We start from the raw sequence: 49,548 nt of genomic DNA on the forward strand, positions 1-49,548 counted from the left end.
AAAACATACACAGAAATACAAAATCAGAAAAGAAGTCAAGGTCAAAAATGACTGTCAACTTATTTTAGGACAAGACAGTTCCAAGTCAAATAAGACTTGAAACAGCGTGAGTTGCGCTCGTGTTGTTGGAGAACAAACTCCAACAATGGGGAAAACGATGATAATATTGGATATGAAAATTCTATGGTCGGTGAAAGTCATCCAAAATACTAAGTGATAAATCAATGTCATTGAAACTGGTTATTAACCTCCATCGAAGAAAAAACTGTCTCTTTGCTTCTGTGGTTTTTTTTATATAATTATCTATTGTAAGTTCCCAATATCTAGAAGTTACTATTCCAAAAACATGTCCTAACAACTCAAATTCAAAAAAGCTTGGCTCTCGTACTAAGTAACTGAATTGTTGGTCTTGGTCTAAAAAAAATTCAGGTCGAACTGCCCAGTTTTCACCCATTGCAATTATTCCATATAGTCTTTCAAAATAGAAAACAGGATAATCCCCCAAATCATAACGAGCAAATTCACGAATAAAATCATAATTTGGGTTGTGTCCATCAGACTTTTGTCTTTCTATCTCCTCTAAAAATATTTTATACAATCCTTTCTTTATTTGTCTACCTATTTTTTCTTGGAAACCCTTCTTTAATCTATAGGCTGGTTTAAGCTCTACTTTATGTTTTTTAAGATCTACTTTAAAATATACAGAAGAAAATCTAGCTATTTCTCTGTTCTTCCCAACACTCTGTTTTGGACCAAGTAATCGAATTCTTGAGATATTAAAAGTCTCTTTAATAATTGTTTCAATTGAAGGGCTTCCTTGAAAATGTGAACCAAAATAAAGGTTACAATTGTCACATACGTTTATACAGATGTCTTGTCCACCTAAAGTCTTTGGAATAGTATGTGCTAATTTATTAAAAGGTGTTTCTTGCTCTGTTTTTCTGCACCAAATGCAATGTTTCATGATGAGAAGGTATATTCTGTTTATACATGACTCTTATATTCAAAAGTTTTGAGTACTTTAAACTTTTTCTAAGAATTAATTTATAAACCTAATGTAACACATTAATTTTTAAGATAAAAACCAAAATTAGCTTATGGGTAATAATTTATTATTAGTCAATTATGTTCTACAAATGCGTGAAAATATTAACCCACAACCGAGAATAGTTTATCCAGATTTACTCCGTAATTTCCGCTCTTTAATTCAGACGCATTCTTAAACAAAACCATGAGGCACAAATTCATTCTTTTTCGTCTATTCCTTATCTTGAATTTCTTATTGTTGGGTCAATCCATTTTTGCTAGTACCCCTTGTAAAGTCACAGCACTGCAATGCGAGTATCTGGTTAATCCTTTGGGGATAGATGCACCTTCGCCACGTTTTACTTGGCAGTTGACTGATGCCCGACAAGGAGCAAAGCAGACGGCTTATCAAATTTTGGTGAATACTGATTCATTGTCTTTAACAAAAGGCATTGGCAAAGATTGGAATACTGGCAAAAAGGGTAATCAACAGACTTTAGTAAGTTATCAGGGCAAACCTTTACAAGCCTTTACAAAATACTATTGGCGAGTAATTGCTTGGGATAAGGACGGTCAGCAAACCAGTTCGGAAATCGCTAGTTTTGAAACTGGCATGATGAATATGAGCAACTGGCAAGGTGCTTGGATTAGCGATTCAAGGGATGTAAATACTAAGCCTGCTCCCTATTTTAGAAAGACCTTTCATGCTAATAAGAAAATCGTTTCGGCACGTGCCTACATTGCCGTAGCTGGTTTGTACGAGTTATATATCAATGGCGAAAAAATTAGTAATCACCGACTAGACCCCATGTACACGCGTTTTGATAGACGTACTTTGTATGTTACGCATGATGTGACAAAACAATTACAGTCGGGTAAAAATGCTATTGGTGTACTCTTGGGCAATGGTTGGTACAATCATCAATCTACAGCTGTGTGGTATTTTCACGAAGCCCCTTGGCGTGGGCGACCAACGTTTTGTATGGATATTCGGGTGAAATATGATGATGGAACCAGCGAAGTAATTGCTTCGGGCAAAGATTGGAAAACATCTTTGAGTCCCATTATTTTCAATAGTATTTACACCGCAGAACATTACGATGCTCGACTAGAACAACCAGATTGGAACAAAGCCAATTTTGATGATAAACAATGGAAAGATGTTATTTTCAGAACAGCTCCTTCTAATAATATCGTCGCTCAGGCTTTGCAGCCGATTAGAAATGTAGAAGAAATTACGACCAAAAGCTTGAATAAAATCAATGATACTACCTATGTTTTTGATTTAGGCAGAAATATCTCGGGAGTAAGTAAAATTAAGGTTTCGGGAAAAATAGGAACAGTTTTACGCTTAAAACATGCTGAAAGACTGTACCCTGAGGGACGTGCCGACTTGTCGAATATTGATGTACATTATCGCCCTACTGATAATAAAGACCCTTTTCAGGTAGATATTATTACGTTATCAGGCAAAGGCGAAGAAAGCTTTATGCCTCATTTTAATTACAAAGGATTTCAATATGTAGAGGTAACAAGCACCGAACCAATAACGCTGAAAAAAGAAAGTTTAGTAGGTTATTTTATGCATAGCGATGTGCCTATTGTTGGAAAAGTTAATTCATCGAACCCGACGATTAACAAAATTTGGTCTGCTACCAATAATGCTTATTTATCAAATCTATTTGGTTATCCAACTGACTGTCCACAAAGAGAAAAAAACGGATGGACGGGCGATGCCCACATTGCAAGCGAAACAGGATTGTATAATTTTGACGGTATCACAATTTATGAAAAATGGCTTGCCGACCACCGCGATGAGCAACAAGCCAATGGTGTTTTACCGTCTATCATTCCTACAGATGGTTGGGGTTATGAATGGGGAAATGGACCAGACTGGACGAGTACCATTGCGATTATTCCTTGGAATATTTATTTGTTTTATGGCGATACGAAGATTTTGGCTGATAATTATGAAAATCTTAAACGCTATGTCAATCACATAGAATCTATCAGTCCGACTGGATTAACCACTTGGGGATTGGGCGATTGGGTGCCTGTTAAATCTAAAACGCCAGTAGAGTTAACGTCGTCTGCTTACTATTTTGTAGATGTTACTATCTTAGCAAAAACTGCAAAATTATTCGGGAAAACCGCTGATTATGAAAGATATTCAGCTTTGGCGGATAAGATTAAAACAGCATTTAACGACAAATATTTAAACAAAGCAACGGGTATTTATGGTAATGGCGTCCAAACAGAATTAAGTGTTCCGCTATATTGGGGATTAGTGCCTGAGGAATTGAAAGCTAAAGTAGCCGCCAATTTAGCCAAGCGAGTAGAAGCCGACAATAATCATTTAGATGTAGGCTTATTGGGTACAAAAGCCATTTTGAATGCTTTAAGTGAAAACGGATATGCTGATGTAGCCTATAAAGTAGCCTCGCAAGAAACTTTCCCTTCATGGGGTTGGTGGATTGCCAATGGAGCGACCACCCTTTATGAAAACTGGCCGATTGATGCTAAAAGTGATATTTCAATGAACCATATTATGTTTGGGGAAATCGGGGCATGGTTGTATAAAGGTATTGGAGGGATTAAACCTGATGCCTCGCAAGCAGGATTTAAGAATATTATCTTAGCCCCCAATTTTGTCGAAAACCTTGAGCAATTTGAAGCTTCACATGATGCACCACAAGGGAAAATCATCTCTTCATGGAAAAGAGTAGGCACAAAAATTTTATATGATATTATAATTCCCGCAAATGCCACAGCAACGGTTTTACTTACTGTAAAAAAAGCTCAGCACATTCAAAAACAATATACGGTTGAAGAAAAAGTAGTGTCGGATACCCATAAGCAATTAAAAATTAATACACTAACAGCAGGAACTTATCAGTTCGAGATTCAGTAAATAATTTCAGTTATGAAAAAAAGTGTTTTATTCTTATTCCTTATTTTATTAGGTTCAACAGCTTTTACACAAGTACAATTGTTCAAACCAGAAGTTAAAAAAGTGTTGTTTTTAGGGAATAGTATTACCTATGCAGGTTCTTATGTAAATGATATTGAAGCCTATTGTATTGCACATTTTCCTAACCAGAAAATAGAGTTTATCAATGTGGGTTTACCCAGTGAAACAGTTTCTGGTCTTTCGGAAGATGGACATGCAGATGGTCGATTTCCTCGTCCTGACTTGCATGAACGTTTGTCGAGGGTATTAGCACAGACCAAGCCAGATTTAGTATTTGCTTCTTATGGCATGAATGATGGTATTTACTTACCGCTGGATTTAGTTCGTTTTCAAAAATTCAAAGAAGGTATTCAATGGTTGCATGATAAAGTGATAGCTTCTGGTGCCAAAATTATTCACCTTACACCACCTATGTATGATGAAACAAGAGGTAAAAAGATTGGTTATGCTGACGTATTGGATGCCTATTCCGACTGGTTGTTAAGTCAAGGAAAAAAAGAAAAATGGGAAGTGATAGACGTACATTACCCTATGCAAAGAGTAGTAGATGCCCATCGTAGATTAGACCAGAGGTTAGGCATTGAAAGCTATTTTACTTTGGCAAATGATGGCATACATCCAGGTGAAGCAGGACATTGGATTATGGCAAAAAGTATTTTAATGCACTTTGGAGCTTTAGACGTAGCCAAAGCTCCAACAGTTCAAGCAACGCTCACTAATATTGCTGATCCAGATGCTTTTTTGAAGTTAGTTACACAACGACAGAATATTATGAAAGATGCATGGCTTACAAGAATTGGACACCGTCGCCCAGAAATGAATAAAGGTTTACCTTTGGAAGAAGCACAAGCCAAAGCACAAGAAATAGAAGTACAAATTCGAGCGATGATAAAGTGAGGAAATTAACGAAGACTTTTATGGGGTGATATGTAATTTTTCATGCCATAAAAACCTTTAAACTTCCCAAATTGTGGAACTATTTAGTTATATTTGTACTTATGAGAATATACTCACATAAAACCTTAAAAGAGTTTTGGGATAAATATCCTGATGCAAGAACCTCATTGGAAATCTGGTATGAGAAAATGGAGGAGAATACCTATGAAAATCCTAATCAAATGATAGAAGATTTTAAAGGAGCTGATATTGTGGGTAATGGGAGAATTGTTTTTAACATTGCTCTTAACAAATACAGATTAATAGTGTATGTCAGGTATAAATTTTTTGCGGTTTATGTAAGATTTTTGGGTACTCATAAGGAATATGACAAGATAAAAGACATTTCAAATATTTAAAATAATGGAAACGAAAATTCAAATCAAGCCAATTACTAATGATAAAGAATTTGCTGAAGCAAATGAGCTTATTGAATTGTTATTAGAATGTCCAGAAGGTTCTGAGGAAGAAAAAATATTAGAGGCTGTTACTATTTTGGCAAGCGAATATGAAAAGAAGAATTATTCATTGCCCAAGCCAAATCCTATTGAAGCGATAAGATATAGAATGGCTGAATTACAGCTTAGTCAAAAAGATGTGGCTAAATATTTTGGAGGGGAAAATAGAGTATCAGAAGTGTTAAATGGAAAAAGACAGCTAAGCCTTAAAATGATTAAAAATTTGCATCAAAATTTAGGCATTTCTGCTAATAGTTTAATTTCGATGTAGGGAATTATTTTAATTATTTCTATGATTAAAATGGTCAAATATGTAGCGGTAAACCCTTGCGGTTACCGTTTGTTGTTTGTGTAAATATTAAAAGATACCTCATGGCATGACTTGAAAGCTATTTTGAGAATATACAAATCTCTGTCAGTCATGCCATGAGTAATACCTACTTTTTATAAAACATTCACTAAATCACTAATTCACAAATCACTCAATCCTCAATAAGAACTTTCATCTAGCTTCACCTTCCCTTTAAAAGTCCAGAATACAAAAAAGGTATAGGTTGCTACAATAGGGACACCAATCGCAGCAAAGAGTAAGATAATCGACAAGGATTTTTCAGAAGAAGCTCCATTATAAATGGTAATAGAATTTTTAGGGTCTAGCGTAGAATGGATAATTTTAGGGAATAGATTGATGGCTACTGTTACTAAAAGCGACGCCATTGTAAAGGCAGACGATAAAAAAGCCAACATATATTTCCCTTTTTCTAACAATCTACGGGTATTAATAATAATTAAAACCGTAAGCATCGGTACTGCAAAAAGCGTAGGATGAGCCTTAAATTTAGCAGCCATACTTGGAAAATACACCAAAGTCACCATCGTTTGCATAATGTAACAAATCACAAAAAAGCGACTGGTATCACGCACCATAATAGATAACTTTGTATAAAGCCTGCTTTCGGTTTTCATCACTAAATAAATAGAACCGTGCATCGTACAAGATGCCAAAGTAGTAAGACCCGTCAGTAAAGCATAAGGATTTAGCAGTTGTAGAAAATCTCCTTGATATTCAAAATTTTCATCAATCGGAATACCTTGAATAAGGTTACCCAATACAACACCTAATAAAAACGCAATCAGCGTACTGGCAAGCGAATAAACAATATCCCACATTTGTCGCCACCAAAGCATCGTTTCTTTACTCCTAAATTCAATGGCAATGGCTCTTAGAATCAAGACCATCAGAAATAACATAAAGGGAATATAAAAGGCAGAAAATAAGGTAGCATATACTTCAGGAAAACCTGCAAACAAGGCACCACCACCAATGACTAGCCAGACTTCGTTGCCATCCCAAACAGGGCCAATGGCATTGAGGGCAATTCTTCTACTTTCTTCTTTTTTAAAGAGTAAATGAATAGCACCAGCCCCTAAATCAAAGCCATCTAAAATAGCATATCCAGTAAAAACTGCCCCAATGACGGCAAACCACCAAGTGGGCAAATCTATTCCTAAAAAAGTAGCCATAAGCTTTTTGAGTTTAAAGTTGTTGAGTTTAAAAGAGTTGTAGAAATCTCTTAATCTAAAATAGGGTTGTTACGCTTAGACGAATGGATTATCTCGTCAGTGTGATGATGTTCAACAGGGCCGTGCTTTATCTTTTTGTTCAAAAGATAGATAAACAAGCAAAATAGTAAAACGTAAATGATAGTAAACATAATCAATGAAAACCATACCTGATTGGCTTTGACAGATTTTGATAAGGCATCAGAGGTTCTTAGTAATCCATATACTACCCATGGTTGCCGACCTACTTCAGCGGAATACCAACCTACTTGATTGGCAATTTGTGGTAACAGTACTGAAAAAGAAAAGACAAGCATCAACCATTTTTGCTTAAATAAAGTACCCTTGTACCAAAAGAAAGAGGCTAATAAAGTAAGAGCAATCAGAGCCATTCCTATTGAAACCATTAAATGATACGTCTGGAACACAAAATTTACTGCTGATGGTCGGTCTTGTTTAGGAAATGCTCGGAGACCAGTTACAGGTGTGGTGAAGTCTTGGTGTAATATAAATGTTAAACCTTTGGGTATTTTCAGTCCAGTTACTTGCTCCGTTTTGGTATTTACATAACCGAATAAATACATATCCGCTACGGCTGAACTATCATAATGACCTTCAAAAGCGGCTAGTTTAGCAGGTTGATTTATAGATACGCCATCTGCTGAGCGATGCCCTGTAAATAATTGGGCTAATGCTGAAATGGTGGCTACTGTAAGGGCAATTTTAAAGGCCTTTTTAGAAAGGGCAACATGGCGTTCTTTATAAATATAATATGCATGAACACTGAGTACTAAAAACGAGCCTGCTAAGAAAGAACCTATCCAAACGTGCGATAGTCTATCTACTGAAGACGGGTTAAAAACCATTGCCCAGAAATCTGTAATTTCTGCTCTTGCTTTTAGCCCTTCACCCACAATGTGATAACCCGCTGGAGTTTGTTGCCAAGAGTTAGCAACTACAATCCAAACGGCTGAAAACATAGAGCCTAGTGTGACCATAATAGTAGCAAAAAAATGTACCCCTCGACTTACTCTATTCCACCCAAAAATTAAAATGCCTAAAAAACCCGATTCTAAGGCAAAAGCAAAAATACCTTCTGCGGCCAAAGCTGAACCAAAAATATCGCCTACATAGCGTGAATAAGAAGCCCAGTTTGTACCAAACTCAAACTCCATTACAATACCTGTGGCTACTCCAATGCCAAAAATTAAGGCAAAAATCTTAATCCAAAAACGTGTTAGTTGTTCATAAACTTTATCACCTGTTTTTAAATACAAGCCTTCCATACAAACCATCACGAGGGCTAGTCCAATACTTAAAGGGGGATATATATAATGAAAGGCGATGGTGAAAGCGAACTGAATCCGAGATAATATTTCTACATTTTCCATAAGCTGTGTGTATTAAAAGATTCCTCAAAAGTAAGACCTAAACAATCATTTCTAGCTTAAAATGAATAAAAATATAAGTATTTTTTTACCTAATTTCTCTCTGATTTTAGCATGGCAAATTAAGTTTGACAGACCCAAGAAAATATAGGAATATTAGTGTTTAGATGGCGACCAGAGGATAGAGAATAATACAAAAGTTTATTCCATGTATATAGATAGAATTACCCTACAGGAACCTATACAACAACTTTAGATGTTTACTGACCAAATGAATTCGTAAATTAGCGATTATAAATAAAATTCATTCCTTAAAAAGGGATTCAACTTAATTCAATCATGAAAAAACTATCATTATTACTATGTTTTTTATTATCAATTAATTTAGCTTTCTCTCAGAAAAAAGAAAAAGGCTGGGTTTCTCTGTTTGATGGTAAAACTTTTGCAGGTTGGCATGTAAATGAAGAACACCCTTCTACGTTTACAATTGAAGATGGAACGATAAAAGTAGCAGGCGAACGTGCTCACTTATTTTATGAAGGGGCTGTTGGAAACCATGATTTCAAGAATTTTGAACTGAAATTAAAAGCAAAAACTTTACCCGGCTCAAACTCTGGTATTTTTATCCATACGGCTTACCAAGCATCAGACTGGCCACAAAAAGGCTATGAAGTGCAAGTAAACCAAACGCATGGCGACTGGCGTAAAACAGGTAGTTTGTACGGTATCAATGATGTGAAAGAAAATCTGGCGAAAGATAATGAATGGTATGAGTATCATATCATTGTGCAGGGTAAGAGGATTATCATCAAAATTGATGATAAAGTAGCTGTTGATTACACTGAGTCAGAAACACTTCCAGCAGACCGTGGCTTGAAAAAACTTAGTTCTGGCACAATCGCTTTACAAGGACATGATCCTAAAAGTGTTGCCTACTTTAAAGATATTAAAATCAAGCTTTTGAAATAGTAATTTTGATTAAAAACAGTAAAAGCCAACTCATTGAGTTGGCTTTTACTGTTTTAATACTTTATCGTTAGAACAATTTCTCTTGTGGTGGTTTTGCACCTGCCAAGCGGATATAAACAGTAGTTTGTCCTCTGTGGTGAGTTTGGTGCTCAAAACACTTAGCTAATGCCATTCCTTTGGTCATGTCAAATCTTCCGAACAATTTTATATTTTCGTTCAATTGAGCAGGAGTCATTTTCTTTACACTGCTTATTACAAAATCATAACCTGCCATTACCAATTTCGTAACGTTTGCTTTTGATTTGTCAGTACTCTTTTCTGATTCTCCCATCCCTACTGGACTTTTTTCGCCCGTTGCCGCTGCGGTAAAACCATAGTTAGCATCAGTTAAATGGAGCATTTGTTCAGCGAATGAACGCATTTCAGGCGTTGGTTTCAAGGCATAGCCAGTTTCGGGCATCGCATCTAGGTATTCTTTTGTATACGTTTTGGCTCTTTCCCACTCTTTTACAATTTCATCAACTGATGTTTGAGCTTGGGCAAAATTCATAGCACCTAAAGTAAATATTAGGGACATTAACAGTTTAACTGATTTCATAGTTTTGTCTTTAAAAATTTGAATTGAAAAATATGCATTAAAAACGTAAAAGTACGTTTTTAAATGGTATCGTTGGTAGTAAAACCCAAGCTATTTGAAGCTACTTTATAGTGGTCTTTAAATATTTAATAAGGTAATTGCTGAAATTTTTATAAATCCTTACTTGACACACTGACTTTAGAATCTTATGTTTGTCCTACAATATCTAAAACATAATTTAATAATTGGCTATGATGAAGTATGTAACACAAAATGGAGAGGTGCTTGAAGGGGAGACTTATCCTGACATAATTGTTGGATTTCGTAATGGATTAGAGTTTCCAGCTAATCAAACAACGCTGGAATTTATGGTTAGCTTTGCTAATAGACATCTTAAATCAAATGGATCGAAAATTAGTACACTTTCGTATGGTGCTTTCTTAGCAGACCTTGTCGCTAATAAGTATTTGACAAAAGCTGAATAAAAATGTAAATCTCTCGTTCTAATAAATGTATATTAGAACGAGAGATTCTAGCTTAAAGGCTTTGTTGTAACGTCACTATTTGCTCAAACTCACTCTTTAGCTTATAACTTAAATTTTCAAAAATCTCGAAGTACTTCATATAGGTTTCATGATTTTTAAGATTTGGCTGATAAGTCTCGCTTGATTTTACTGTAGCTGCCGCTGCTTCCAAATTTCTATAAGCCCCTAGTTGTGTCAGCCCAAGCAAAGCTGTTCCTAACGCTACGCTATCATGATGGTCGTTTACATAGATAGTTTTGCCATACATATCTGTCAAAATCTGAGTCCATAGAGGTAAAGACGCATAAGCACCGTTGATGTAAAGGCTATCAAAATTCCTATGCGTTTCAAGAATTTTACCAATGCTATAAATTTCAAAAAGAATACCTTCCAATGTGGCACGTACAAAATGTTTTCGTTCATGACTGATATTCAACCCAAAATACATCCCACGAGCATTGGCATTCCACAAAGGAGCTCTTTCGCCCAATAAATAAGGTAAAAACAATAAGCCATCAGCACCTGCCTTTACTTGGGCTGCTTCCTTGAATAAATCATTCACGACATCCTCAAAATCTAAGTCACCAGAGAAATCACCGAATTGTCGAGCAAACCATTCAAAAACTACGCCACCATTATTCGTTGGTCCACCCGAAACATAATAGCCATCTGCTAGTAAATAATTAAAAAAGCGGTTCTTATCATCTTTTAGTACCTCTTTACCAGCCACACGTACAGCACCACTCGAACCAATGGTGATGGTAGCTCTGCCCGACCCAACAATTCCTGCTCCCAACGTAGCTAAACAGCCATCGCTTGCCCCAACAATCAGGGTAGTTTTGGCAGGCAAACCCAAGGTAAAACAGTATTCCTTTTTCAGAAATAAATTAGTATTGAATACAGATAGCGGTTCAGAAAGTCGGTCAGCAGTAATGCCTGCAAAATCCAATGAATCTTGATTCCACTTAAGCTGATGGATATCAAACAAACCCGTTGATGACGCAATACTATGGTCGACTACATATTCTCCCGTAAGCTGTTTAATAACATATTCTTTTAACGAAATAAATTTATGTGTTTGTGCAAAGCGCTCTTTGTCATGGTTTTTTATCCAAGTAATCTTTACAATGGGCGACATAGGGTGAATGGGCGTTCCCGTTGTGTTAAAAATACTTTCTCCTTTAGGATATTGCTTTAAGGCTTCGGCTTCTTTTACTCCTCGATTGTCTGCCCAAATAATAGCATTCCCGAGGGGCGTTCCATTTTTATCAACTGCCAATACACTGTGCATCGAAGAGCTAAAACAAATAGCCGTTACTTTATATTTTTTTGGATGAACATATTCGTTCAATAGATTTTTGAGAATATAAAGGGTAGTAATAAAAATTTGCTCGGGGTCTTGTTCGCTATAATCTGGCTGAGGATGAAAGGTTGGGTAAGAACCTTTTTTCCAACAAAGCAGTCGCCCATTCATATCAAAAGCATGAACTTTAACAGCAGAAGTATTAATGTCGATGGTAATAAGACAATCCATAGTATGTTTAAGCTATGAGCCGTAAGCTATCAGCTGTGAGCTTTTTTTAAGTTTATAAAATTGGGTAAAATTTTAGCTTTAAGCTATGAGTCATAAGCCTTGAGCTTTATGTTGGACAATAACAAAAAAGCTCAAGGCTCATCACTCATAGCTCAAAAGCTAATCAGTATTTTTTCTAAACTCCCGAGGCGTATAGCCAGTTAGTTTTTTGAATGTCGATGAAAAATGTTGTGATGAATAAAAACCTGTTTCTAGTGCAATATCAGTCAAACTTAAATCTTTTCGACTTAATAATTTAATGGCTTCAGATATTCGGATATTAATAAGATAATTTAAGGGTGAGAAACCCGAAAATGCCTTTACTTTTTCACTAAAGGCGGTTGTGCCTAGTCCTACCAAACCAGCCATTTCTTCTACCGACCACGAATGTGATAAGTTCTCTCTAAGAGTTTGCTCCAATTTCAAAAAAGTTTGTGGGAAATCTCGCCTGAGGTTATCCTGTTTGCTCAAATGTCGCACCGCAGTAATCAATAGCTCATCAATTAAATGATTAACCCGCGTTCTGTAACCTAGTTCTTTAGAGAATAACTCTGATTCAATGTTTTGAAAGATTTGTTGACAGGCTTTTAAACGTGTAAGAACAGGTTTTTTATTAAGGGTAAGGATTTTCCCAATTACTCTTTGGTCTGTTTCCGAAATACTACTCCATTCGCCCAAAACCAATTCTCCATTGGCTTCAAAATGAGAAGGTTTTATCGTAATCCACATTAATGCACCAATGTCATAAGCTCCTTTACTACTCCCACTTGACTGCCACGGACAAGTCAGCGAGACGTCGTTTGGATACAGTAAAAATGGTTGGCCGTCAATAATCCAATCAAATTTCCCATCTATAATCAAACAAATTCTGATGCCTTCGTTTGTTTTTATTTCTTGGGAATTGAGCTGAATATTTTGGATTTTATAATTGGCAAACTCAATAATGTACGGGAAATACGATAATTCCTTCGCCTTTCCTTGGTACAGTATAAATTGACTCATCAGGTTATGGAATAATTGAAAGTTTTAGTGAGTGAGATTTCAAACAAAATTAGGTCAATTTTTTATAAAAATATTACAAAAATCACCGCTGTAAAAAAATGAAAGTTTTTCTTGAAATAACCATGAAAATTTGTGCTTAATACTTCAATTATATCATTTAGAAATAGCCTAACAAGAGAAGTTAATGTCAATAATTTCACCAAAAAAGATAGTTATCTACAGCCGTTTAAGTTGAAACTAAGTGAATAGTAAATGTCGAAGGACTATACTAAGAAGGAAAAAAAATCAAAAACCCGTTAAATACAATAATTATTTGTAATCAATTAATCGTTTACAACCCCCTAAAATTTCTTAATAATAACTCATAATAATTTATTCAAAAACTTAACTCAACTATGAAAAAACTTAGACTATTCTGTCATTTTGAAACACAGATTCTTCCCAGAGCCATTATATATTTGGCTTTGATGTTTTGCTCATTTACTTCAATGACTCAGGATTTAGTTGTGAAGGGAACTGTTACTGATAAAACTAATAGTGCTGTTCCGGGTGTTGCTGTTCAAATAAAAGGAACTAATCAAGGAACAAATACCGATGCTTCGGGGAATTATAAAATTTCAATCCCTAGTAATGCTACTTTAATTTTCTCTTCTATTGGTTATGTTACCCAAGAAATTGTAGTTGGCGGAAAAAGCATTATTAATGTTTCGCTGGTAGACGAAACTAAAAACCTTGAAGAAGTAATCGTAACAGCTTTGGGGATTAAGAAGGAGGCCAAAAAACTAGGCTATGCTACCGCTAGTGTAAATGCCGAACAAATAACCACCAACCGCCAAGTAAACTTTATGAATGGCTTACAAGGAAAAATGGCTGGGGTAAATATCACTTCATTAGGAACAGGTCCTGCTGGTACGAGTAAAATCAGGATTCGTGGACAGTCGTCATTTAATGGACAAAACAACCCATTAATTGTTGTGAATGGTGTGCCGATGGATAATACCAACTTTGGAGCAAACCCCAATGGAAATAGTGATGGTTCGTTAGCGAATAGAAGTTTTAATACGTCTGATGGTGGTGATGGTTTGACAAGTATTAACCCCGATGACATCGAGACGATGACCGTTTTGAAAGGTGCAACAGCAGCAGCTTTGTACGGTTCTCGTGCAAAGGATGGTGTAGTAATGATTACCACTAAAACCAAAGGAACTGGAAAAGGAATAGGCATTGAGTACAATAGCAATTATACAGTCGATACACCATTGGATTATACTGATTTTCAGTACGAATATGGTCAGGGAGAAAATGGTGTTCGACCAACTACGCCTAATCCTCAAACGGGTGTTTGGAGTTTTGGAGAGAAGTTTCAGCCCGGTATGAAGCAGATTTTATTTGATGGCATAGAAGTACCTTACGAACCAGTTTATAATCGTATTAATAAGTTTTATCGTACTGGAACTTCGTGGACAAATACGGTATCTCTTTCTTCTGGTTCAGAAAAGGGTGGATTCAATTTATCGCTTTCTAATTTGAGTAATACCAGTATCGTTCCAAATTCTGATTACAATAAAAAAACGATAAATTTAGGGTTTAACTATAATCTAACACCTAAGCTTATTTTAATGGGGAACGTAAATTATTCTAATGAATATAATCGTAATCCACCGCAAATCGGTAACCAAGATTTAAGTACACCTACTGTTCTTTACACGCTTTCAAATTCTATGCCTTTTGATTTATTAGAATCTAAACGTTTAGATGCCAATGGTGACGAATATGTGTGGTCTCGTTTCAGAAACCGTACTAATCCTTATTATTCAGTATATGAACGCTTTGAAAATATACGTCGTGACCGTATTTTAGGAAATATTACCCTCCGTTATAATCTTACAGATTGGTTGTATTTGCAAGGTAGAATTGGACAAGATTTTTATTCTCGTGACCAAGATTATAACTACCCAACAGGCGAGGCTTCTTTAGGTGTGGCACCTGCTGGTTTTGTAAATGGTCAGTATACTCAAGAAAATCGTCGTTTCCGAGAAACCAACGCAGACTTTTTGATTGGAGCTAAAAAGACCTTTGGTGATTTCAGTTTCGATTTAACATTAGGTGGAAACCAAATGTATCGTCGTAGCGACTATAATAGTGTATACGTTCAAAACTTTGTAGTACGTGGACTTTATACGGTAATGAATGGACAATTAAAGGACCCATTGTATGCCCTTAGTGAACGTCAGGTAAATTCATTATACGCCGCCGCTGAGATTTCTTATAAAAACTTTTTGTTTGTAAATGTAACTAGCCGTAACGACTGGTTCTCAACACTTGCCCCTGGTTCGCGCGTAGTTCAATATCCTTCGGTAACAGGAAGTTTTGTGTTCACTCAGGCTTTCAATACGATGCCTGACTGGCTATCATTTGGTAAATTAAGAGCAGCTTATGCAGAAGTAGGTAGTGATACCGACGTACAGCCTTATGCTAACAACTTATTTTATACCGTGGGTAGTAATCTTTTACAGAATCAGCCAATTGGTTCTATCAATACGACTACAGTTCCTAATGCATCACTTCGTCCAATGCGTGTGAATGAAACAGAATTTGGTGTAGAATTAAAATTGTTCCAAAATAAAATAGGTTTAGATTTCTCTTACTATAAGAAAATTACCTCAGACCAAATCCTGTCTGCGCAAGTATCCGATGCATCTGGTTACCAAACTACCTTGCTGAACAGCGGTAAAAGCCAGAACGAAGGGATTGAAGCAATGCTTACTTTCTCGCCAGTAAAGAGCAATAAGTTTTCTTGGGATGTAAATATTAATGGCTCATATAATACCTCTAAAGTATTAGAATTAGCTGGAAATCAAACAAATATCACTGTTGGAAGCGGTATTTATACAGGAGTATTACGTCAGGTAGTAGGGTTACCCCTCGGACAGTTGTATGGCTTTGCTTACAAGCGTGATGAACAAGGACGTAAAGTGTTTAACGACCAAAGTGGTCGCCCAGAAAGAACAAATGATTTAGTGAGCTTTGGAAGTGCTTTACCAAAATGGGTCGGAGGTATTACCAATAATTTCCGTTACAACGACATTCTATTTTCATTCTTGATTGACTTTAAGTTAGGAGGAAAAATGATTTCAGGTACAAACTATAATGCTTGGCGTGAAGGATTACACAAAGGAACATTAGTAGGACGTGAGCAAAACTATGTAATCGGTGAAGGAGTAAACAGCAAAGGAGAACCTAATGCTATTAAAACACCATTGCAGTCGTATTATGAAACTATCCGTGCTAACAACATTGCTGAAGAGTTTGTATCTGAGGCTGGTTTCTGGAAGTTACGCCAAATTACAATAGGGTATGACTTTACTAAAAAATTACCTAAAAACTGGTTTATCAAAGGCATCAAGCTTAATGCAGTGGCTAATAATGTGTTGATGATTAAAAAATGGGTGCCAAACCTTGACCCTGAGCAATTTGGCTTCTCGTCTGACAACCTTGTAGGGTTGGAATCAACAGGTTTACCAACTAGTAGAAGTATTGGGTTCAACTTAAATGTTAAATTCTAAAAAAGCTATTGGTGATAAGCCTTAGGCTATTAAGTACCTTCTTTTGTACTTCTAATCGGATTAATTCACAAGTACTCAATTGTTAATACTAAGAAAATGAAAAAAATAACTTTATATATATTCAGCTTACTAATCGCTTCCAGCTTTCTAAGCAGTTGTGACAAGGGCTTTGACGAGTTAAATACCAACAAAGTAAACCCTACAGCACTTAACCCTGTTTATGAATTAAACAATGCTACCCTCAGAACGTCATTTACTTGGCAATCTGTTATTTACGAAGCGGCGATTGTGCAACAAATCGTTAGTCCATACCTTGGGGTAAATGCAGGAGGAAACGTAAATCAAAATAACACCTCTGTTACAGGAGTAAATTGGCAAAGATATTACAGGGAAGTAAATAAACATTTGGTAGATGTTATTGCTAAAACCAAAGGTGATGCTACTCGCAGTAACTTATACAATATGGCTCGTATTTGGAAGGCATATACTTTCATGATTTTGACAGATAGTTATGGGGATGTTCCCTATAGTGAAGCAGGCTTAGGTTATTTGCAAGGAACAGTTTTCCCTAAATATGATGCCCAACAAGCTATCTATACAGATATTTTGAAAGAATTAGACGAAGCATCGGCGGCCTTAGATGCTAACAAAACCAAGGAAGTAAGTGATATTATTTATGCAGGGGATATAACAAAATGGAAACGTTTAGGCTATTCTTTATTATTGCGTGCCGCTATGCGTTTAACTAAAGTTGATGCTAATACCGCACAAACATATGTGAAAAAAGCATTTGCAGGGGGTGTAATGTTATCTAATGCTGATAATTGTATTTTACGCCATTCGGCCGCTTATACCAATGAAATTGGTAGCCAATTGAACGGAAGTGAAAGAGCCAACTTTTATTTGCACGGAGCTTTTGTCAACTTCTTGAAAAGTACAAATGACCCTCGTTTAGGCATTATCGCTTTGAAGTATAATACTAAACTACAGGACGTAAACAATTTCACAAAAGACCCTGCTGCTCAGATTGGAATACCTGCTGGCTACGACCAAAGTAGTATTGCTAATTCTCCTAACTATCCAGGAGCCATAGAATTGTATTCGCAAGTAGACAGAACCAAAGTAGCTAGATTTGATGCTCCGTGTTTCTTCGTAACCTATAGCCAGTCACAACTTTTATTGGCTGAGGCTGCTCAGCGAGGTTGGATAACTGGGAATGTATCAGACTATTACAAAGCAGGTGTAAAAGGACACATGCAGCAGTTTACAGAATATGATGCAAATTCTAATGTATCTGATGCTACTATTGACGCTTATTTTACGGCGAATCCATTTGTTGCAACAAAAGCCTTGGAGCAGATTAACACGCAATATTGGGTGTCATCATTTATGAATTCTCCTGAAGGTTTTGCTAATTTCCGTAGAAGTGGCTTTCCAGCATTAGCACCAAATCCTTATCCGGGAAAAGAAATTAAAGGAAATTTTATCAATCGCTTATCATATCCAGTAGATGAAATATCAGTCAATAAAACAAATCTTGATGCGGCAGTAGCTCGTCAAGGGGCTGATAATCTTGATACTAAAGTTTGGTGGGATAAGTAATATCAGACAATGCTTACAACTATTATCCAATCTTAATAAACACCCAAGACTCCATGTTTTCATGGAGTCTTTATTTTATCCTAGAAAGATTGATAAAAATAATTCATCGAATCGTCCTACATTTTATTTATTTTAGCTTTTCAAACCATTTTTTAATATTTATCCAACAAAGTAAACTTAAAACATTATGCAAATCGGAATTATAGGCTTAGGCAAAATGGGGTTTAATTTAGCCCTTAACTTAAATAGGAACGGCTATGAAGTAGTTGCCAATGACGTGAATGCTGAGTTTGTTCAAAAAATTGCTGAACAAGGAATACAACCTGCAAATTCTATTGAAGAATTAACCCAAAAATTGAGCGGAAGAAAAGTGATTTGGTTGATGGTGCCAGCAGGTGAGATTGTCGATCAAGTAATAGAAACATTAATACCTTTTTTGAAGGCTTCTGATATTGTTATCGACGGAGGAAATTCAAATTATAAAGAATCAAAAAAGCGTTATAATTACCTAAAAACAAAAGGAATTGATTTTTTAGATTGTGGTACTTCTGGAGGTACTTCTGGCGCATTGAATGGTGCTTGTACCATGATTGGAGGAGATGATGAAGTATTTGCTTATGTTGAAAAGGTATTCAAAGATATTTCAGTAGAAAACGGATATTTACACACTGGAGCAGCAGGAAGTGGACATTTTACTAAGATGGTTCATAATGGCATCGAATACGGCATGATGCAAGCGATAGCTGAAGGTTTCGAGGTTTTTGAGCATTCAGAATTTGATATTGATTTCCAGAAAACGGCTAAAATGTTAAACCATGGCTCGGTAGTGCGTGGTTGGCTGATGGAGTTGACAGAAAAGGCATTTTCAAAAGACCCTAATTTAGATACTATTAAAGGAATTATGCACTCGTCAGGAGAAGGGAAATGGACTTTGGAAACCGCTTTAGATTTGGGCGTGCCTACACCCGTAATTGCTTTGTCGGTAATGATGCGTTATCGTTCACAAATGGAAGATACTTTTTCAGGGAAAGTAGTAGCCGCTTTGAGAAATGAGTTTGGTGGTCATGCTGTAGAAAAAAAATAAGATATCTAAGCGTCTGAATCCCATAAAAATTCAGACGCTTGAGATGATACAGTCACTCTCAAAAGAAACAAAAAGGAAAAGGATTTTAGATACCCTAACATCGATGAACTCCGTCAGAATTTATCGATTGAAAGATAATGAGCCATTTTTATATAGGAATTGATATTGGAACAACTGCCACCAAAGCAATTGTTTTTACAAATGAAGGGAAAATAATACAGCAATATTCAAAAGAATATGAGATGTATCATCCTGAACCAGATTGGAGTATCCAACAGCCCTCTGATATTTTAGAGGCTGTGCTTGAATGTATTGAGAAACTTACTGAGCATATTAATCCGTATTTTATCAGTTTTAGTTCCGCCATGCAAAGCTTGATTGCGGTGGATGAAAACGGAAACCCATTAACAGATGTAATTCTTTGGGCAGACAACCGAGCGAGTGCCGAAGCATCTGAATTGAAAGAGAGTGAGCTCGGGAAACAATTTTATGGCAAAACGGGTATTCCTATTCATACCTTTTGTCCGATGACCAAAATACTTTGGTTAAGAGAAAATCAGCCTGATATTTTTACCAAAACGCATAAATTTATTAGTATCAAAGAATACGTTTGGCATCATTTGACAGGAGAATTTGTGGTAGATTCTTCAATGGCATCAGGCACAGGGTTAATGAATATCTCAGACCTTACTTGGAATACGGACATATTAGCTTACCTAGAGATTAATGAAAGCAAACTTTCCACGATTGTAAGTCCTAAGCATACTGCACAAACCCTCATTGGTAATAAAACGTTGGTAATAGGAGCGGGGGATGGAGCTTTAGCCAATCTGGGTACAGGGGCAATGGAAAAAGGTAGAATGTCTCTGACGATTGGCACAAGTGGTGCCGTAAGGTTACCGATTGATGAACCATTTATTGATGCTAAAATGCGCACACAATGCTATCATTTGGTTGATAGTCAGTATCTTGTGTTAGGAGCAGTAAATAATGGAGCCGTCATTTTGCAATGGTTAAAAGAAGCAATTTTAGAAACCCAAGAATCATTTGAATCGCTGTTTGAGCAAGCAAATACGATTGAAGCAGGCTCGAATGGGTTAATATTCGTCCCTTACTTATTAGGGGAAAGAGCGCCAATTTGGGATGCATCTGCTCAAGGAACTTTATTAGGCATTACAATCAACCATACAAAAGCACATTTTATTCGAGCGACGCTAGAGGGGATTCTGTTTGGCTTGTTAAGTATTACTGATATTTTGTTACCCGAAAAATCTGCCAGAAAAAATTTGACTATTATGGCAAGTGGTGGTTTTGCAAAGAGTGATGTCTGGTTACAAATTGCTGCTGATATTTTTCAAATGAAAGTAGTGGTTTCACAAACCATTGAAGGCTCTGCTTGGGGAGCAGTAATGCTTGGACTAGATGCTTTTGGCATGACCACACATTGTCTGGATATAGATGAGAAAATATTTACACCCAACCCCACACATGAAAGTGTGTACCAAGAAAATTTTAGAAAATTCAATAAGGTGTATGAAGCATTAAAATCATTATAAGTAAATAAGACCTGTAGGTGCCCTGATATGATGCAAAATAGTGCAAAATCAGAGCATTTATGATACTGTATTATTAAGAAATTTTAAATAATATTTGCAAATACAACTTTGATTAATAATCTTTGTCTATCGGTTTTATAGTCTAATAAAGGTCTCGTTTAACCTTGTTAGACGTATATTTATAAGCGTAATTTTTGTAATTAATCATGGCAGTACATTTTTTAACGGTTCCAGGTTTAGGGAGTTCAGGGCCAAAGCACTGGCAAACAATTTGGGAACAGCAATACCCAGCAGTATTTAACAGAGTAGAACAGGAAGATTGGGATTTGCCAGTTGTCGAAAAATGGGTTGAAACTTTGCAAAAATCTATTAGTAATTTACAAGAACCTACTGTATTAATTGCACATAGCTTGGGGTGTCTAGCCGTAGTTTTGTGGGCTAAAAAATACACTTCTGATAAAATAGAAGGCATTTTGTTTGTAGCACCACCAGATTCAGAAAGAAAAGATTTTCCTAAACAAATTTCAGGATTTTCGCCTATTCCTTCAGAAGAACTTCCTTATAAAAGTGTATTGATTGCTAGTATAAATGATGAATATGCTACTATCGATAGAGCCAAGGAATGGGCAGGGAATTGGGGAAGCCAATTTGTAAATATTGGTTCGGTAGGACATATTAATGCTGATTCTAACCTTGCAGATTGGCAAGTAGGCAAAGGCATCATCAATTCAATTTTTAACACTTCATTATAATTTTACAGTTCATCAACATGCAAGAACCTATCGATAAAAAACGCCCTAAAGCCTTACAAGCCAGCAATTTTGCACCAAATTTTTGGCTGATTAAGGAGATGGGGCGATGGAGTAACCTCCCCAAAAATATTGAAAATCAACCCAATTTCACGCTCAGCGAATTAATGCTTTTTCGTCCATTGGTGCTGAGTTTTTTTTCACCCTCTTGGAATAATTATGGAGAAATACACTTAGAATTACTACAGAAGGCCCATAAGCGACTGAAAAACATTGGAGCAGAAATCCTAGTAATGACAGATGTATTACCTGACAAATTGGATACTTTAGCCAATGAATACAAATTAAGTTTTAATATTTGTCATGATAGAAATAATGAAATAGCAGAATTATTAGGCGTTTATTCGAAAGACTACCCGATTTGGCAAAGAATAACAGGAATTTCTAAAGAAGTACCCTTGCCAGCTACCTTTATTATTGTTCCCAACCTACTGATTATTTATAGTTTCGTTGACGATGATTTTGAAAGCATTTTTTCGATAAAAGAAATGGAAGCATTCATCAAACTTTATCGTAATAAATAATCTGACTACTTAAGATATGAAAAATATTTTTTCAATTAATCTACAAATCTTATAGGATATATAGTTTTTGTATTATAACTTTGTTTCAAGAAATTAAGGAAAGCTCACATTTAGTCCACATATTAATAATGCAAGCATATAATCAATCAAACGCCATCATTTGGGATAGTACATTCCCCATAAATATATTCAAAGGCAACACAGCCAAGTTATCACCTTTAAAAATTGGGTCACGTTTACCTTTATTGCCTATTTCATCAGTATGTGGATTTTGGAAACACTTTTCTGAAGAAGTAAATCCGCAGAAACTAACATTACAACAAGTTCAACAAAATAAACCATTAGTAATTAGTTTTTTATCTGGTGGTTGGAATGAATACGGCTTGAAACATTTCAATACCTTGAAAGCTTCATATCAAGAGATTTTGGCACTTGGTGGAGACTTACTTGTAGTTGTTCAAGCATCTAAAGAAGAAACAAAAGAATTGGTAGAATACTTTAATTTACCTTTTAATGTAATAGCCGATTCGGCAAACCAAATCGCTAAACAATTTGGTATTTATTCACAGGAGTTCGCCGTTTGGGATCGTATTGCTGGTATTTCAGAAGATGTACCCGTTCCTGCTACCTACGTAATTAGTCAACAAGGAAGAATCGTTTATGACGCCATTGATGAAGACTTTAGTAAACCGTTTTCACCTTCGGAAATGTTAGGAGCAGTATTTAGTGCTGCCCGTAATATTCCTTATTCTATTAAATATCGTGCTGTGGCATAATTGTCTGAGATTATCAATCCCTTTTAATTACCTATAATATGTCAGAATTGAACAAGTACAAACAAACAGCACTTGGTGATGTTGCAGCTAGGCAGTTAGCCATTGCAACCCGCACAGTACCACAATTTGAATCAATTACTCCTCGCTGGTTAACACATTTACTCAATTGGATTCCTGTAGAATCAGGCGTTTATCGATTGAACAAAGTAAAGGAGGGAAGTATTGCCGAAGTTGACTGCTCGGGTCGTGATGAAAGAAACCTTCCTCACACTTTTATCGATTACGTTGAAAACCCACGTGAATATAACCTTAGTGCGGTAAATACCGTGTTGGATGTTCATACACGTGTTTCAGATTTATACAGTAAGCCTTATAACCAAATTAGTGAACAGCTACGTTTGACGATTGAAAGCATCAAAGAGCGTCAGGAAAGCGAATTGATTAATAATAAAGAATACGGCTTATTGAATAGCATTGCCCCTAAACAAAAAATCAAAACGCGTGTAGGTCCGCCGACACCAGATGATTTTGACGAATTATTGACAAAAGTTTGGAAAGAACCGGGCTTCTTTTTGTTACATCCATTAGCCATTGCTGCTTTTGGTCGCGAGTGTACTCGTCGTGGTGTTCCACCGCCAACAGTGTCATTGTTTGGTTCACAATTTATCACTTGGAGAGGTATTCCTTTGATTCCATCAGATAAATTACCTATCGAAAATGGTAAAACAAAAATCTTATTATTGCGTACTGGTGAAAACCGTCAGGGTGTAGTAGGACTTTATCAACCAGGTTTACCAGGCGAACAGTCTCCAGGGTTAGCAGTAAGATTTATGGGAATCAATGATAAAGCGATTGCTTCTTACTTAGTATCATTGTATTGCTCATTAGCGGTATTAGTAGATGATGCTATTGCTGTATTGGAAGACGTAGAAATAGGAAATTACTATGAATATAAATACTAATCAACAGGGAAATATATTGCAGGGCATACCTTCTGTAGAAGATTTACAGCAACTAGCAAATGATATTTTCAAGGCACTTCCTAATGAAGTGCCTAAGGAAATTTCATTGAATCCACAGGAACACCCCAAGGCGAATCACTTTGCTGAAAGATTTTACGAAACGCTTCAAGGTATACCCACTTCAAATACAGGAGTAGGTGTATCGCCTTCGGCTTTTCAACATGGGAGTGTGTTTCAACCTATAGGAAATGCTGGTGTTCAACCGCAAACTAGTTTGCCAGACCCACATTTTGCTAATCCAGCTAGTCAGCCTTCATTTTCTGGATTTGGGGGTTCAGCATCAGCTTTGCCAAATATCGGTACCGTTGATACGAAATCACCATTGGCTGCTACTTCCCTTTTTGAATTAGATTCAAATAATATTTTACCATCGCTCAGTACTTTCGGTTATATCCCGTCTGTTCAAACAAAAGCACCGATTGGTGTCAATGATGCGTCTTATTATTTTCTATCAGGACAAAGTCAAAATCCTTATAGAACTTATGATAAAACGCCTCAGTTTCCCGAAAAAGCATCAAATTATGATTCTTTTGGGGCAACTAGTTCAGCGTTTGATGCCAATCTGATAAAAAAAGATTTTCCTATTTTACAAGAAAGAGTAAATGGACGTCCATTAGTTTGGTTAGATAACGCCGCTACGACACAAAAGCCAAAGCAAGTAATTGATAGAATTACGTATTTTTATGAACACGAAAACTCAAACATTCACCGTGCAGCCCATGAATTAGCAGCTCGTGCTACTGATGCTTATGAGGGTGCTCGTGAGAAAGTCAGGGCTTTCTTGAATGCACGTTCTACCAATGAAATCGTTTTTGTACGTGGAGCAACTGAGGCTATCAACTTAGTAGCCAAAAGTTGGGGTGAACAAAACCTAAAAGCTGGTGATGAAATCATTGTCAGCCATCTTGAACATCATGCCAATATTGTGCCTTGGAAACAATTGGCAGACAAAAAAGGCTTGAAAATCAGGGTAATTCCTGTAGATGATGATGGTCAGATTTTACTAGACGAATATGCTAAATTGCTAAATGCTAAAACTCGATTAGTATCATTTACACAAGTTTCAAATGCTTTAGGAACTGTTACACCTGCTAAACAAATTATCGACTTGGCTCATTCAGCAGGAGCAAAAGTATTAGTAGATGGTGCTCAATCAGTGTCACATTTGCGTTCTGATGTCGTTGGCTTAGATTGTGATTGGTTTGTTTTTTCAGGACATAAAGTATTCGGGCCTACGGGTATTGGTGTACTATATGGTAAAGAAGAATTATTGAACGAAACTCAGCCGTGGCAAGGTGGGGGAAACATGATTGTTGATGTTACTTTTGAACAGATTCAATACCATGATGCACCCTCACGTTTTGAAGCAGGAACGGGCAATATAGCAGATGCAGTTGGGTTGGGTGCAGCAATAGACTATGTTAATAAAATCGGAATAGATGTTATTCATCAATACGAGCATTATTTATTAGTGTACGCTACCAAGCTATTAAAAGAAATTCCGGGACTTCGTTTGATTGGTACTGCCAAAGAAAAAGCGAGCGTACTGTCTTTCATTTTTGATGGCTATAGTAATAACGAAGTAGGTCAAGCACTGAACAAAGAAGGAATAGCTGTAAGAACTGGTCACCACTGTGCGCAACCGATTTTGAGACGATTTGGCTTAGAATCAACTGTGCGTCCATCTTTGGCTTTTTATAATACGCAATCAGATGTTGATTTATTAGTAGAAACACTTTATAAATTACGTGCAGGACACAAACAAGCTGTAAGATAGCTCTGAGTTTATATCCCTAGCGAGGGACTTAAGTCCCTCGCTAGGGATATGTTTAATAACTGTTTTGTTTTAGAGAGGCGATTTTGTCTTTTCAATTAAAACCACCACGATTGAAATTAAAAATTATACATGAAAAATCATCATACTCAACCTTTAATTGATCTTCTTCGTAAAACTCATCATGCAGAATGGGAAGCTACTCCGTCTGCACAAGAAGCGATTAGTTGGTTGAATGATCTTGTTCATTTTTTATTTCCAAGCAACCATTTACCTAAGCAATCTTCTTACGAAGGAATCTTAAAGAAGAACCAGATTGACTTAGAGAATATATTATTAAGCTATCTTGATGTTAAACAAATAGATATTGAAGGTGTGGTAGAGGCTTTTTATGTTTCGCTTGGAGACCTCTATCAAGATTTACGTCATGATGCCTCAAAAATTTATGAATGCGACCCAGCCGCAACCAGTGTTAATGAAGTAATCGTGTCATATCCAGGCTTTTATGCCATTACGGTGTATAGGATTGCCAATAAATTGACACAATTAGATGTTTCAGTCTTACCTCGAATTATAAGTGAATATGCGCATGGTAAAACAGGCGTTGATATTCACCCCAATGCAAGTATTGGTGTACCTTTTATGATTGACCACGGAACAGGCATTGTAATTGGTGCAACCAGTATCATTGGCAATAATGTTTCGATATACCAAGGAGTTACTTTAGGTGCTTTGCAAGTAGCCAAAGAGCTTTCGGATACAAAAAGGCATCCAACCGTTGAAGATAACGTAGTAATTTATGCACGTACTACCATTCTTGGCGGTAAAACCGTAATCGGAGAAAATAGCATTATTGGCGGAAGTGTTTTTCTGACCAAAAGTGTTGAACCCAATTCGCAGGTATTTAATACCCATCAACTTAGGATTACTTCTAAAAATGAGGTATTCCAAGAGAAACCTATTTTATCTGAGGTTCATTAACGGATCTCTTTTTATGCTTTTTTAATCTATGTAATCTATCAATTCAGTAGTTAATATATAAAAAATAAATAATAATGAATTTCAATTATTTAGCCTTCGCAGTTCCTTTCTTCTTGTTTTTGATTGGGTTGGAATTCTGGGTATCAAAAAAGAAAGGGAAACATTTTTATAATTTCAATGATACCATTTCAAACCTTAGTGTAGGTATCGCTGAAAGACTTTTGGATGGTCTGACACTCGGACTATTCTATTTTGTATATGATTATCTGTACAAGCATTTTGCTATTTTTCATATTCAGCCAAGTGTTTTATCATGGATTGGTCTTTTGTTAATAACCGATTTTCTGTGGTATTGGTATCATAGATTAGGACATGAAGTAAACATACTTTGGAGCGTACACGTGGTACATCACCAAAGTGAGGAATTTAATTTTACGGTGTCTGCTCGTATTACTTTATTTCAAGCAGTAGCCCGTACTTTCTTTTGGTCACTTTTACCAATTGTAGGTTTTTCGGCTGAAATGATTACTACTATTTTGTTAGTACACGGGTTGTATCCATTTTTTATCCATACCCGTACTGTTGGCAAACTAGGCGTATTGGAATATATTTTTGTAACGCCATCGCACCACCGCGTGCACCATGCTAACAACGACCAATATTTAGATAAAAACTACAGCGATGTGTTTATCATTTGGGATAAGTTGTTTGGCACTTTTGCAGAAGAAATAGAAGAACCAACTTATGGTTTGACAAAACCATTGAATAGTAATAGTTTTTTATGGCAACATTTTCATTTTATGCTTGAAATGGCCTATGCTTTTAAATATGCTACTGGTTGGAGAAATAAACTAAGAATGCTTTTTGGGAAGCCAGAATATATTAACCCTACTTACAGACGAGTATTAGAGCAAAAGTTTGTGATTCATAAAACAGATAAGCTTTATACCACACGGTTTAGAAATTATGTGGTTTTGCAAATGACTTTAATTTTAATCACGTTGTTTACCTTTTTGCTTTTAGAAGGGCAGATTGATTTGTCAACTCAAATAGCTACTACGCTGATTATATTGGTTACGCTAGTGAATTGTGGGGCTATTTTAGAGCAAAGAAGATGGATTTTTTACCTAGAATACACACGATGTTTTCTGATTTTGTGGGTAGGCTATATCCATTTTGAAAATGCCCTTAATCCCTATGTTTTGTTTAGCATCGTTTTAATCGTTACGCTTTATTTCAAAACATTAAATCGCCAGTATTTGCGATTGATTTACGGTCTCCATTAAACCTAAACCAGATTTGTATAATAATTCTTAATTACATCAATTATGGAAAACAATCAGTTCTTAAATAAAATATCAGTTCGTCTGAAACTCAATAACCAGTTTGAACGCTCATTGATGTGGGTTGTTGCCATTGCTATTTATGTTATCGCTTTTAGTGTTTTCATTGGCAAAGCCCCTTTGCTTGATGCGGCTTATCAAGCCAAAGAGTGGCTAGGACCAGATTTCTATTTATACTTAGGCGTAGGTTTGTTGGCTCAATTAGTAGATGGCTCTTTAGGAATGGCTTATGGCATTACTTCTACTTCTTTTTTATTAGGAATAGGCGTTCCTCCTGCTTTGAGTAGTACAAGTGTTCACGTTTCTGAAATGTTCACTACTGGAGCATCTGCTATTTCGCATTATCAGTTTAAAAATATTAATAAAAAATTGTTCAGAGCCTTGCTTTGGGGTGTGGTAGGTTCAGTGGCAGGGGCATATTTATTGTCAGAAATCATTGATGGTAATTTTATAAAACCCTATATCTCGCTATACATGCTAATACTTGGTGTGGTTATTTTGAAAAAAGCGTTTCAAAAAAATATCGCTAAACGTAAAACAAAGCGAGTGGGATTATTAGCCATTTTCGGTGGATTCATGGATGCCATTGGCGGTGGTGGTTGGGGTCCAATCGTTACGTCTTCTTTGTTAGGTCAGGGACGTAACCCTCGTTATGCGATTGGTTCGGTCAATGCCGCAGAGTTTTTGATTACACTTTCTAGCGGACTTACTTTCTTGTTTTTTGAAGGGGTAAATTCTTGGCAAATCATTTTAGGATTGGTACTGGGTGGAATTATTGCTGCACCTTTTGGCGCTATTTTGATTAATAAAGTCCCTAGAAGACCTCTGATGTTTATCGTAGGCTCTGTAGTAATCTTCCTAAGCTTCAAAACGTTATGGAAAGTTTTGCCAGACCTATACCTGTTTATTTCAACAGTTATTTCCCACTGGTAAATGCTACATGTATGAAAAGATGGAACCTTATACTTGTCATATTTCTCTTGTTCTCAGGGAGTTCATTTGCAAATGATTTTGAATTTACCCCAAATTTACAAAATGCATATAGCGAACTTTGTAAATTAAAGGTGCAATCTGCTAAGCAACTTTTAGCCAAAGAACCTGCCAATAATGGTATCAGAATCTGGTTGGAAGATTTTGCCGACATGATTGTGCTTTTTGCTAGCGAAGATGAAAAAGAGTATGAAAGGTTATCTGATAATGAAGATAAAAGGCTGGATTTAATCAAAGATTTAGATGAAGATTCACCTTATAATAAGTTTATTCAAGCAGAAATCAAATTACACTGGGCATTGGTAAAAATGAAATTAGGCCATGAAACCAAAGGTGGTTTTAATGCCATTTCAGCCTATAAATTACTAGAAGAAAATCGTAAACGATTTCCAAATTTTACTGCTAATTATAAAAATTTAGGCGTTTTTCATGTCATGATAGGTTCTGTTCCTGAAAACTATAAATGGGTTACAAAACTATTAGGATTGAAAGGAGGTATTCAGCAAGGATTAAAAGAATTGAATATCGCTGTTAACGATAAAATTGTAGGAAAAGAAGCAAAGTTTTATCAGCTATTTATTCAGTCGAATGTTTTGACGTTGGATGATAATGAGAGACAAGATTTAAGTCAATTTGTGACTAATAATCCTGATAATTTGGCGATTAGTTTCTTGGGTGTATCGATATTGCTAAGAAATAATAAAAGTGAGATGGCGCAGAAAATATTACAGAACAGACCTAACGGTACTGCTTATATGGCCATGCCTATTTTTGATTTATATCAAGCTGAAATCTTATTTAACAAAGGAAACTATTCGCCAGCTATTCAGTATTATCAAAACTATCTAAAAAACTTTCGTGGGAATAGCTTTTTGAAAGATGTAAATTTTAAATTGTTTCTGGCCAACTGGCTAACAAACAATCCTGATAAAGCATTAAATTATTTAGCTAAAATTCCGAATGTGGGCAAAAAATTCTCTGAAACAGATATCATTGCCCAAAATTTTTATGAACAATTTCAGAAAACAAAAGTTTTTCCCAATAAGAATCTTGTAAAGGCTTGTTATGCTTTCGAAGGAGGACATTATACAGAAGCCCTAGCATTTTTGGATAACCTCGAAGAAGATTCATTTACTTCGCAGATTGATAAAGCTAATTTTAATTTTAGAAAGGCAAGCATTTTGCAAAAAATGAATGCACAGTCTCAAGCAATTCCTTTTTTCGAGCGTGCAATGGCACTTTGTGCAGGACAAAACTGCCATTTTGGGGCAAGTTCTTCCTTGCAATTAGGCTATATTTATCAGCAAAGAAATGATAAACCAAAAGCCAGACTTTCGTTTGAAAGAGCAATTGCTTATAAAAAACACGAATACAAAAACTCTATAGATAATAAAGCACAAGCGGCATTAACTGAAATGGGGATTTAATTTTCATTGAATAATTTTTTCAAAAAAAGACATAAATTTTCAGGATAAAATTTGGAATTGTAATATTTAAAATAGAACTTTGTCTATCGAATAAGTAGATTTATAAAGAACGAAGGGAGAGATAAGGCTCTATGATCTTCTGGCAACCTGTAAACCACCATCAAGGTGCCCCAACCTTATTCTAATGATAAATCATAAAAAATCACACAAAAAAATATTGTAATACGCAATACAAAATAGTCTTGTGTTTTACTCAACCTAATACATCATGAGACGTATAGTTATAATCGTGTGCTTAATTTTTGCTTCTATAGCTATTAAAGCACAGCAAATCAATCAGATAGTTAGCTGGAAATATAGCTATGCCAATCCTAGTTTTAAAGTAGGAGATGAGGTAGAATTAGTTTTTACTGCTAATCTGGAAAAAGGGTGGTCTTTGTATTCAAGTGACTTTAAAGCCGATGTTGGGCCACAACCTACTACTTTTTGGTTTGCCGAGAACGGTTCTTTTGAATATGACGGAAAGATTGTACCAGTTAGTCCTTTAAAAAAGGTGGATAAGAATTGGGGATTTGAAGTGTCTTATTTCAAAGAAAAAGCGGAATTCAGAACAAAAGTCAGAATTGTAGAACATTCATTAGACATTTTTGGAGGAATAAAAGGGCAACTCTGCAATGATAAAAAGGGCGTTTGCATCCCATTTGAACAAAAATTTCAATTTTAGAAAATATTTAGAAACCTCTTTCAAAAAATTAAATACAATTCATCAACAATACAGTGAAGTGAAATGACCTCTTAAACCTATTAGCTTGAAAATTAATCAGACAACATTCTAAAAAACTAAACACCATGGAGATTTATTGTGATAACGCCGCTACTACAGCCCTAGATTTGGAGGTATTAGATACCATGATTCCATATCTAACCAATCATTTCGGGAATCCTTCTTCTAGTCATGCGATAGGAAGAAAAGCTAGAGAAGCGGTAGAAGAGTCTAGACAGAAAATAGCTGGACTTTTAAATGCCTCAGAAAATGATATTTTCTTTACTTCTGGTGCTACAGAAGCCAATAATTTAGCCCTTTCTGGAGCAATTAAAACCTATGAAATTAAGCATGTTATAACAAGTAGACTAGAGCACAAAGCAGTTTTACAAACCTTAGGGCAATATAGCCAGAATAATGAATTGGAAATCGATTTTGTGAAAATTGATAGTCGCGGTAATATTGATTTGAATCAATTTGAATGGCTTTTGAAGAATAACCATCAGACGTTAGTAAGCCTAATGCACGCTAATAATGAAATTGGAAATTTTAACGATATTGTAAAAATTGGAGAAATCTGTAAGAAATATGATGCCATTTTTCATAGTGATACTACACAAACCATAGGTAAATATAGGTTTGATATTAAAAAGCTGAATGTAGACTATATTGTTGGGTCATCACATAAATTTCATGGGCCTAAAGGAGTTGGATTTATCTACATCAATAAGTACCGCAAAATACAGCCTCATATTTATGGAGGTGCTCAGGAAAGAGGAACCAGAGGTGGAACAGAGAATGTAGCAGGTATTGTGGGCATGGCCAAAGCCTTAGAAATAGCCTATAGAGATTTGGAGGAATATCATAACTATGTTGCTTTCTTGAAATCAAAAATGAGTACAACATTATATGAATTGTTTGGGGAGGAAATTTCGTTTAATGGAGAAAGCGATTCACCAACAAACAGTTTGCCGAATATCCTCAATGTGGCTTTTCCTCATCTGAAAAAGGGAGGAGTATTAGTAAATCGTTTGGATGCACTGGGCATCGCAGTTTCAGGAGGTAGTGCTTGCTCTAACTTAACCAATAATGGTTCGCATGTGTTGAAAACATTGAATCGTAACCTTGATAAAGATAGCGTTCGTTTTTCTTTTAGTAAATCTAATACGCCCAAAGAAATAGATTTAATTATCAAGACCATCGTAGATATTTACGAGCAAGATATTTTTGTTAAAAAGACAGAACAACAAAAAAATCCTCAATTAATTTTTGCTTAAAAAATTGTATTTAAGCGGTTTTTTACAAAATAAATAGTATCTTTGTCTATCGAATAAATAGAGTAAAAATATAAATTTAAGCGACAGCTTTGTCAAATATTTATTAGAAAGTCGGTGGTTGGCTCTCTTTTAATTTTGGCGAGCTGTCGCTTAAATGTTTTATACAAATCTACTTATTTTGTTTTAAAAAAGGAAATAAAGTAGATTCCACATGCGACTCATTGATTAGTTTACTCAATTCTTTTACCTTCTCTGGATATTGTTTAACAAGGTTGTTCTTCTCAGAAGGGTCTTTTGCTAAATCATACAGCTCTATTGTAGCATCAGGATTGACAGAGGCATTCAATTTTACAGCTTTCCAGTTTCCTTGTCTTACCGCCTGTACTCCGCCATTTTCATGAAACTCCCAATAAAGATAAGCATGCTTTTGCTGGGCTTTATTACCTTTTAAGGTAGGAGCGAACGACAGTCCATCAATATTTTTAGCTACTTTTACACCTGCTAATTCACTGAAAGTAGGGAGTAAATCCCAGAAAGCACCAATATGATTATTTTGAGAATTAGGTTTAATAACGTTTGTCCAACGAGCAATAAACGGTTCTCTAATACCACCCTCATATAAATCACGCTTATAGCCTTTAAAACCACCGCCACTATTGAAAAAATCAGGGTCTGCTCCACCTTCTTTGTGTGGACCATTATCACTCGTAAAAATAACCAACGTATTTTTATCTAAGCCTTCTTGCTTTAGCTTATCTAAAATCTGCCCAACATATAAATCAAGTCTACTAACCATTGCTGCAAAAGCCGCATGTGGATATTCCTGAGAAGTATAACCTCCTTTTGTAGCCTTCACCCCATAATCATTTCCTTTGTAAGGCTTTTCAGCAAATTTGCCTTTATAATATTCAAAAATACTATCGTTAGGCACAAGTAGTTCAGCGTGTGGCAGAATATAAGGTAAGAATAAAAAGAAAGGCTTATCCTTTTCTCGATGATCAACAAAATCTAATGCCTTTTTTTGGATAATATCTGGGGCATATTCTTTATTCTCACGGAGGTTTTGATTTGCTTCTAATATTATCTTCTTCCCATTTTCCCATAAATGATTAGGATAGTAGCGATGTGCCAAAGTCTGACAATTATAACCAAAAAACTGGTCGAACCCTTGTTTGTTTGGGTCGCCTACAGAACCTACTGGTCCTAAGCCCCATTTACCAAAAGCAGCCGTTTGATAACCCGCTTTTTGGAGAACTTCTGCCACTGTTAAAACTGAATCTGCGATAGGCTCTTGCCCTTCTGGGTCAATGCCTTTATTACCTCTGATATAAGTATGCCCCGTATGCTGACCTGTTAGCAAAGAAAAACGTGATGGTGCACAAACACTAGTACCAGCATAAAATTGTGTAAAGCGTACGCCCTGTTTGGCAAGTTTATCAATATTGGGGGTCTTGATAAGTTTTTGTCCATTCACGCCAATGTCGCCATAGCCTAAATCATCCGCTAAAATAAAGATAATATTAGGACGAGGGGCTGTATTTTTTTTGTTTACTTGAGCTGTCGAGCTTTTAATAAAGAAGAGTATAAAAGCAATGCTCAGAATTATTTTTTGCATATTATGATGATATAATTAATTACGATAGAGATTATAAAACAAAAAAGCATAGATAATAAATTAACTTATTACCTATGCTTGCTAAAGACATTTAATGATTAATTATACCCAGGATTTTGTAAGTATAATCCTGCTTTTGTACCAATTTCCGTAGCAGGAACGGGATAAATCAAAAAGTCTGATGTTACCGTATTGATGGTTGTGATAGCATCATTTTTTATCCATGAGTTCATTTTAGTAACAGCATTCCCAGAACGAACTAAATCGTTCCAACGGATACCCTCTCCTAAAAACTCTTTTCTTCTTTCTTCTAGCAAGGTATCAAAATTAACATTGCTGATACTTAGTAGACCTGCACGATTTCTTACCTGATTCACCAAGGCATCTACTTCTGTTTGAGTACCTTTAGCGCCTTTCAAAATCGCTTCCGCTTTAAGTAACAGAATATCGGCATAACGCAGTACGATAAAATTGATAGGCCAATCTCTTCCACTCGTTCCCTTTTTAGCGATGTCAATATATTTTTTAATGAAAGGCTGAGAATATGATAATTGAATATTGAAAGCATTCCTAACATCAGCAGCGTTTGTCAAGTAAGAGGCTTTTAATTCCTTCGAGATATTAAAATTACTTGAGCCATAACCATTACCATATGAATTTGAAATTCCCTGACCAGTCCAGAATGCCACGGGAGCTAGATGACTTGGAAAGCCCGCACCATTTGATGAACTCATGAATTGTACATCAAAAATTACCTCTTTGTTATTCTCATTGTCATAAGCAAAAACGGATGGATAGGTGGATAACAATTGATATTGATTACTCGCTATTACTTCGTTGAACAATGTCAATGCTTTGTCGTATTCATTACTATTGATGCCTGCACCCTCAATATTATACGTTGGTCCAGAGCGAGTTAAGTATACTAAGCCTAATAATCCTTTTGCCGCATTGGCCGTGGCTCTACCCATATTAGCACCAGTATACGTAGCAGGAAGGTTTTGCGAAGCAAATTCTAAATCAGCAATAATCAGTTTATAAATATCCGCCACTGCACTTCTTGGTACAGACTCTACCTCGGCAGCCGTCAACGGTTTTTCAACCAAAGGAACTTTTCCGAAAATACGTACTAACTGGAAGTAATAAAATGCTCTTAAAAAGCGTGTTTCAGCAGTAAATCTTGCTCTTAAAGTAGCATCAGTAACGATACTTCCCTTGCTTTCAAGTGCTTGCAAAACCGAATTGGCATTAAATATGCCATTGAAATTATCGCTCCAAGCAGTCGCGATAAAACCTGTTGTGGTAATATTTGGCGAAAAATCATTAATTCCCTGCCAGTCACGGTTACCATCGTGCAATACATTCAAGTTATCGCTTCGCATTTCTCCCAGCCAAAGTACTTGACTTGGGTAGGATGTCAGTTTGCTATAAACGCCATTTACTGCCTGTGTAAAGTCGTTGGTATTAGTATAAAAGCTTTCTGCTGTTGTACTAGAAACGGGTTGTTGACTGAGTTGGTCTTCGCAAGAGGAAAGCCCTAATACGGCTACACTAAGTGCTATATAAATTATTTTTTTCATGACTGTAAAATGTAATTTTTGTAAATTAAAAAGTAAGGTTAATACCCACAGAAGCCGTTTTACTTAATGGCATTGCACCATAATCTCCTGGAATCGGGTAACTACCATTACCACTTACATTAGTATTTTGCGCTTCTGGGTTTACACCACCTCTATAATTATCATGGTTGAACCAGTTTTGTAAAGACACATACACACGAGCAGAAGAAAACACGCCTGTTTTTGCTAAATCTCGCAAATTATATCCTAAAGTAACGTTCTGGATACGGATAAAATCTGTTGAATAAACCCAATCAGAAGTTACTTGTGGTACTGTATACGTTGATGCTAATTTACCACGAGGAGCATCATAATTTTGGTTTTCTGCTGTCCAACGTTCACGCCAGATACCTGAAATGTTGGCTGTTGTACTACCACCAAAGTCAATAGCGCGTCCGAAGTATGAAAGGATAGAACCTCCCACTTGACCGTATGCCTGAATACTTAAATCAAAGTTTTTGTATTTGAAATTGTTGGTAATACCCCATGTATATTTAGGATTAGGCTGACCATACACTACGCGGTCGCTTGCATTGATTACGCCATCGTTGTTGGCATCAAAATATTTAGTATCGCCAACAGTCTGGTTTTTGATTTTAGCAACTTTAGGGTCATCTATATCGGCTTGTGTCAAAATACCTATTGACTTGGTAACATAATAAGTAAACATTGGCAAACCTGGCTGTAAAATATAAGGGGCATTGCTACCGCTATAAGCTGAAGGAATATAAATTGGCGAACCGTCGGCATTCAGAGAAATTACTTCATTGCGGTTAAAAGAGATATTGGCATTGGTAGTCCATTGGAAATCAGGCGTTACAATATTTCTTGTAGTAATGCCTAATTCTAATCCTTGGTTTTTAACAGACCCAATATTTTGTAAACTTGTAGAGAAGCCACTAGCTCCTAACACAGGTAGATTCAATAATAAATCGGTACTTTTCTTGGTATAAGCATCAAATGAAACATTGATTCTATTGTTCCATAGGGCAGCATCAAAACCAATATCATAGGTATTTGATGTTTCCCATTTCAAGTTCGGATTAGCCAATCCTGCTGCTACTTGTCCGCTCGCTACTATAGGAGTATTACCGCCAAAATTATAAGATGTACCTGCCAATGTTGGAATAGCATTATAATTACCAATGTTGTTATTACCTGACTTACCCCAGCTAAAGCGAAGTTTTAAATCACTAATTGCTTTACTATCTTTCAAGAAAGATTCTTGTGAAATTCTCCAACCGATAGAAGCCGATGGAAATGTTCCCCATTGGTTATTAGCTCCAAATTTTGAAGAAGCATCACGGCGAATACTTCCTGTGATTAAATATCTACCTTCGTAATCGTATTGAATTCTACCATAGTATGAAAAAAGTGTGTTATTATTTTCAGTAGTAGTACCTGTTACAGTCACCCCGGCCGAGTTAGGAATGGCATTACTGATAGTATTTACGATGTTGTTGGCAAAACCACCTGCTGTACTAATGTTGAAAGCTTCGCTATGTACGCTATTAAATGATACCCCTGCTACGGCCGCCACATTGTGAACTTTATCGAAAGTTTTGATGAAGTTAAGCGTGTTTTCATTCACAAAATTTTGCTTTCTATAACCACCATAAGAGCCACTAGCATTTTTGCCAGGATTGGTAAGACGCTCGGCAGCACCACCAACTGCCACATAGTCGGATACATATTTTTTAGTTTGCTGATTTACGTCGTCATAGTTGATGGTAGTCTTGGCAAAAAGGGTTGGTAAAATATAGTACTCAGCATAAATTGATGTCAAAAGACGTGTATTTTTTGTTAAGCCAATCGAATTATTCAAAATAGCATAAGGACTTACCAGACGTGGGCTACTCCATGTATATGTAGCGAACTCGCCAGCACCACTGTTTAAGCCAGCATTTGCTTCTACTACAGGAGCAATGGAGGCTATATTCATGATAGGGCTGTCTTTCCCGTCGCCTTGAGGCGTATTGTTTTCAGAATACGTAGGAGCGAGGTTAATTCCAAATTTGAGCTTTTTATTGGCTTTTGCCTCAATATTGGCACGAACGCCATAACTTTTGTAGTCAGTACCTACTAAGGTTGATTGCTGATTCAGATAATTTCCTGAAAAGAAATAACTTACGTTTTCAGTACCGCCAGTAGCAGATAATTGATAGTTTTGAAAAGAAGCTTTCCTGTAAATAGCGTCTTGCCAATCTACATACTCCAAACCAGGATGTCCTGCTATTGACCAACGTTCGTCGGGCATATAAGAGGTATTGTATTCTCCTGCTTTCAACCCTAAAATTGCCCTACGTTGGTCATTCGTTTGGTCGGCTGTTCTACCCGTTCCAGAGCGAACCCAGTTAATATTGGCTACTTCAGTGGCAACATTTACCCATTCGTCAGCACTTAAGATATCTAATTTTTTAGCAATACTACTAATACCGCTATTAGCATTCAAATTGATTTTTAACTTGCCCGACTTACCTTTTTTTGTCGTAATTAATACCACTCCATTCGCGGCCCGTGACCCATAAATAGCACCTGCTGCTGCATCTTTCAATACTTGGATGCTTTCAATATCATTAGCGCTTAAGTTAGCTAATGGACTTGTGCCAATACTCCCATCAGAGCTTTGTCCAGCTACATCCAATGGAAATCCATCGATTACATAAAGAGGTTCAGAACCAGCATTGATTGAACCCGTTCCACGTACTAAAATACTTAGTCCAGCACCCGGTAAGCCAGATTGCTGTTTTACTTGTACACCCGCCATTTGTCCCACCAAAGCTTGCTCGATTCTTGAAATGGGCTTTTCTTCTAAATGCTTGGCATCAAAAGATGCCACAGAGCCCGTAATGTCACTGGCTTTTTGTGTACCATAACCAATTACGACTACCTCATCCAAAGATTTAGCCGCAGGTTGAAGGGTAATATTAATAATAGTTTGATTGCTAATTTTAACTTCTTGAGAGATATAACCTACAAAAGAATAAATTAGGGTAGCATCTTTTTGATTGACTGTAATCGAATATTTACCATCTTGATTAGATGAAGCCCCTTTTTGAGTGCCCTTAATGACAACATTTACCCCTGGTAAAGCTTCTCCTTTTTCATCTTTAATAATTCCATTAATTATTTGTTCGCTAGATTTAATAGACTTATTAGCAATACTTTGAAAAGAAGTAATTCCTAAGACGATAATGATGGAAAAAAGACTTTGAAAGTTTCGTAAATGTTGTTTCCATTGATTGTGTTTGTCCATAATTTTTTTGTTTAATTTGATAATTTTGGCAAATACTTTTCTATCCATCATTTTTCTGATGTTGCTAGTAATCGTCAAAAAATCTGTGTTTTAGCACGGTTAGATGCTAATGTTTTATTCGAATTGTTTTAAGTAAGGAAATATTAACTCTTAAGTGTAATTATGACACATTTATAATTACTCTATAAAACTTATGGGACAAATGTATAATCTGAGAATTTTTTTGGCAAATACTTTTTAAAAAACTTTAATAATTCAATTCTAATTGTGCAATTCAAATATTTTATTGAATAAATAGAGTGGATTTTTAAGGTATTTATACATTAGTCTACTAAATTAAAGGAGTTTTATTTTAACTATTATATCATTTTTGCACTTTTCTCAAAAAGTAATGATTCGGTATATTTTGGTTATTAATTACCCATTCATTAGGTATTTTAATGCTATAATTAGCAATGATTTTTGTCGTTCTATAAGTATTTTCAGCGCTTTTGAAATGATAAAAAATACTTTTTTGCATTTTTTTAAATAAAGATTTGTTTTTCTCAAATTAAATTAATTAACTTTGTCCATAGAATAAATAGATTTATAATGAACGAAGGGAGAGAGTAGGCTCGATGATCTTCTGGCAACCTGTTAGCCACCAACAAGGTGCCCCATCCTAATTCTAACGATAAATCGTACATACAATCAGTTTTTTATCATGAGTTAACATTCATTGATTCATTGATGTGAATATGAGTTTGCCTCATTGTTATCATCAATCCAAAATGTTTAGTATTTGATGAATTCTTTTTCATCAGATAAGTAATTGTTTGAATATATAATATACTAAGTCTATATATTTAATAGAATAATAAATAAATTAAAACAGATGAAAACTACGAAGCAATTTCTATCACTCACTTATTTAGTGATAGGTTCACTGGCATTCAATGTTGCCGAAGCACAAACCAAGTTTCTTAAAGAAGGCCAATGGCGTGGTGAATTTAAAGTGAACGAGGTACAAGTACCCTTTAATTTTGAAGTAAAAGGAAAAGATGCTGAACACGCTACGTTCACATTATTAAATGGCTCACGTAGAGATGATTTTCATGTAAAACAAATTGCGAATGATTCAGTATTTATCAAAATGAATACTTATGATGCTGCCTTAGTAGCAAAAATAAATGATGATGGCACCTTGTCAGGAGTTTATAAAAGCCTTGTACCCAATTTTAAAGGAAATTTCCTTCCCTTTACGGCAGAATCTGGTAAAACATATCGTTTTGTAGAACCTGCTAAAGAGATTCAGGCAAACCATAATTTGTCAGGGAAATGGGCTATTAAAATTATCAGCAAAGAGCCTGTAGCTGAGCAAGTAGCAGTTTTTGAACAAAAAGGGAATAAACTAAAAGGTGTATTTCTGAAAGTAACTGGCGATACGCGTGAACTAGAAGGTATCGTACAAGGAGATGAATTTACACTGACAGGTTTTTCAGGACCAAGCCCTTGGTTAATTCGTGGGAAAATTAATCCTGATAAAAGTATTTCTGGCGAAGTAGGCTTGGGTATTTATAACAACGTGAAATTTGAAGGCGTAAAAGATAAAAATGCTGAATTGCCAGATGCATATACGTTAACGCACTTAAAAGAAGGATATGAAAAACTAGATTTCACATTACCTGACTTGAATGGGAAACAAGTATCACTGAGTGATGAAAAATATAAAGGTAAAGTGGTCATTGTAGAAATTATTGGTACTTGGTGCCCGAATTGTACCGACCAAACCCAATTCCTTTCTCCATGGTTCAAGGCTAATAAAAATCGTGGTGTTGAGGCTATCGCAGTAGGGTTTGAGCAGAAAGATGATTTAGCTTATGCAAAATATACTTTAGGAAAACTAAGAGATAAGTACGATATCCAATATGATATTTTGTTTGGAGGGATTGCTGATAAAAAAGTTGCTTCAGAAAAATTTGCAGCCTTGAATAAAATGATAGCTTTTCCTACTACCATTATCATTGGTAGAGATGGCAAAGTGAAACAAATCCATACAGGATATACGGGTGAAGTAACAGGAAAATACTTTAAACAGTATGTGAAAAAATGGAATAAAGAATTAGATAAACTTATTGCAGAACCTGTTCCTGCCTCAGAAGTAGCTTTAAATAAATAATACAAATAATAAACTCAGATATTTAATCAAATAATATAATCTCAAATTCAATTATTCACATGAAAAAAATCATTCTAATTCTGACAAGTGTTTTGACTTTCGCAATCAGTGCAAAAGCAACAAATGATAATAAAGGCAGTGACGTAGTATACACCGTTGATAATCAGGCTAGTAAGTTGGTATGGACTGGCAAGAAGGTAACGGGAGCACATACTGGAAACGTTTCATTGAGTACTGGTAATTTGGTCGTTTCAAATAATAAACTGAAAAGTGGCTCATTTGATATAGACTTAACGTCGTTGACGGTAACGGATTTAACAGATAAAGACTATAATGCCAAATTAGTGGGACATCTGAAAGCAGATGATTTTTTTAGCGTTGAAAAATTCCCTAAAGCTAAATTCGTGACAACGGCTGTCACGTCGAAAGGAGGTGAAAACTATGAAATATCAGGCAAACTTACCATCAAAGGTATTACGAATGATGTGAAGTTTCCAGCTACTGTAAAGGTAGACAAGAACAAAACGACTGCTCAAGCCAAAATTTTGGTAGACCGTACTAAGTATGATATTAAGTTTCGTTCAAAAAACTTCTTTGAAAACTTAGGTGACAAAGCTATTGAAAATGACTTTGAGTTAGACGTTAATTTGGTGGCTCAAGCAAGCAATGTAGCAGCTAAAGCTACTGGAAAATAAGTGTTTGTACGCTAGATGTGGGCAGATAAATAGCGTAATAAAATGCTTTTAGAAAAATTTAGAGGTGTAGACATATTTAATTAAATAAGAAAACACCTCTAAATTCTCCTGACTTTATATTTCTTCTATAAATTACCATCATGAAAAAATGCTTCTGCATACTCTCGGTAGCTTGTATTGTATTGATGAGTTTTCAGTATCAGATGCAAGAAAATGAACCTACTAGTAAAATAGCACTCGGAGAAAAACTTTTTTTTGACCCAATCTTATCTTCTAAAAAAACATTAAGCTGTGCCTCATGCCACAAACCCGAACTTGCTTTTGCTGATACAACACAATTTAGTGTAGGTGTTGACGGCATTTTGACTGATAGAAATACACCTTCTGCAATGAACTTGGCAGGTAGAATACATTTGTTTTGGGATGGTCGTTCCAATTCCTTAGAAGAGCAAGCTATTCAGCCGATTATATCAACAACAGAAATGAATCTTCCGATTATGCAGGCCGTAACAAGATTAAATGAAGATAAAGTATATAGTAGAGCGTTCAAGAAAATTTATAAATCACAAGCCACCGAAAAGCTCTTGGGAGATGCTTTGGCGGCGTATCAAAAAACCTTAGAAACTGCTAATACTCCCTACGACCGTTATATCAATGGGGATGATAATGCCATGAGTCCAGAGGCAATCAGAGGACGGCTACTGTTTATTGGTAAAGCTAATTGTGCCAATTGCCATGCAGGAGAAGACTTTACTGCGGATAGATTTAAAAATATAGGGTTATTTGATGGACGAAAACTCAATGATGTAGGACGGTATAAAATTACAAAAGATTCAAGTCATTTAGGGCATTTTAAAGTCCCAGGTCTACGAAATGTAGCCATTACACCTCCGTATATGCATAATGGCGTATTCAAGACTTTAAAAGAAGTAATAGAATACTATAATCAGCCTGATGCTTTTGTGAAAGATGGCATCAATAGAGATTTATCCCTTAGTGCTCCCTTGGGACTAAGTAAAACAGAAATAATGGAGTTAGAGGCTTTTCTAAAAGCACTGACCGATGACCGATTCTTAAAGAAATAGACGGCATTACAGCTAATTATCTTAAACCAAACATATACCTTTTATTGCTCCATTTTTTATATCCTTTAACAATTTAAACCTAATACTATGGTGAGGCTCGTCAAGTTTCATTTGGTCTATCATGACCGATGCTTATCAATTTATTTTAGTTAATCATCTTCAACAAAGCTTCGTCCATCAACATCTTGATGGACGATTAACTCAAAAAATCATGAAAAATAATTTTATAAAAGGAGTGTGCAATGTTTCATTGTTAACACTCTCATTGACAAGCACGTCCTTTGCTGTTGAAAAACCTACTTTAAAAGAAGGCAAATGGCGAGGAGAGTTTCAGGTAAATGAAACAAGAGTCCCTTTTAATTTTGAAATAAAAGGAAAGACCATAGAATCCTCAACGCTGACTTTATTGAACGGAAGTCGACGAGATGACTTCAAAGTAAAGGCTATATCGGGCGATAGTATTTTTGTAAAAATGAATACTTACGATGCTGCTTTGATTGGTAAAATTGACGAGAAAGGTACTTTCAGAGGCGTTTATAAGAGCCTTGTCCCTAATTTCAGAGGGAACTCATTGCCTTTCGTGGCCGAGTTTGGTAAAACTTACCGTTTTGTAGAACCTGGCAAAGATTTAAAACCCGTAACGAATGTTACAGGGAAATGGAATGTAAAAATCATTAGTAAAGACCCTAATGCTGCCAATTCTATTGCTCAATTAGAACAAAAAGGCAATAAACTAACAGGTGTTTTGATGACGGTAGTGGGTGATACCCGTGAACTTGAAGGAACTATTCAAGGTAATGAATTCCATCTTTCAGGATTTACAGGGCCAAGTCCAGTAGCTATCAAAGGTAAAATCAATGATGATTTAACCACCATCAGCGATGGTGAAATCAGTTTTGGGATTTATATCACCCAAAAATTTGAAGCAACAAAAGATAAAAATGCTTCATTACCAGACCCTTATAAACTTACTTTCTTGAAAGAAGGCTATAAAAAACTAGACTTCACGTTCCCTGATTTAACAGGCAAACAAGTATCTCTGAGTGATGACAAGTATAAAGGCAAGGTAGTAATCGTAGAAATTATAGGAACATGGTGTCCTAATTGTACTGACCAAACTCGCTTTTTAGCACCTTGGTTTAAAGCCAACAAACAACGAGGTGTAGAAGCAATAGCCATTGGATTTGAGCAAAAAGATGATTTAGAATATGCCAAATATACATTAGGCAAACTTCGAGATTTCTTTGGAATCGAATATGATATCCTTTTCGGAGGTATTGCTGACAAAAAAGTAGCTACTGAGAAACTCGCAGCATTGAATAGAATGGCGGCTTTTCCTACCACTATCATTATTGATAGAAAAGGAGATGTTCGCGAGATTTATACAGGTTACACGGGTGAAGTAACGGGTAAATACTTTAAAGATTATACTAAAAAATTCAATAAAGTATTAGACGGATTAATAGCAGAGCCTAATCCTTATGAAAAGGCAAATGTTACTACTGCCAGTTTGAAATAAGTTTCATCAATTAACTAACATACCCCAAGACAGTTCGTAATACCTTGCCATGAGTATTACGGCTGTTTTAACCTTTCCATCTTAATCCCTCCCCTAATGAAACAAAAAATACTTATTTTATTCAGCCTAATCTTCGTATATGGCTCAGTTGTAGCGCAACAACGTAATAATATCACAGGTAAAATAATTGATGCAAAAGATAATAGTCCCTTAACAGGAGCTTCTATTCTGATAAAAGGGACGCAATCGGGTACTACTTCCAATTTTGATGGAAATTTTAATCTATCAGCAAAAGCGGGAGATATTATCGTTGTCTCTTTCGTAGGATTTATTACTCAGCATATTAAAGTGGGCAATCAAAATCAGTTGACCATTAAGCTAAATGTTGACCAGCAAGGACTTAGTGAAGTAGTTGTGATTGGTTCTCGTTCAAACCAAGCCCGAACTAATATCGAAACGCCTGTTCCTGTGGATGTAATTACTAGCAAAGAAATTGTTGCTACAGGTAGAACAGATTTATCACAAATACTAAGCTTTATTGCGCCTTCTGTCAACTCGAATAGACAAACGGGTGGCGATGGTTCAGCTCATATCAATCCACTAGCTTTAAGAGGAGTAGCACCAGACCAAACCTTGATTTTAGTGAATGGTAAGCGTCGTCATACTAGTGCTTTAGTGAACGTACTAGGTACGCCGGCACAAGGAGCATCTTCTGCTGATTTAGATGCCATTCCTGTTTCTGCTATTGAAAGAATAGAAGTGTTGCGTGATGGAGCCGCTGCACAATATGGTTCAGATGCGATTGCAGGGGTAATTAATATTGTACTGAAATCGAGTGTAGACCAAGGTCAAGTAACCATTACTGCTGGTGAATACAATACTAGTTATCGTAATAAAAAAGATGGCTTTACTTTATTGACAGGCGTAAATTATGGTTTTCGTTTGGGTGAAAAAGGATTCATTAATATTTCGGGACAAATTAATAATCGGGAGGCAACCGATCGCTCTGGATTGTTTGAATATAGTAACCGCTTAACGGGGGCAAAATTGTATTGGTTTCCTTATGCCGTTGGTACGAGTTCTGAGATAGTAGATGCCAAAGAAAAATCTGTTGATAGGTATAGTTCTGCCAAAAGTGGGAATGGTAAACAAGAAAATGCTAGCTTATTTATTAATTCATCTTTGCCTTTGGGGAATGATGTAGAGCTATATGCTTTTGGTGGTATTTCATCAAAATACAGTATTAGTGCGAATAATGCTTACCGTTTTCCAAATGGAACTACTACTATTAACAGTGTTTCGAGCCGTTATTTTCCAACGATTTATCCAACAGGCTTTTTAGGAGAAAATGCCGCACGTTTAGTAGATGGCTCTTTTACGGCTGGAATCAAAGGCAAAGCCAATGGTTGGAATATTGACTTTAGCAATACTTCTGGGCACAACCGAATAGATTATACTGTTCAGAATACGATTAATGCCTCTATCGGTACATCAAGCCCTACGAAATTTAATAGTGGAGCATTGGTTTTCAATCAGAATACTACCAATATTGGTCTTACTCAACGTTTTGATAACTCGGCTATTAAAGCATTTAACGTGGCTTTTGGAGCAGAATATCGTTTAGAAAACTACCAAATTATTGCGGGGGAAGAAAAATCTTACAAAAACTATGGAGATACTACTTACATCAGTTCGGTTGGAGGTAAAACCAAAGGCGTAAGACCAGCAGGAGCACAGGTATTTCCGGGGTATCAACCTGCTGATGCACAAAACCAGTATCGCCATAGCATAGGGTTGTATGGGGACGTAGAAGCTGAAATTTCAGATAGATTTTTGTTGACGGGAGCTTTACGCTATGAAAAATACAGCGATTTTGGCGACCAACTAACTTGGAAAACATCTACGTCAATAAAATTGATTGATGATAGAAATAGTATTCTTGAAAGTCTTTCATTGAGGGGAGCAGTAAGTACTGGTTTTAGAGCTCCGTCATTACAGCAAAAGTATTATTCCGCTACTACATCTATTCCACAAGCCGATGGTAGTTTGATCCTATCTTTGGTATCAAACAATGATAATAACGTTACGAGGTCTTTTGGCATCCCTAACTTAAAGGCCGAGACTTCTAATAACTTTAGTCTTGGTCTTACTAGTCGCATCGCTAGCCATTTTACGGCCACGGTTGATGCTTACCAAATTAATATCAAAGACCGAATTACGCTCACAGGTACTTTTGATTTTAGCTCAATCACTAATAGCGATGCTACGATTAAAGGTGCGGCACAGTTAGTTAAAAACTTACTGGCTAATTATCCAGATGTAAATGCAGCTCAATTTTTTGCGAATGCTATTGATACCCGTACACGTGGTATCGATGTGGTATTAGCGTATCGAAATAAAGTAGGAGCAGGGGCTCTTAATTTATCATTAGCTGGTAATTTCACTCATACCGAAGTAACGAATGTGCATGTACCAAGTGGCTTAACGTCGTCGGGAACTGAGGATGTTAGACAGTATCTATCAGAACGTATTTTCTTTGACCGCCAACAAAGAGGACGTTATGAAAGAGGTACGCCACAAAGCAAAATAGTTTTATTGGCTGGCTATACCATAGGGCGTTTGACACCTAATGTTGTAGTAACTCGTTTCGGGGAATATACCTTTTATACAACTCAAAGCAATTTGAATAGTACAACAGGTGGAAGAGACCAACTTTTTAGTCCGAAGACCACCACAGATGTTTCATTGAATTATCAATTAAATAAATCTGTGGGAATTACCTTAGGGTCAAATAACATTTTTGATGTATATCCAGACCAACTGAGCATTGCGAATAACCAAACTGGAACAGTGCCTTGGGGTACTTCGGGCGGACAGCAATTCGGTTTTAATGGAGCATTTTATTACGGAAGACTTAATTTTAATTTCTAACTTTTTGATAAAGTCCTTGCTGAAACAAGGACTTTATCAATTTGAGCTTCTATCTATAAGGGAGACTCAATCAAAAGAGCAGTCAGAAAATTAATTTCTAACTGCTCTTTTGATGATAAAACTAAGAAAGACTGATGTATAAAAAATTAACTATAGCCATTCCAAAAGGAACTAAAGGTATCAGCGAACTCAACCTTCAATTTCAATAACTCCGCTTTTAATGCTTGCTTTTTAGCATTGAATTCAGGCTTATCTGCTAAATTGTGTATTTCCCAAGGGTCTTCTTTAAGGTTAAATAATTGCGTATGTCTGTTGCCATTTACATTATATTCTAATAATTTGAAACCGTCTTTTTTCACCCCTCTTTGAAAGTGTTTGAAAGCAAAGTACAAAGCAGGTCTTAATGATGCTTTTGGGTCTTTAAATGCTTTTACTAAACTAATACCTTGGACTGAAGACGGAATTTTAACACCAGATTTTTCCGCCAAAGTAGCATAAATGTCTGAAAGATAGCAATAACCATCAACCTTTTGGTTTTTAGGGATACCTGGTCCTGAGAAAATTAAAGGTACTCGGTTACTGTGTTCGTAAATACTTTGTTTGCCAAATAAACCATGTTGCCCCACAGCCAAGCCATTATCACCAGCAAACACAATAAGCGTGTTTTCAGCTAAACTATTCTCTTGAACGGCTTTCACAATACGTCCAATCTGTGCGTCTAAATGAGAGATAGTTGCATAATATTCTTTTATCTGACGTATAGTATCATCTTCTGTCCTTGGAAATGGTGCTAATAATTCATCTCTCACCTTTAGCTCTCCGTTATCAAAAGGATGTTGTGGTAAAAAGTTAGGTGGTAGGCTTACTTTTTTACCCGCATACCATTGATTATATTCGTCTGGAGCCAGTCTTGGATCATGAGGCGTGGTAAAAGCCGTATAAATCATAAAAGGCTCTTTTTTATACTTCTCTATAAAATGAATCGTTTCGTCTGCGAACAATTCTGAGCTATGTTTACCTTTGACTTGATTTACTTTATTTGGGGAGTAATTATTATCTTTTGGTCCTCCGTAGCTGTTATCTGCCTTATAGTCTTGTACAGGAAGATTATACTGGTCGCCCATGCCACCAAAAAATACTTTTGCACCATCAGAAAAAGCACGATTATATATGGTAGTACCATTGTGTTGCTTACCGATTCCAACTGTGTTATAATTATTTTTTCTCAACAACTCGGGGAATGTCACATAGTTGTTGAAAATATCAAAGCTAAATTCTTGGTTATCTCTTGCCTGACGGTCAATGCTGAACAGGGTTCTCCCCGTCAACAACATGGCTCTGCTAGGCTGACATATTGCTCCAGATAAACCGCCAAAAACGTGAGCTTGTGTAAAAGCTGTTCCATTCTTGACCAAAGCATCTAAATTTGGAGTAATAATATCTTTATTCCCCAAAGCACCAATGGTATCGTGGCGTTGGTCGTCTGATAATAAAACGATAATATTTAATTTTCGCTCTTTCGCTAATCCTTTTAAGAAAGGATGCAAAGCCAGAGAAGCTCCGAACAAGGAGCTATTTTTGATAAAATTTCTACGGTTCATACTCATTTGATTTTATTCCAATCTTGTACACCTACTTTTTTAGACCACTTTTCATGTTCTGCAATTAGTTTTTGAAGTACAATTGGGTTGTCTTTTGCCTTATTCTTTGTTTCAGTTCTATCGTTGGCAAGGTTGTATAATTCCCAAGGTTGGTTATTTTCGGCTACAGCTTTCCAATTCTCTTTTCTGATGGCTTTACTGCCTTCATGTTCCCAAAATAGCGTTTTTTGTGGGATGGTTTTACCTTCGAAAATAGCTTTGAGACTTGTGCCTTCTAAAGGAATTAAGCTTTTCTCTTGAAAAGTAGTTGGGTATTTAACGCCTGCCAAATCTAGGCAAGTGGGAAAAATATCAATTAAATGGCTAGGTCGAGTACTTTTGCTACCAGCTTTGATATGATGAGGGAAATAGGCAATAAATGGCGAAGCGATTCCTCCTTCATGGGTATTTTTCTTAAACAGCCTAAAAGGCGTATTACTAACATTTCCCCAAGGACTTTCGTAGCTATCTAATTAAGATTCATAAAATAATCGTTCTTTTAAATTTGGGTAAAAATGATTAATTTTTGTCAAAAGACTCAAAGTCATG

Annotated in this window: 36 protein-coding genes, 1 pseudogene and 2 riboswitches; of the genes and pseudogenes, 26 read left to right on the forward strand and 11 right to left on the reverse strand. The window is 36.1% G+C overall.

Annotation, left to right across the window (positions count from 1 at the left end; translation table 11 throughout):
- Positions 1-181 precede the first annotated feature (181 nt).
- Complete coding sequence (locus tag AC07N0_RS22625; protein ID WP_494591113.1) at positions 182-964, reverse strand: HNH endonuclease; 783 nt, start codon at positions 962-964, stop codon at positions 182-184.
- Positions 965-1,231: 267 nt separating this feature from the next.
- Between AC07N0_RS22625 and AC07N0_RS22630 the strand changes: the two genes are divergently transcribed.
- The 4 genes from AC07N0_RS22630 to AC07N0_RS22645 all read left to right on the forward strand — a co-directional run bounded on the left by AC07N0_RS22630 (position 1,232) and on the right by AC07N0_RS22645 (position 5,662).
- Entirely contained in the window at positions 1,232-3,937 is a 2,706-nt protein-coding gene (locus tag AC07N0_RS22630) for an alpha-L-rhamnosidase (RefSeq protein WP_494591114.1), read from the forward strand.
- Positions 3,938-3,949: 12 nt separating this feature from the next.
- Positions 3,950-4,894: an SGNH/GDSL hydrolase family protein gene (locus tag AC07N0_RS22635; protein WP_494591115.1), complete on the forward strand. Its 945-nt coding sequence runs from the start codon at positions 3,950-3,952 to the stop codon at positions 4,892-4,894.
- 101 nt (positions 4,895-4,995) lie between these two features.
- Positions 4,996-5,292, forward strand: a complete 297-nt coding sequence (locus AC07N0_RS22640) for a type II toxin-antitoxin system HigB family toxin (protein WP_494591117.1) — start codon at positions 4,996-4,998, stop codon at positions 5,290-5,292.
- A 4-nt stretch (positions 5,293-5,296) separates the two neighbouring features.
- Positions 5,297-5,662 carry a helix-turn-helix domain-containing protein gene (locus AC07N0_RS22645; protein ID WP_494591118.1) on the forward strand — a complete coding sequence of 122 codons (366 nt, stop codon included), beginning with the start codon at positions 5,297-5,299 and terminating at the stop codon, positions 5,660-5,662.
- A 218-nt stretch (positions 5,663-5,880) separates the two neighbouring features.
- On the opposite strand, the gene cydB is transcribed toward AC07N0_RS22645, so the two are convergent.
- Positions 5,881-6,915, reverse strand: a complete 1,035-nt coding sequence (gene cydB / locus AC07N0_RS22650; RefSeq protein WP_492803880.1) for a cytochrome d ubiquinol oxidase subunit II — start codon at positions 6,913-6,915, stop codon at positions 5,881-5,883.
- Positions 6,916-6,965: 50 nt separating this feature from the next.
- Positions 6,966-8,345, reverse strand: coding sequence for a cytochrome ubiquinol oxidase subunit I (locus AC07N0_RS22655; RefSeq protein WP_494591120.1), 1,380 nt, complete (start codon positions 8,343-8,345; stop codon positions 6,966-6,968).
- 336 nt (positions 8,346-8,681) lie between these two features.
- On the opposite strand from AC07N0_RS22655, the gene AC07N0_RS22660 reads away from it, so the two are divergent.
- Positions 8,682-9,311 (forward strand): 3-keto-disaccharide hydrolase, encoded by a 630-nt coding sequence (locus AC07N0_RS22660; RefSeq protein WP_494591122.1) that lies wholly within the window; start codon positions 8,682-8,684, stop codon positions 9,309-9,311.
- A 67-nt stretch (positions 9,312-9,378) separates the two neighbouring features.
- Here the strand turns inward: AC07N0_RS22660 and AC07N0_RS22665 are convergent, their stop codons facing one another.
- A complete protein-coding gene (locus tag AC07N0_RS22665; RefSeq protein WP_494591124.1) occupies positions 9,379-9,888 on the reverse strand; it encodes a DinB family protein in 510 nt (169 codons plus the stop codon).
- 251 nt (positions 9,889-10,139) lie between these two features.
- On the opposite strand from AC07N0_RS22665, the gene AC07N0_RS22670 reads away from it, so the two are divergent.
- Positions 10,140-10,373, forward strand: a complete 234-nt coding sequence (locus tag AC07N0_RS22670; protein ID WP_492803885.1) for a hypothetical protein — start codon at positions 10,140-10,142, stop codon at positions 10,371-10,373.
- A gap of 52 nt (positions 10,374-10,425) precedes the next feature.
- Here AC07N0_RS22670 and AC07N0_RS22675 read toward each other — a convergent pair whose 3' ends face one another.
- Both AC07N0_RS22675 and AC07N0_RS22680 read right to left on the reverse strand, forming a co-directional pair.
- Positions 10,426-11,946 carry a gluconokinase gene (locus AC07N0_RS22675; protein WP_492803887.1) on the reverse strand — a complete coding sequence of 507 codons (1,521 nt, stop codon included), beginning with the start codon at positions 11,944-11,946 and terminating at the stop codon, positions 10,426-10,428.
- Between the two features lie 159 nt (positions 11,947-12,105).
- Positions 12,106-12,987, reverse strand: coding sequence for a helix-turn-helix domain-containing protein (locus AC07N0_RS22680; RefSeq protein ID WP_492803888.1), 882 nt, complete (start codon positions 12,985-12,987; stop codon positions 12,106-12,108).
- A 395-nt stretch (positions 12,988-13,382) separates the two neighbouring features.
- Between AC07N0_RS22680 and AC07N0_RS22685 the strand changes: the two genes are divergently transcribed.
- The 15 genes from AC07N0_RS22685 (at position 13,383) to AC07N0_RS22755 (ending at position 32,481) form a co-directional block, all read left to right on the forward strand.
- Positions 13,383-16,553 (forward strand): SusC/RagA family TonB-linked outer membrane protein, encoded by a 3,171-nt coding sequence (locus AC07N0_RS22685; protein ID WP_494591125.1) that lies wholly within the window; start codon positions 13,383-13,385, stop codon positions 16,551-16,553.
- Positions 16,554-16,649: 96 nt separating this feature from the next.
- Positions 16,650-18,155 (forward strand): SusD/RagB family nutrient-binding outer membrane lipoprotein, encoded by a 1,506-nt coding sequence (locus AC07N0_RS22690; protein ID WP_494591126.1) that lies wholly within the window; start codon positions 16,650-16,652, stop codon positions 18,153-18,155.
- 187 nt (positions 18,156-18,342) lie between these two features.
- Positions 18,343-19,239 carry a phosphogluconate dehydrogenase (NAD(+)-dependent, decarboxylating) gene (gene gnd / locus AC07N0_RS22695; protein WP_494591127.1) on the forward strand — a complete coding sequence of 299 codons (897 nt, stop codon included), beginning with the start codon at positions 18,343-18,345 and terminating at the stop codon, positions 19,237-19,239.
- A gap of 137 nt (positions 19,240-19,376) precedes the next feature.
- Positions 19,377-20,795, forward strand: a complete 1,419-nt coding sequence (locus tag AC07N0_RS22700; RefSeq protein ID WP_494591128.1) for a gluconokinase — start codon at positions 19,377-19,379, stop codon at positions 20,793-20,795.
- Positions 20,796-21,001: 206 nt separating this feature from the next.
- Positions 21,002-21,547 (forward strand): RBBP9/YdeN family alpha/beta hydrolase, encoded by a 546-nt coding sequence (locus tag AC07N0_RS22705; RefSeq protein ID WP_492803897.1) that lies wholly within the window; start codon positions 21,002-21,004, stop codon positions 21,545-21,547.
- A 17-nt stretch (positions 21,548-21,564) separates the two neighbouring features.
- Complete coding sequence (locus AC07N0_RS22710) at positions 21,565-22,128, forward strand: redoxin domain-containing protein (protein WP_494591129.1); 564 nt, start codon at positions 21,565-21,567, stop codon at positions 22,126-22,128.
- 128 nt (positions 22,129-22,256) lie between these two features.
- A complete protein-coding gene (locus tag AC07N0_RS22715) occupies positions 22,257-22,904 on the forward strand; it encodes a redoxin domain-containing protein (protein WP_494591130.1) in 648 nt (215 codons plus the stop codon).
- 38 nt (positions 22,905-22,942) lie between these two features.
- Positions 22,943-23,866 carry a family 2A encapsulin nanocompartment shell protein gene (locus AC07N0_RS22720; protein ID WP_492803903.1) on the forward strand — a complete coding sequence of 308 codons (924 nt, stop codon included), beginning with the start codon at positions 22,943-22,945 and terminating at the stop codon, positions 23,864-23,866.
- A complete protein-coding gene (locus AC07N0_RS22725; protein ID WP_494591131.1) occupies positions 23,850-25,703 on the forward strand; it encodes a family 2A encapsulin nanocompartment cargo protein cysteine desulfurase in 1,854 nt (617 codons plus the stop codon). The genes AC07N0_RS22720 and AC07N0_RS22725 overlap by 17 nt, the downstream gene beginning before the upstream one ends.
- A gap of 129 nt (positions 25,704-25,832) precedes the next feature.
- Complete coding sequence (locus AC07N0_RS22730; RefSeq protein ID WP_494591132.1) at positions 25,833-26,681, forward strand: serine O-acetyltransferase; 849 nt, start codon at positions 25,833-25,835, stop codon at positions 26,679-26,681.
- 74 nt (positions 26,682-26,755) lie between these two features.
- A complete protein-coding gene (locus AC07N0_RS22735; protein ID WP_494591133.1) occupies positions 26,756-27,967 on the forward strand; it encodes a sterol desaturase family protein in 1,212 nt (403 codons plus the stop codon).
- A 42-nt stretch (positions 27,968-28,009) separates the two neighbouring features.
- Positions 28,010-28,957, forward strand: coding sequence for a sulfite exporter TauE/SafE family protein (locus AC07N0_RS22740; RefSeq protein WP_492803911.1), 948 nt, complete (start codon positions 28,010-28,012; stop codon positions 28,955-28,957).
- Positions 28,900-30,441, forward strand: a complete 1,542-nt coding sequence (locus AC07N0_RS22745; protein WP_494591134.1) for a tetratricopeptide repeat protein — start codon at positions 28,900-28,902, stop codon at positions 30,439-30,441. Before AC07N0_RS22740 ends, AC07N0_RS22745 begins: the two co-directional genes overlap by 58 nt.
- Before the next feature lie 97 nt (positions 30,442-30,538).
- Positions 30,539-30,635, forward strand: a riboswitch (SAM riboswitch).
- 74 nt (positions 30,636-30,709) lie between these two features.
- The gene (locus tag AC07N0_RS22750) at positions 30,710-31,165 is read left to right on the forward strand and encodes a protein-disulfide reductase DsbD domain-containing protein (protein ID WP_494591135.1); all 456 of its coding nucleotides are present in this window, start codon (positions 30,710-30,712) and stop codon (positions 31,163-31,165) included.
- Positions 31,166-31,290: 125 nt separating this feature from the next.
- Complete coding sequence (locus AC07N0_RS22755; RefSeq protein ID WP_492803917.1) at positions 31,291-32,481, forward strand: cysteine desulfurase family protein; 1,191 nt, start codon at positions 31,291-31,293, stop codon at positions 32,479-32,481.
- Positions 32,482-32,650: 169 nt separating this feature from the next.
- Here the strand turns inward: AC07N0_RS22755 and AC07N0_RS22760 are convergent, their stop codons facing one another.
- The 3 genes from AC07N0_RS22760 to AC07N0_RS22770 all read right to left on the reverse strand — a co-directional run bounded on the left by AC07N0_RS22760 (position 32,651) and on the right by AC07N0_RS22770 (position 38,971).
- Entirely contained in the window at positions 32,651-34,096 is a 1,446-nt protein-coding gene (locus AC07N0_RS22760) for an arylsulfatase (protein ID WP_494591136.1), read from the reverse strand.
- A 98-nt stretch (positions 34,097-34,194) separates the two neighbouring features.
- Positions 34,195-35,676 (reverse strand): RagB/SusD family nutrient uptake outer membrane protein, encoded by a 1,482-nt coding sequence (locus AC07N0_RS22765; RefSeq protein ID WP_494591137.1) that lies wholly within the window; start codon positions 35,674-35,676, stop codon positions 34,195-34,197.
- 25 nt (positions 35,677-35,701) lie between these two features.
- Complete coding sequence (locus AC07N0_RS22770; protein ID WP_494591138.1) at positions 35,702-38,971, reverse strand: SusC/RagA family TonB-linked outer membrane protein; 3,270 nt, start codon at positions 38,969-38,971, stop codon at positions 35,702-35,704.
- 583 nt (positions 38,972-39,554) lie between these two features.
- A riboswitch (SAM riboswitch) is annotated at positions 39,555-39,651 on the forward strand.
- Positions 39,652-39,845: 194 nt separating this feature from the next.
- Here AC07N0_RS22770 and AC07N0_RS22775 point away from each other — a divergent pair.
- The 5 genes from AC07N0_RS22775 to AC07N0_RS22795 all read left to right on the forward strand — a co-directional run bounded on the left by AC07N0_RS22775 (position 39,846) and on the right by AC07N0_RS22795 (position 47,359).
- On the forward strand, positions 39,846-41,129 hold the full coding sequence (locus AC07N0_RS22775) for a peroxiredoxin family protein (RefSeq protein ID WP_494591139.1): 1,284 nt from the start codon (positions 39,846-39,848) through the stop codon (positions 41,127-41,129).
- A gap of 59 nt (positions 41,130-41,188) precedes the next feature.
- Positions 41,189-41,824, forward strand: coding sequence for a YceI family protein (locus AC07N0_RS22780; protein ID WP_494591140.1), 636 nt, complete (start codon positions 41,189-41,191; stop codon positions 41,822-41,824).
- A 140-nt stretch (positions 41,825-41,964) separates the two neighbouring features.
- Positions 41,965-42,909: a cytochrome-c peroxidase gene (locus AC07N0_RS22785; protein WP_494591141.1), complete on the forward strand. Its 945-nt coding sequence runs from the start codon at positions 41,965-41,967 to the stop codon at positions 42,907-42,909.
- Positions 42,910-43,120: 211 nt separating this feature from the next.
- Positions 43,121-44,428: a peroxiredoxin family protein gene (locus AC07N0_RS22790; protein ID WP_494591142.1), complete on the forward strand. Its 1,308-nt coding sequence runs from the start codon at positions 43,121-43,123 to the stop codon at positions 44,426-44,428.
- 96 nt (positions 44,429-44,524) lie between these two features.
- On the forward strand, positions 44,525-47,359 hold the full coding sequence (locus tag AC07N0_RS22795) for a TonB-dependent receptor (protein ID WP_494591143.1): 2,835 nt from the start codon (positions 44,525-44,527) through the stop codon (positions 47,357-47,359).
- A gap of 146 nt (positions 47,360-47,505) precedes the next feature.
- Here AC07N0_RS22795 and AC07N0_RS22800 read toward each other — a convergent pair whose 3' ends face one another.
- Together AC07N0_RS22800 and AC07N0_RS22805 are read right to left on the reverse strand one after the other, a co-directional pair.
- Positions 47,506-48,960, reverse strand: a complete 1,455-nt coding sequence (locus AC07N0_RS22800; RefSeq protein ID WP_494591144.1) for a sulfatase family protein — start codon at positions 48,958-48,960, stop codon at positions 47,506-47,508.
- 2 nt (positions 48,961-48,962) lie between these two features.
- Positions 48,963-49,427, reverse strand: a pseudogene (locus tag AC07N0_RS22805) (sulfatase/phosphatase domain-containing protein); the annotation flags it as partial.
- Between the last annotated feature and the right edge of the window lie 121 nt (positions 49,428-49,548).

This window comes from Arcicella sp. GW821-FHT09D11, from assembly GCF_059416265.1.

Excerpts from the sequence above, each read along its gene's own strand:
- AC07N0_RS22625 (WP_494591113.1), bottom strand. The coding sequence starts at position 964 with ATGAAACATTGCATTTGGTGCAGAAAAACAGAGCAAGAAACACCTTTT.
- AC07N0_RS22630 (WP_494591114.1), top strand. The coding sequence starts at position 1,232 with ATGAGGCACAAATTCATTCTTTTTCGTCTATTCCTTATCTTGAATTTC.
- AC07N0_RS22635 (WP_494591115.1), top strand. The coding sequence starts at position 3,950 with ATGAAAAAAAGTGTTTTATTCTTATTCCTTATTTTATTAGGTTCAACA.
- AC07N0_RS22640 (WP_494591117.1), top strand. The coding sequence starts at position 4,996 with ATGAGAATATACTCACATAAAACCTTAAAAGAGTTTTGGGATAAATAT.
- AC07N0_RS22645 (WP_494591118.1), top strand. The coding sequence starts at position 5,297 with ATGGAAACGAAAATTCAAATCAAGCCAATTACTAATGATAAAGAATTT.
- cydB (WP_492803880.1), bottom strand. The coding sequence starts at position 6,915 with ATGGCTACTTTTTTAGGAATAGATTTGCCCACTTGGTGGTTTGCCGTC.
- AC07N0_RS22655 (WP_494591120.1), bottom strand. The coding sequence starts at position 8,345 with ATGGAAAATGTAGAAATATTATCTCGGATTCAGTTCGCTTTCACCATC.
- AC07N0_RS22660 (WP_494591122.1), top strand. The coding sequence starts at position 8,682 with ATGAAAAAACTATCATTATTACTATGTTTTTTATTATCAATTAATTTA.
- AC07N0_RS22665 (WP_494591124.1), bottom strand. The coding sequence starts at position 9,888 with ATGTCCCTAATATTTACTTTAGGTGCTATGAATTTTGCCCAAGCTCAA.
- AC07N0_RS22670 (WP_492803885.1), top strand. The coding sequence starts at position 10,140 with ATGATGAAGTATGTAACACAAAATGGAGAGGTGCTTGAAGGGGAGACT.
- AC07N0_RS22675 (WP_492803887.1), bottom strand. The coding sequence starts at position 11,946 with ATGGATTGTCTTATTACCATCGACATTAATACTTCTGCTGTTAAAGTT.
- AC07N0_RS22680 (WP_492803888.1), bottom strand. The coding sequence starts at position 12,987 with ATGAGTCAATTTATACTGTACCAAGGAAAGGCGAAGGAATTATCGTAT.
- AC07N0_RS22685 (WP_494591125.1), top strand. The coding sequence starts at position 13,383 with ATGAAAAAACTTAGACTATTCTGTCATTTTGAAACACAGATTCTTCCC.
- AC07N0_RS22690 (WP_494591126.1), top strand. The coding sequence starts at position 16,650 with ATGAAAAAAATAACTTTATATATATTCAGCTTACTAATCGCTTCCAGC.
- gnd (WP_494591127.1), top strand. The coding sequence starts at position 18,343 with ATGCAAATCGGAATTATAGGCTTAGGCAAAATGGGGTTTAATTTAGCC.
- AC07N0_RS22700 (WP_494591128.1), top strand. The coding sequence starts at position 19,377 with ATGAGCCATTTTTATATAGGAATTGATATTGGAACAACTGCCACCAAA.
- AC07N0_RS22705 (WP_492803897.1), top strand. The coding sequence starts at position 21,002 with ATGGCAGTACATTTTTTAACGGTTCCAGGTTTAGGGAGTTCAGGGCCA.
- AC07N0_RS22710 (WP_494591129.1), top strand. The coding sequence starts at position 21,565 with ATGCAAGAACCTATCGATAAAAAACGCCCTAAAGCCTTACAAGCCAGC.
- AC07N0_RS22715 (WP_494591130.1), top strand. The coding sequence starts at position 22,257 with ATGCAAGCATATAATCAATCAAACGCCATCATTTGGGATAGTACATTC.
- AC07N0_RS22720 (WP_492803903.1), top strand. The coding sequence starts at position 22,943 with ATGTCAGAATTGAACAAGTACAAACAAACAGCACTTGGTGATGTTGCA.
- AC07N0_RS22725 (WP_494591131.1), top strand. The coding sequence starts at position 23,850 with ATGAATATAAATACTAATCAACAGGGAAATATATTGCAGGGCATACCT.
- AC07N0_RS22730 (WP_494591132.1), top strand. The coding sequence starts at position 25,833 with ATGAAAAATCATCATACTCAACCTTTAATTGATCTTCTTCGTAAAACT.
- AC07N0_RS22735 (WP_494591133.1), top strand. The coding sequence starts at position 26,756 with ATGAATTTCAATTATTTAGCCTTCGCAGTTCCTTTCTTCTTGTTTTTG.
- AC07N0_RS22740 (WP_492803911.1), top strand. The coding sequence starts at position 28,010 with ATGGAAAACAATCAGTTCTTAAATAAAATATCAGTTCGTCTGAAACTC.
- AC07N0_RS22745 (WP_494591134.1), top strand. The coding sequence starts at position 28,900 with ATGGAAAGTTTTGCCAGACCTATACCTGTTTATTTCAACAGTTATTTC.
- AC07N0_RS22750 (WP_494591135.1), top strand. The coding sequence starts at position 30,710 with ATGAGACGTATAGTTATAATCGTGTGCTTAATTTTTGCTTCTATAGCT.
- AC07N0_RS22755 (WP_492803917.1), top strand. The coding sequence starts at position 31,291 with ATGGAGATTTATTGTGATAACGCCGCTACTACAGCCCTAGATTTGGAG.
- AC07N0_RS22760 (WP_494591136.1), bottom strand. The coding sequence starts at position 34,096 with ATGCAAAAAATAATTCTGAGCATTGCTTTTATACTCTTCTTTATTAAA.
- AC07N0_RS22765 (WP_494591137.1), bottom strand. The coding sequence starts at position 35,676 with ATGAAAAAAATAATTTATATAGCACTTAGTGTAGCCGTATTAGGGCTT.
- AC07N0_RS22770 (WP_494591138.1), bottom strand. The coding sequence starts at position 38,971 with ATGGACAAACACAATCAATGGAAACAACATTTACGAAACTTTCAAAGT.
- AC07N0_RS22775 (WP_494591139.1), top strand. The coding sequence starts at position 39,846 with ATGAAAACTACGAAGCAATTTCTATCACTCACTTATTTAGTGATAGGT.
- AC07N0_RS22780 (WP_494591140.1), top strand. The coding sequence starts at position 41,189 with ATGAAAAAAATCATTCTAATTCTGACAAGTGTTTTGACTTTCGCAATC.
- AC07N0_RS22785 (WP_494591141.1), top strand. The coding sequence starts at position 41,965 with ATGAAAAAATGCTTCTGCATACTCTCGGTAGCTTGTATTGTATTGATG.
- AC07N0_RS22790 (WP_494591142.1), top strand. The coding sequence starts at position 43,121 with ATGAAAAATAATTTTATAAAAGGAGTGTGCAATGTTTCATTGTTAACA.
- AC07N0_RS22795 (WP_494591143.1), top strand. The coding sequence starts at position 44,525 with ATGAAACAAAAAATACTTATTTTATTCAGCCTAATCTTCGTATATGGC.
- AC07N0_RS22800 (WP_494591144.1), bottom strand. The coding sequence starts at position 48,960 with ATGAACCGTAGAAATTTTATCAAAAATAGCTCCTTGTTCGGAGCTTCT.